The organism is Paenibacillus sp. Soil766 (genome assembly GCF_001428105.1).
In the GTDB taxonomy this organism is placed as follows: Bacteria; Bacillota; Bacilli; order Paenibacillales; family NBRC-103111; genus Paenibacillus_E.
The window spans coordinates 115,344-173,014 of sequence record NZ_LMSJ01000007.1 but is presented as its reverse complement, the minus strand read 5'-3'; the positions used below and the strand labels follow the sequence as shown (position 1 = coordinate 173,014).

General features: G+C 39.3%; 35 protein-coding genes (2 of these 35 cut by a window edge). 3 read left to right on the top strand and 32 right to left on the bottom strand.

Annotated elements, in window-relative coordinates:
- From ASG89_RS06930 to ASG89_RS06860, 15 genes are all read right to left on the bottom strand, one after another.
- Positions 1-1,352, bottom strand: partial view of a glycosyl hydrolase family 95 catalytic domain-containing protein gene (locus tag ASG89_RS06930; RefSeq protein ID WP_063867745.1) — the 5' portion only. It extends 952 nt beyond the left edge of the window; 1,352 of the gene's 2,304 nt are visible here — the first part of the coding sequence; it begins with the start codon at positions 1,350-1,352; its stop codon lies off the left edge, out of view.
- A gap of 24 nt (positions 1,353-1,376) precedes the next feature.
- Positions 1,377-2,993 carry a response regulator gene (locus tag ASG89_RS06925; protein ID WP_057309867.1) on the bottom strand — a complete coding sequence of 539 codons (1,617 nt, stop codon included), beginning with the start codon at positions 2,991-2,993 and terminating at the stop codon, positions 1,377-1,379.
- A gap of 5 nt (positions 2,994-2,998) precedes the next feature.
- The gene (locus ASG89_RS06920) at positions 2,999-4,789 is read right to left on the bottom strand and encodes a sensor histidine kinase (protein WP_057309866.1); all 1,791 of its coding nucleotides are present in this window, start codon (positions 4,787-4,789) and stop codon (positions 2,999-3,001) included.
- Positions 4,790-4,899: 110 nt separating this feature from the next.
- Entirely contained in the window at positions 4,900-6,480 is a 1,581-nt protein-coding gene (locus ASG89_RS06915) for an extracellular solute-binding protein (protein ID WP_057309865.1), read from the bottom strand.
- 82 nt (positions 6,481-6,562) lie between these two features.
- Entirely contained in the window at positions 6,563-7,423 is an 861-nt protein-coding gene (locus tag ASG89_RS06910) for a carbohydrate ABC transporter permease (protein ID WP_235549644.1), read from the bottom strand.
- A 9-nt stretch (positions 7,424-7,432) separates the two neighbouring features.
- Positions 7,433-8,386 (bottom strand): ABC transporter permease, encoded by a 954-nt coding sequence (locus tag ASG89_RS06905; RefSeq protein ID WP_081787384.1) that lies wholly within the window; start codon positions 8,384-8,386, stop codon positions 7,433-7,435.
- A gap of 180 nt (positions 8,387-8,566) precedes the next feature.
- Complete coding sequence (locus ASG89_RS06900; RefSeq protein ID WP_057309864.1) at positions 8,567-10,543, bottom strand: alginate lyase family protein; 1,977 nt, start codon at positions 10,541-10,543, stop codon at positions 8,567-8,569.
- Between the two features lie 251 nt (positions 10,544-10,794).
- The gene (locus ASG89_RS06895) at positions 10,795-17,661 is read right to left on the bottom strand and encodes a DNRLRE domain-containing protein (protein ID WP_057309863.1); all 6,867 of its coding nucleotides are present in this window, start codon (positions 17,659-17,661) and stop codon (positions 10,795-10,797) included.
- A gap of 247 nt (positions 17,662-17,908) precedes the next feature.
- Positions 17,909-18,670, bottom strand: a complete 762-nt coding sequence (locus ASG89_RS06890) for a response regulator transcription factor (protein ID WP_057309862.1) — start codon at positions 18,668-18,670, stop codon at positions 17,909-17,911.
- Positions 18,642-20,402 (bottom strand): sensor histidine kinase, encoded by a 1,761-nt coding sequence (locus ASG89_RS06885; RefSeq protein WP_057309861.1) that lies wholly within the window; start codon positions 20,400-20,402, stop codon positions 18,642-18,644. Before ASG89_RS06885 ends, ASG89_RS06890 begins: the two co-directional genes overlap by 29 nt.
- A 99-nt stretch (positions 20,403-20,501) precedes the next feature.
- Entirely contained in the window at positions 20,502-22,091 is a 1,590-nt protein-coding gene (locus tag ASG89_RS06880; protein ID WP_057309860.1) for a hypothetical protein, read from the bottom strand.
- 81 nt (positions 22,092-22,172) lie between these two features.
- Positions 22,173-23,054: a carbohydrate ABC transporter permease gene (locus ASG89_RS06875; RefSeq protein ID WP_028554880.1), complete on the bottom strand. Its 882-nt coding sequence runs from the start codon at positions 23,052-23,054 to the stop codon at positions 22,173-22,175.
- A gap of 28 nt (positions 23,055-23,082) precedes the next feature.
- Positions 23,083-23,943: an ABC transporter permease gene (locus ASG89_RS06870; RefSeq protein ID WP_321166481.1), complete on the bottom strand. Its 861-nt coding sequence runs from the start codon at positions 23,941-23,943 to the stop codon at positions 23,083-23,085.
- A gap of 245 nt (positions 23,944-24,188) precedes the next feature.
- Entirely contained in the window at positions 24,189-25,118 is a 930-nt protein-coding gene (locus ASG89_RS06865; RefSeq protein WP_057309858.1) for a glycoside hydrolase family 43 protein, read from the bottom strand.
- Between the two features lie 47 nt (positions 25,119-25,165).
- Positions 25,166-27,874, bottom strand: a complete 2,709-nt coding sequence (locus ASG89_RS06860) for a glycosyl hydrolase family 95 catalytic domain-containing protein (protein ID WP_157276548.1) — start codon at positions 27,872-27,874, stop codon at positions 25,166-25,168.
- A gap of 175 nt (positions 27,875-28,049) precedes the next feature.
- On the opposite strand from ASG89_RS06860, the gene ASG89_RS06855 reads away from it, so the two are divergent.
- A complete protein-coding gene (locus ASG89_RS06855) occupies positions 28,050-28,943 on the top strand; it encodes an AraC family transcriptional regulator (protein WP_057309856.1) in 894 nt (297 codons plus the stop codon).
- 79 nt (positions 28,944-29,022) lie between these two features.
- Here the strand turns inward: ASG89_RS06855 and ASG89_RS06850 are convergent, their stop codons facing one another.
- The 9 genes from ASG89_RS06850 to ASG89_RS06810 all read right to left on the bottom strand — a co-directional run bounded on the left by ASG89_RS06850 (position 29,023) and on the right by ASG89_RS06810 (position 44,310).
- Positions 29,023-31,995 carry a glycoside hydrolase family 2 TIM barrel-domain containing protein gene (locus ASG89_RS06850; RefSeq protein WP_235549646.1) on the bottom strand — a complete coding sequence of 991 codons (2,973 nt, stop codon included), beginning with the start codon at positions 31,993-31,995 and terminating at the stop codon, positions 29,023-29,025.
- Positions 31,996-32,258: 263 nt separating this feature from the next.
- The gene (locus tag ASG89_RS06845) at positions 32,259-33,839 is read right to left on the bottom strand and encodes a GH39 family glycosyl hydrolase (RefSeq protein WP_200963441.1); all 1,581 of its coding nucleotides are present in this window, start codon (positions 33,837-33,839) and stop codon (positions 32,259-32,261) included.
- A gap of 111 nt (positions 33,840-33,950) precedes the next feature.
- A complete protein-coding gene (locus ASG89_RS06840) occupies positions 33,951-35,525 on the bottom strand; it encodes an extracellular solute-binding protein (RefSeq protein ID WP_057309854.1) in 1,575 nt (524 codons plus the stop codon).
- 76 nt (positions 35,526-35,601) lie between these two features.
- On the bottom strand, positions 35,602-36,468 hold the full coding sequence (locus tag ASG89_RS06835) for a carbohydrate ABC transporter permease (RefSeq protein ID WP_057309853.1): 867 nt from the start codon (positions 36,466-36,468) through the stop codon (positions 35,602-35,604).
- A gap of 20 nt (positions 36,469-36,488) precedes the next feature.
- Positions 36,489-37,463, bottom strand: coding sequence for an ABC transporter permease (locus ASG89_RS06830; RefSeq protein WP_057309852.1), 975 nt, complete (start codon positions 37,461-37,463; stop codon positions 36,489-36,491).
- 288 nt (positions 37,464-37,751) lie between these two features.
- Entirely contained in the window at positions 37,752-39,827 is a 2,076-nt protein-coding gene (locus tag ASG89_RS06825; RefSeq protein WP_162259683.1) for a helix-turn-helix domain-containing protein, read from the bottom strand.
- Positions 39,828-40,291: 464 nt separating this feature from the next.
- A complete protein-coding gene (locus tag ASG89_RS06820) occupies positions 40,292-41,944 on the bottom strand; it encodes a glycoside hydrolase family 43 protein (protein WP_057309850.1) in 1,653 nt (550 codons plus the stop codon).
- A gap of 315 nt (positions 41,945-42,259) precedes the next feature.
- Entirely contained in the window at positions 42,260-43,978 is a 1,719-nt protein-coding gene (locus tag ASG89_RS06815; RefSeq protein ID WP_057309849.1) for a TniQ family protein, read from the bottom strand.
- On the bottom strand, positions 43,978-44,310 hold the full coding sequence (locus tag ASG89_RS06810) for a hypothetical protein (RefSeq protein WP_057309848.1): 333 nt from the start codon (positions 44,308-44,310) through the stop codon (positions 43,978-43,980). The genes ASG89_RS06815 and ASG89_RS06810 overlap by 1 nt, the downstream gene beginning before the upstream one ends.
- 146 nt (positions 44,311-44,456) lie before the next feature.
- Here ASG89_RS06810 and ASG89_RS06805 point away from each other — a divergent pair, with 146 nt between their 5' ends.
- Positions 44,457-44,801, top strand: a complete 345-nt coding sequence (locus tag ASG89_RS06805) for a helix-turn-helix domain-containing protein (protein ID WP_057309847.1) — start codon at positions 44,457-44,459, stop codon at positions 44,799-44,801.
- Positions 44,802-44,857: 56 nt separating this feature from the next.
- Here the strand turns inward: ASG89_RS06805 and ASG89_RS06800 are convergent, their stop codons facing one another.
- The 8 genes from ASG89_RS06800 to ASG89_RS06765 form a co-directional block, all read right to left on the bottom strand.
- A complete protein-coding gene (locus ASG89_RS06800) occupies positions 44,858-45,811 on the bottom strand; it encodes a TniB family NTP-binding protein (RefSeq protein WP_057309846.1) in 954 nt (317 codons plus the stop codon).
- Positions 45,812-45,935: 124 nt separating this feature from the next.
- The gene (locus tag ASG89_RS06795; protein WP_057309845.1) at positions 45,936-48,041 is read right to left on the bottom strand and encodes a Mu transposase C-terminal domain-containing protein; all 2,106 of its coding nucleotides are present in this window, start codon (positions 48,039-48,041) and stop codon (positions 45,936-45,938) included.
- 6 nt (positions 48,042-48,047) lie between these two features.
- A complete protein-coding gene (locus tag ASG89_RS06790; RefSeq protein WP_057309844.1) occupies positions 48,048-48,797 on the bottom strand; it encodes a TnsA endonuclease C-terminal domain-containing protein in 750 nt (249 codons plus the stop codon).
- Between the two features lie 204 nt (positions 48,798-49,001).
- Positions 49,002-49,274, bottom strand: coding sequence for a hypothetical protein (locus ASG89_RS06785; protein WP_057309843.1), 273 nt, complete (start codon positions 49,272-49,274; stop codon positions 49,002-49,004).
- Positions 49,275-49,360: 86 nt separating this feature from the next.
- Positions 49,361-51,757, bottom strand: coding sequence for an AAA family ATPase (locus ASG89_RS06780; RefSeq protein ID WP_057309842.1), 2,397 nt, complete (start codon positions 51,755-51,757; stop codon positions 49,361-49,363).
- Complete coding sequence (locus tag ASG89_RS06775) at positions 51,750-52,463, bottom strand: ABC-three component system middle component 1 (protein WP_057309841.1); 714 nt, start codon at positions 52,461-52,463, stop codon at positions 51,750-51,752. The genes ASG89_RS06780 and ASG89_RS06775 overlap by 8 nt, the downstream gene beginning before the upstream one ends.
- Complete coding sequence (locus ASG89_RS06770) at positions 52,460-53,872, bottom strand: ABC-three component system protein (RefSeq protein WP_057309840.1); 1,413 nt, start codon at positions 53,870-53,872, stop codon at positions 52,460-52,462. Before ASG89_RS06770 ends, ASG89_RS06775 begins: the two co-directional genes overlap by 4 nt.
- A gap of 590 nt (positions 53,873-54,462) precedes the next feature.
- Positions 54,463-57,105 (bottom strand): adenosylcobalamin-dependent ribonucleoside-diphosphate reductase, encoded by a 2,643-nt coding sequence (locus tag ASG89_RS06765; protein ID WP_057309839.1) that lies wholly within the window; start codon positions 57,103-57,105, stop codon positions 54,463-54,465.
- A gap of 281 nt (positions 57,106-57,386) precedes the next feature.
- On the opposite strand from ASG89_RS06765, the gene ASG89_RS38430 reads away from it, so the two are divergent.
- Positions 57,387-57,671, top strand: the 5' portion of a protein-coding gene (locus tag ASG89_RS38430) for an aminotransferase class IV (protein ID WP_321166480.1). It continues 105 nt past the right edge of the window; the window shows 285 of its 390 coding nt (coding positions 1-285); its start codon is at positions 57,387-57,389; its stop codon lies off the right edge, out of view.

Sequence of the window (57,671 nt, the reverse complement as noted above, 5' to 3'; positions counted from 1 at the left end):
TTCTCAAGAAATACTAAATCTCCATTAAATAAGTAGTGTTCATACAAATGAAGGCAGAGCCACGCGGCTCCCATCGGCCAATGCGTAGCAGGCAAATAGACATCCTGAGGAGCTGTATCTCCCCAGATATCGGTATTATGATGTGCAACGAAGCCGTCGCAGCCATACATCTCCCTAGCCGTCTTTCGTCCTGGTTCTCTCATGCGCTCAATCAAATCGAATAAGGGTTCATGACATTCGGCCAAATTGCAGATCTCTGCCGGCCAGTAATTCATCTGAGTATTAATATTAATCGTATATTTACTGTCCCATGGCGGGACCAATTGATCGTTCCAAATGCCTTGTAGATTAGCAGGTAACGCGCCAGGACGACTGCTAGCAATCAGTAAATACCTGCCAAACTGGAAGTATAAAGAGATCAGTGCGTGATCCTCTCCACCTTGCTGAACACGATACAGCCTTTCATTCGTCGGCAACCGTTCAAGCGATTCATCAGCTTCTCCCAGGATTAGCGTCACTCTATCAAACAAAACTGCATAATCCTTCTGATGCCTTTCACTCAACACTTCAAAATTATTGCAAAATGCTCGATCCAAGCGAGCTTGGCACTCCAACGCTGGTTCTTCATAACGAAATGATGTCGCCGCCGTTACGAGTATTACTAAACTATCCGCTCCCTCAACAACTAGCGTTTCTCCAATCGTCTGGACACTCCCACCTACAGCAACCGCCTTTACAGAAGCGGTATACCGAATACCATTCTCGCCACCTGTTTGGCCAAATATCCCAAGGGTACCATTACCCAAATGACTTACACCATCAATGTGCCGCCTACGAGGCCCGGCTAATCGAATATCTACCGTTATGCTCTTCGGTTGATCTGCCTCTAAACGAATGGCAATGACACTGTCAGGATAACTCGCGAACACCTCACGTCGGTAGGTGATACCACCTTGATTGAAGGAAGTAGATACCAATCCCTTCTCTAGCTCTAGCCCACGCCAATAAGATTCTACATCATCGCTCATCCCAGGAAACGTAAGATGTAAATCCCCTAAAGGCAGATAATGCCTTTGTGATTCAGGCGTACCAGATAGAGCAAGAGCGGCCAATCTCTCCGCCTCCTGTGGACGCCCATCTAACAATAACTCTCGAATCCGCCCTAAGTTCATATACGCGTCCGGATTGTTCCTATCTGATGCCCCCCCATACCAGAGGCTGTCTTCATTTAGCTGTATTCGTTCTTGTTTAACACCGCCGAAAATCATTCCCCCAAGCGTACCGTTTCCTATTGGCAACGCTTCTTCCCACACCTTGGCTGGTTCATCAAACCAAATTGCATTTTTTTTCATGCCAATTTTGCCCTCCTTGCGTGACTATTTTTTCATCACATATTGCTGCTTGAACTCAGTCGGTGTAATACCCGTTTTCTTCTTAAACACATCACTAAAATAGGACCGTTCTTCATAGCCTACTGCTTCGGCAACCTCTGACAAAGAGAGGCCCTGCACCATCAAGAGCTTGGCCTTTTCCACTTTCTCGTTAACGACAAATTGAAGCACTGACGTTCCTGTAACCTTCTTAAATAAATTCGAATAGTAACTTGAACTTAAATGAACCTGTTTGGCATAATCATTGACGGTCTCATTGATATGCAAATGGTCTTTGATATATTGAATGGATTTGGTTATCGTAATTTCCGCTTCGACTTGTTGTTTTCCTTGAAACACAACGCAATACTTGTCACATATGTCTCTGACGAAATTTTGAATATCTCTTACGTTAAGTGATAATTTGTTTAACTCCTGTACAAATTGCGCGATTGGCTGCTCTTCATTCTGATCTAATGCGATGGTTATGGATTTATCGATAGCAAGGATTAATTGTAAATACAGCGTTTTGGTCTTTTCTGGCGTCGGCTTTTGCTCCAAATAATCCCACTCCGCAAAGATACCCTCTAGTACTTCATTTGTCTTCTGAACATTTCCCGATCGAATGCCATAGATTAATTCTTTTTCTTTCTCTTCGGAATAATGACTGCCTTCAACAGGCAAGATTTGCGCAATATCGCCATAGTAAAAGATACTATTCTCAATTGTATAGAACGTATACGAGAGCGCTGTCAACGCCTGTTGAAATGACAAAGGCAAATCCACAATATGATCGACAGTCATGCCGACCCCCACAGAGATGGAGTTCTTGGTGTACCTTCGAATATTGTCGCAGTACTTCTCAGCAATCTCTAATGATTCTTCCGAGGAACTGCAATTTAACATACATACCATACGGTTAATGCCATCGCGGAATACAATACCTTTGGTAGAAGCATGGATCGTCTCTTCAATAATGTTCTGTAATGCAAAGCGAGCTAACTCAATCTCAGCGATCGAGGCATGCATATTCGTATGATTGAACTGATCAATCTCAAGTATATGAACGGCAAGCGACTCCTCCTTCATGTCGATTTGAAGAAAGTCCCACCTCTTTTTTAATGTTTGCGGATTCGAATGATAACGCACTAGAAGACTTAGATACTCTTGTCTAAGCAAGGGCATACTCTCTCTCAGCTTCCGTTCCATTTCCAACACATTCGATTGTTGTTCGGATTGCTGAAGCACTAAATCCCTCGCCTTAAAAACGATATTCATAATCTGATCCGGCATGAAGGGCTTTAGCACATAATCGAATGCCCCTAATTGAATCGCATGCTGAGCATGATCAAAGTCCGAATAGCCACTGATGAAAATGACCTTCGAATCCGGCAAAATACTTACTACATTTTCGACCATCTCGATCCCACTTAGCTTAGGCATACGTATATCCGTAATGATAATATCAGGCTTCGTTCTCTGGATAAGCTTCAACCCTTCATCCCCATTGAACGCAGTGCCAACGACAGCAATCCCATACTTCTGCCACTGGATGCGTTCCGCAATCCCATTAACGACGGTTGTAATATCATCTATGACAACCATTGTGATTACACGATTCATCCTGTTCACACTCCTCCAATTTCAATTACGCGTTCCTCTAGAGACACTAGTGGGATTTTCAGTTCTACACATGTACCTTCGTTTAGAATACTGTGAATATGCAGGGACGCATTGTCACCGTAATAGAGAATTAATCTGTTATAAATATTGCGCAGCGCATAGCTATTCTGAGTATGCGTAGATCGAATTGCTAATTCTAGTTCAGTAACAGACGCCATGCCTTTGCCGTTATCTTGAACGGTCATGACCAAATACTCATCTGTTTGGTACACTTGAATGCCGATTAATCCTTTAAAATCCGAATCTCTCAAGCCATGAAGGATGGCATTTTCAACGAGCGGCTGCAGTAAAAGCTTGAGAATCGGTAACTTCATGAGTACCTCTTCGTCATACGCTACCTCATAATTGAACAGATTTTCATAACACTTCTGCTGCAGTTTGAGGTATTGCGTGACGTGCTCTAACTCTTTGCCTATTGTGGTGAGCTCATCTCCGTTATTCAAGCCTAGTCGGAATAACAGCGAGAGTGACATAATCATTTCACGCACTTGCTCGTGCTCTTCCCCTGCGGATTTCCACAGAATCGTATTTAACGTATTGTACAAAAAGTGGGGGTCGATCTGCGCTTGCAGCACTTTGATCTCCGCCATTCGTTTCTGCTTCTCCGTTTCGGAGCTTTCGTGAATAAGATTTTGTATGCGCTCCAGCATACTGTTAAATCGCAGCCCCACTTGATTAAACTCATCATCGTAGTCATCTTTGAAACGAACCGTCAGATCGTCTTGTTCTACTCTCTTGATCAGAGATTGAAATTTATTAAGCGGTTTTAACAGTATTCTCGTCATAATCGGAGAAAGAAGAAGAGCGAGTATAATGAACCCAAGTACGGTGGCAATCGTCATCCACTTGATATATTTCATATCGGAAAGCAGTTCGTCTTTCGATTGAATATTCACGACAATCCAGTGGTCTGGGAACGTTACTCTCGAATAATTGACTAGATAGTCGACCCCATCCGCCGTATATTCAAAATTCCCCCTATCCTGGTTCAACTTTTGAACTAAATTGCGATCCTTCGCTATTTTTGAATAAGGGGACTCCATATCAAACGCCATGACTCCGTTTTCTTTATATACAAAAAGATCGCCGTTTTCTGATCCTTTATTCGCAAGAAGATAATCCTTCAACGAATTTTCTCCTACATTCACCAGAACTTTGACATCTTTTATCGGCAGCGTCCATATTGGCTCAATTAACAAACTTAGTACTTTCTGATCAGTTTCGAAAAAGGGATCTTCATGTGATTCCACCCAGGTTGGCGCAAGCATATTCTTATAATTCTTGTATATCTCACTATCTTTAAAAAGGGTCTCCGTATTCCTAACATCATTATTCGCATAGAACTCTCCAATTGGCGTGCTTATGAGAATGGACGTAATGGCAGGCTCTATTAGCTTCATTTGGAAAATAGGATTTTGGACTTGCTCATTTAAACGAAATAACTCGTATTTAGATATTTCTTTATTCGCAGCTGCAGCAGAGAGAACGTCTACGAACATTTGATTGGACATAAATGTAAGCACCGCCAATCTGACCTTACGCAGCTTTTCCTCTAAGGCTTGGGAAGATTTGTTGACCATGCTCTGGCTTATTGAATACGCTTTCTTCTCAACAACGCCAGAAGCAATATAATAAGAGGCCGTGCTGGAAACAAAGATTGCGGATACCGTGAATAATACTAGAGATAGCCATATTCTTGTTTTAAAAGATCTCTTATATTGCCATGGCTTCACCATAGAGCCCTCCCTAATTGTATGTTATTCCTATCTTAGCAAGCTAAGTTGGATATAACAATCGTGCAAAACGGGAGAGACGTGTATACACGTCACCTCCCGTACAGCTAAACTTATTTTTTGTTATAACGATCAAAAGCATCTTGGTTAATTTTAATATACTCGTCCAAGTTATTCTTCTTCAAATTGTCCAGATAGGATTGATAAGTACCTTCAATATCCGCTGCACCTAGAATCCATTTTTGACCCATTTCAGCAATAATCGTATCTAGTTTCGGTTTAATTTCATTGATACGTTTCTGTTCAGCTTCCGTGAAGTTCAAGCTCGGCAATGTGTAGTCAGAAGAAATGTACTTCTTATCCTGGTACTCTTTAATGCCCGCAAGAGCAACCGGATTCGTCCATTGTTCTTCATATGCAAAGTTCTGCCATGCTCCCATACCTGAAGATTGCGCCCCATAATTGGTAACTAGATAGCCTAATACTGGTGTTTGACTCAATGTTTTCTCTGTAAACTTTGGTTTATTATCTACCATGGTGTAAGAATCTCCATCAATGCCGAAGTTGAACATATTTCTACCTTCTTCAGTCCACCAAAAGTCAAAATATCTCATAACAGCCGCCGGATCCTTCGTTTTGGCGGACATCGCCCAACCAGATCCACCTAGAATGGCACGTTTACCGACTTCAAATACTTTTCCACCTTGGCTAGCTGGCGGAGTTACAGGTACGAAGTTTAATCCTGGATTCTCTTTTTGTAGGGATGTATTGAAAGCCGCTGTACTTGCAAACCAGTCATGCGTAGATCCGCCCGTATTTCCACCCAACAACACTTCTCTTGCTTTTTGGCGTGTGAAAATTTCCGGGTCGATCAAGCCTTCTTTAAACCATTTAGCGATATTCCCCATCGCTGTTTTATATTGTGGTTCACTTGGACCGAAGGCTAACTTGCCATCTTTGATATAAAAGGAATAGAAAGAATCCCATAAAGGCAGTAATTCATTCGTTTGCGCTAGTGGAACACTCGCATTAGCCAAGCGGTTGAAATATGGAATTTCATCCTTCTTGCCATTTCCATTCGGATCTTTCTCTCTGAAAGCTTTCAACACGTTATAGTACTCATCAACGGTTTTAGGTGCTTGTAGTCCCAGTTTATCCAGCCAATCTTTCCGGACAAACCATCCTGTTGTTGCACTTCCATCGGCTACAAAAGGAATGGTGTAAATTTTTCCATCCGCTAACGTAATGGCTTTTCTAACATCGGGACGCTCAGCCAAAAATTTAGCAAAATTCGGAGCATTCTTTTCAATTAAGTCGTTAAGCGGTTGTAAAGCACCTTGTGAACCAAGATTGTTTAAATCGGATAAGTTATAGGAAATAATGTCAGGAATCTCTCCGGAAGCGAGCATTAAATTATACGCTTGTTTAGCATCTCCACTTGACGGGGCAACATTTTTGAGTGTAACTTTCGTTTTCTCAGTAGCCTTTTTAAAAATTGGTAAATCCGTTTTAAATAAACCTGCTGCATCGAAATAAAAAATATTTAAATTCATTGGCGTTGCTACTGTACTTGTACTGGCACTAGGTACTACGCTTGCAGTTGCACTTTCTTTCGGTTCGGACGATTTGGCACAGCCTGCAAGAATGATGACAGCCAACATGGATGTTACGATTACCTTCATCTCTTTTTTCACTTTAATTACCCTCCCTTTAGTAAATACCTTTGCATTTATGTTATCGTGCGGATGCTCCGCTGCGAGTAACAACACTATCAATCTAACCCTTAAGTGATCCGATCATAACACCTTTGACAAAGTACTTTTGGATAAAAGGATACACGACAATTATCGGAATTATGGCTACGATAATGGTTGCATAGATCACGGTTTCCCCAGTTGTAAACATATCGCTCATCATACTATCGGATGGCTTCATCTGAACCACAAGCTTATTCAGTAAGACTTGCAGCGGGAGTTTCTCATCGCTTCGCAGTAAGATCATCGCCCAGAAATAACCATTCCAACGCGAAACCGCATAGAAGAGTGCAATGGTAAACAGCGAAGCCTTGGAGAGCGGCAAAATAATTTTAAATAAAACACCCGCGTCACTTGCCCCATCAATCTTGGATGATTCAACCAATTCTTCCGGAATGGACTGAAAAAAAGTCCTCAGAATGATGAAATTAAACGTGGATATCGCAAAACCAATGATAATTCCAAAGCGACTATCTAATAAATGCAGGTCACGAAAATTTAAATACATGGGAATCGTACCTGGCCCGAAAATAAGAGTAAAAGAAATCACTAAGTTGAAGAATGTTTTTCCTATTAATCGGCGTCTCGAAAGCGCATAAGCGCCACATATCGTCAGAGCAAGACTTACGAATGTCCCCACGACCGTGTAATATAACGTGTTGAGATAACCCGAATATATCCCCTTTTCCTTAAACACGGCATGATAGGCATCCCATGTAATTTCCTTTGGCCATAGCAGTACTCTTCCCATAACAACAGCCTGTGGTGAGCTCATTGAGGCCGATAACACATAGATGAAAGGATATACGGCTATTAGGGCTAAAATGAATAGAAAGATATAATTAAAGAAATAAAACGTTTTTTCTCCTCGACTTTCAAGCATGCTCATCACCTACCATAATCCGTTATCTGTGTATTTCTTGCTTAACCAATTGGAAAAGAAAATAAGAATTAGTCCGACAACTGAATTGAATAATCCCACCGCCGTAGCCATATCATACCGACCATTAACGATACCTTCGCGATATACATAGGTTCCTATTACATCAGCTGTACTATACGTAACAGGCTGATACAGGAGGATGATCGCCTCATATCCAACATCAAGTAGATGACCTACTTTTAATATTAACAAAATCATAATTGTTGGGAGAATGCCTGGTAACGTAACGTTCAGCATTCGCTTCCATTTATTCGCTCCGTCGATGACGGCGGCTTCATATAATTCGGTGTTGATGCCAGCAAGTGCGGCTAGATAGATAATGGCTGAAAACCCTGCATCCTGCCACACATTCATCGACATTAAAATAGTTCGAAAGTAACCAGGAATTGTTAAAAAATAAATTTTGTCAAACCCAAACATCTCAATAATTTGATTAACTAACCCGTTCGTCGGCGACAAAAAGTTTGTCACAATACCGCTGACAATGACCACCGAGATAAAATGCGGCATGTAAGTTAACGTCTGCACGGCTTTTTTGAAGAACATATTCTTCACTTCATTAAGTAACAGCGCCAACACGATGGGAGCCGGAAACACAAAGAGTAGACTGTACAGGCTGATGATCAGCGTGTTTTTAAAGACACGGATGAAATACTCACTGCTTAGGAACTCCGTAAAGTGTTTGAATCCAACCCATGGACTGCCTTCAATGCCTTTAAAAATACTGTAATCTTTAAAAGCAATCTGAATTCCGTACATCGGTTTAAATAGGAATAATGCATACCACAACAGAAACGGAATTAAAAGAAAGTAGAAAAATCGATCTCGTTTGATTTGAGCCCAAATGGTACTTTTTGAAATGGTATAGGATCTTTTAAGTGCTTGTGTCTGCTTAACTTCCATCGTAACTAACACCTTTCTTTCTTTGTAAGCAACTGCTTCTATACTTTTATTATAAGCTATGAAAATGTCGATTCAGAGGCAAATTCCAACTGCATGAGAGGGGGATTCCTATGATTATTGGAGGTAAAATGAAAGGATCAAGCGATTTGTTACTCGCTTGATCCTCCACTAATCCCATTTTTACTGAATGCTTACATTATCAAAAGTCGCCGTTGTGAGTGTCGTATTCACGTGGGACGTCACAGCAAGACCGACATAAGCTGTACTCGCTGCCGAAATAGTCGAGGAGCCTGACTGCGTCCATGTGATTCCATCTGGTGAAATGTATGTCGTCACAGTGTTCCCAGAACGCGTAGCTTTAATCCAATAAGGTGCGCTGACCGTTGCCGAAGTCGTGGAGTTCGTTGCTGCGCCAGGTGCTGTTCGATATTGGAAAACGGCGTTGGTAGGCTTCAAAGCTGCGAATACATTGCTACCATTTCCAAATAAAGACTCTCTGACCATAATCCCAGCCTTCGCAGATGAGTTCGTATTCGTCAAGCTGACAACTCGTGCTGTAATTGTACGATCTCCTTTTAAGGGCACATAAGCGAATCGGAATAGATCCGTATTATTCCAAATATCACTCCCCGATCCTTTCACTGTATACGTACCAGAGCTATAACTGTAGCTACCCGCTACTCCCACAGCACCGATATCCTGCGAGGCGAATGGAATTTGTGATGTCGCAGATGACAATGTCGTGGCACTTACCGTGCTGCTAGGCAATGATGTGTTTGATTTCGCATCATATGCGCTTACCTGATAACTATAGGCAGTTGAAGCCGTTAAACCCGCATCTGTATAATTGGGAGATTGCGAATATCCTACAATGGATCCATTCCTGTATATTTTGTAACCGCTTACGGCAATGTTGTCGGTTGTAGGTGTCCAACTCAAGTTCACAACTTTATTAGATAGCGGTGTAGCAGTTAATCCCGTTGGTGCCACTGGTTTTGTTGAATCCGTAATTGTGCCGAGTCTGTAGGCAAATGTAATATAAGCAGTATCCGAATCTGTAGCCGGCATCCCGTTCATATAGGTTGTCGTAAACGGAGCCGTCATTCCCTTACGGGCTACATAATGCGCATAGACCAATTCATTCTGTGCCCAGTCAATGGTTGCACTTCTTCCCGTTGCATTAATCCCGCTCCATGGCCCCATCGTACAACGTCCGTAGCTAGCGTCCCACGAAGTTGGGGAGTTGCCGAGATTATAATTTGACCAATATTCCGTTCCAGCTAGGATCCGATTGTCCGCGTCACCATATAAATCAATACCTTGCTTCCAAGCAATTTCCGCAATAACCGTCAAGTTTCCGAGACCCCCGAGTGCATGGACCTGATCACGACCTGACTCCGAGATTTGACCCGTAGACATAATATTACGTGTCATCCCAGCACAATCGTTTGTTCTAAAGTTGGAAATAGCGGAATTAAACATAGTTTGATTGTTCGTAAAGATGGCGATAGAAATCATTGATTTCATCGCAGAGCCACCCCAGTTTGCATCTCCAGGAGTCGAGATCTGTGGGTAGAATACATTGGTTAACATAGTTTCCAACTGCGTGATATTGGAAGAAACCCAGCCAGAACTGCTATAACGAAGTAACTCGCCCGCATTAGCTAGGAATATACCATTATCCCCAGCAGCAAGCTGTGCATCTGTTCCAGCAATCATGGTAAGCGTACTCGACCAAGCGTTCAAAATCTCAATCGCCTTATTGGCATACGCCTGCGTACCTGTCACATTCCACAGAAGCGCGTTGTAATAAGCTGCTCTCGCATCATTCTCCAAGGCACTATTTCCATAGTTGGCATCTGTACATGTGGCTAGCGTTGTATCATTTCGGCAAACCTTACTAAACGGTCCCTGCTTCGCATAACTAGAGGATGCTTTAGCATCTGTTTTAAAATTTGTTAACGCTGATTTCCATGGTTCTGTGTTCTGATTCGCAATCATCCTCGTAATATCCGCCGCACTGTGCAAAATTCCCGGATGAGTGAATGTAGCCGCTTCTACCTCTTTCGGGAGAGCAACACCGAGTGTGGAAGCAAGCAAGCTGAACATTACAAACATGAAACAAATGAGTCTTACACTGTAAAACTTTTTGAACATAAAATCACTCCTTTTCTTGGATTAAAATCCAGCATATAAATCGCTATAGAAAGCGTTTACAGTTGGTATTGTATCGAGTACCTATAGGGCTTGATAGGCAAAATCCGATGAAAATAGAGGGGAAATCCAACTAAACCGAAGTAACCATAGAAAAAACGGCAGTCTAGGATGTGAAATGATTCCTAGACTGCCGTTGCTTTGATTATCCTTATGAATTTATCGCATCTAAACATCCAAAAACCAATAAAACTTTAGTTGTTCATTGTGTTATAGATGCTGTACATGAGAACAGCTGCCTGTGCTCTGTTCGTTGTTGCTTTAGGGTGAATTCCCTGATCATAGCCGCTTACCAAGCCTGCTGCAATAAGGGCCTCAACACTAGCCTTCGCATAATCTGCAACCATATTGGCATCTGTGAATGCGGCTAATGCTTTGCTGGAATCCTTTGATTGCAATTGCTTAGATGCCTTTAGCGCTCTCACTGTTAAGACCATCATGTCCTCTCTTGTGATCGGAGCTAGTGGGTTGAAGTTATTCCCCAGATCTCCATCCGTAATGCCAAGCGATCTGGCCATTCGAACTGCATCGGCATAATACGCACTTTCTGGAACATCTTTGAAACTCTCACCTAGAGGGGCATTTAGTTCCAGCACTCTAGATAGTAATAGAAGGAAGTCAGCTCGAGTAACTTGATCCATTGGGTTATATTGCTTTTCCGATGAACCATTTACAATACCTTTAGACGCGAGAACTTCGATTTGCTTCTTCGCCCAATTGATGTTAGTAATATCCTCAAAAGATTTAGTGACATATGCTACGGCATATTGACTGAAATGTGTTGTTTTGAATGTCACTTGACCTGTGGAAGCATCATATTTACCGTTTGTTACTGGAACGATTTGACCTGCTGCATCCAAGTACCAGACAACGAGATGCTCTTGATTTTGCAGTTCCTTGGATGTTGGAGAGTATGGTATCGAAACTGTAACAGGCGCTTCCGAATTACTCCAGTTAATCGACTTGCCACCAGCAAGGATACTTAATTCAACAACTGGATGTGTTCCTATTTGCTGCTGCAAATCAGTTCCAATCGTACTAAGATCCACTTTAGCAATTTTAAAAGTGATTTCTGATTGCGATAATGTGTTTGGTGATATCATTGATGCAGGGAGTTGAACAACACCAAATGGTGTGGCAATTTCCAAATACGAACTATCTGTTAGTGTAGATATCACTTCTGCTGGTATAGTTAATTCATATTCTTTAGCTATTGCCGATTCAGATAGTTCAACTCGAACAGATCCTACAGATTTCATTTGTGCTGCTGCCTGTTTCCACTCTGATGCATCTAATGCAACGCTAGCTGTTTGTCCATTAAGCTTTATATCTTTCTTAAACACGTTGTCATTATTGTTAGTTCCAGAATTTGTTCCTGGGCTCGTTCCAGAATTTGTTCCTGGGTTTGTTCCTGTGTCTGTTCCTGGATTCGTTCCTGGGTCTGTTCCTGGATTTGTTCCTGGGTCTGTTCCTGGATTCGTTCCTGGGTCTGTTCCTGGATTCGTTCCTGGGTCTGTTCCTGGATCTGTTCCTGGATCTGTTCCTGGATCTGTTCCTGGATCTGTTCCTGGGTCTGTTCCTGGATCCGTTCCTGGGTCTGTTCCTGGATCCGTTCCTGGATCTGTTCCTGGGTCTGTGCTTTTATCCAGTTTCAACGTAACTTCCTTGTTGATTCCAGCACTTGTCGCGATTACGACAATTTCCGAATCGGTTGCATTGCTTGCTATTTTGACAATGCCATGATTCGCATCCAAATCTACACCTGATGGACTTCCACTCAAAGACCACACAATGGAAACATCCTGAGAATTGGTATCGCATAGATCAACAGCTTTATTTTTACATTGCACAATTAGATTATTGTATTGGTCAAGCACAGTACCAGTGAGAATTGCCTTCACTTCGCCGCTGTTCGGTATCATTACTTCAGTGCTTCCTGTGTATTCTATGCTTGTTGGCACTGGCGTGTTGAGAGATTGTGATTTCAGAATCATCATCTCGTTCCCAGCAATTTGCAGAGTCACTGCATTTCCATCCAAATTATAAATGGAACCTGATCTCATATCTGCAAGTGCCTCTGTAGAAGGTATAGCTACAGTTTGTGCCGCGCTATTGTTATTAACGACAGCAATCATCCATTTCCCATCAGGTGTTTGAATCTTATAAGCCGATACATCTGCGTTATTGACTGAGAGATTCTCTTGTGTGATACCCTCCCCGCCATTTGCCACAGGGTAAAGGACAGTTAAGAAATTCTGTCCCGGCGTCGCTTCAATCCGGAACATATCGAGCAGATATTGGCCATTGGCCGCAGGAAACATCTTAGAGGAACCGCCCTGCTGAACACTGATAGTTGGATTTGAAGGTTGTAAAATAGTCGTCTCCAATCCAGTTCCATAGAAACCAGATGTTTGCACTTTTGTGCCTGTTCCGGTAAAACCCGTACCTTGTGAATTCACAGGTACACCGTTCACACTCGTTTGCTGTGATACGAGCGGCAATGTATAACGGCTTCCGTTGGCGCTGTTGCCTTTCATTTGATCCCAAATGACATAGGCTTCAATTCCATTTTTTACATAAGCAATGTTCCTTTTATACGTACCTGATGTTGAACTAAGATCAACCTTAGAATAGTCCATAGCTTGAGATGTATAGAAATCTTCTTGCTTTACTAGGTCAGGATTATCTATAGAACCTCCACTTGCATTCTTGAAAGTAGCAACTGCATGGTTGTTTGACTGACTGTAGTAAGCTGCTGATCCATCAAAATAACTTTCGACACCCGGATCCAAAACTAACGGGGTACTATTGGCATATAACAGAAAGGATCCATTGTCAGCGTGCTGATGACCCATATAAATCTCTCTAGCCATTTGCACGAAGTAGCTTTCGTTAGGTCTATTATAGTTGTTGCGGAATATCTGATAACCAGTTCTTCCTGTGAAATTAGATGATCCTAATTCAAGTCCAACATTATCCTTGTTATCTGTATTCGTTGGCAAGAAGAAATTTTGAATTGCAATGCCTTCACCACCATAAGATCCAAGAGGACTTCCTGCGCGCTTATACGTCTCGTATAGTTGAGCAGCCAGTTTAGAATCTGTTTTCTCCACTTCGTCCAGATAATTGGCGAACGGAACAAAAAGACTGCCATTGCTCGTTGTATGATCACCAAAACCAGGAGTTCCAATTTGATTGTCAAAAAATTCGTAAGCAGGTGTCTCAACAAGCATTAGAAAATTAAACAACGGAGTAATGTATTTTGGGAACCAATCTTCACCTGTCGCAACACGAAGTGCTCTAACAAAAGGAGCGATCTTCCCTAAAGTAGCTGAGTGATAACGTAGCGATTCGGGCCACCCGCCGTCACTATTTACGTGATATATCATCTGTCCTTTGAGCAATGCCTTAGCATTATCCAAAATTGCACTTGCATTTGGGTAATCCGGTATTGTCAACGCTAGCAAACCAGCACCTACAGCCATATCGGTATTCCAATTGGTTGTGTTATCGGCATTTTGTTTCGCAGTTAATTCTTGTCGATCCCGTATATCTGTCAAATAATCAAACAAATATTGCAGTTGCCCATAGAATTCTTTTCGCTCTTCAGCCGTATACAGGTTAGGGGCATCTTTAATAAATGAATAGGTCGAAGCCAGTGATGATGCGTTCCTGCCTGCTTGTACTTGACCATAAGCATCGATCCCAAAAGGCCGTTTGTCTCCAGCAAACCAGTTCTCGGCGCCTTGAGAGAAGTCATTTAACAGCCATTTCATACGGTATTTCGCTTTCTGCGCATATTGAATATCGCCTGTTACTGCGTAGACGATGGCATCCGCTTGCATATACAAATTACTATCTGCAATACCGATTGCGGAAGGTGTATTCGCTGTAAGGATACGCGTGTCAGCAACACCGTTAGTTGTTATAACATTTCCATCACTATCTTTAAACGTAAATACGAGATTAACGCCTACATCATTTTTGAATCTTCCGTCAATTTTCACATTATACGTAAGTGAGTACTTATTATCTAAGGCCGTAAGTGGAAAGTCACTTGTCAACTTCCATTTGCCCTCATCATTGTCTGTTGGATTTGAAATATACAGAGACTGATTCCCCGCGAATACATAATTAGAACGCTTTTCAACTGTGAGAACAGGGTTTCCCTTTATAACCACTGGACTCCAACTAGGAACATTGTCTCCTTCAAAACTTGCATTAGGCACCTGTAAATCACCCGAAGAGGTAGTCGGATATATCCTTAAATTATCTACCCAGACATGGCCCAAACCATCTTGCTCATTCGATGAGGACGGTAATGTAATTTCCATCGTAGCAGACTTTGCACCTGCTGGAGCTGTGAAACTAACGTTTTTCATACCTGTCCAAATTTTAAATTTATTGTTCAGTACATTATAATCTAGCTGATCTGTGATGTTTAATTCATTCATTTCTTTAAGATCATTTATCGACATCTGATCAGACAATGACTTCAAGTAATCATATTGTTCTTTCAAGGGAGAATGCGTAACATCCTCTTTGAACTGCTGAAGCTCTTCAGATGTATAGAATAAGGTAGACCCAGAGTCATTCTGTAAACGAAGCACTTGCGTATTTCTCATCTCGCGTGCAGCATTATATAACCGAACAATTGATTTAGCTGTAACATAAGAATCAGAGCCAGCATAGGCCGTTTTCACCTCAGCAAGAACGGAGTTCACTTTATCGAGGGCAGCTTGCTGTGGATATTGACCAGCTTGGCTACCCACTACCGCGTTCCCAACTAGTTCTTCCGCATACTGGACTGCTTGATCATATGTTTCTTTCACTTTCATTGTATCCATCGTTCGGCTCGTGATGGTGATCACCGGCCAATAACTTTGGTTAGCAGCCTCTCGTGAATAAAATTCATGAGTAGTCCCTGAATTGACTCGTGCTGTAAATGTAATCATTCCGTCTTTTGCCTTTTCATCAGCAACTGCGTTAGTGACGTCCCAATTGCCGCCTAGATTGCCTGTTAACACTTGTGGCCCAACCAATATCGTACTGTTATCGCTTGCTTTCGGTGCATTGTTACGAGTAAACGTGTTCTCATTCCATGTGTCATCCGCATTCACATTTACCGTGATCGTTTCATTATTCGATTTAGCATTTGTTAATTTCAATTTAGCGCTCAGGATATCGTTCCCCACTGAACCTAAATCAAACTTCAAATACGCCATTCGGAAAGTATCACCTTGCAATTGCAGGGTGGTAGCCGTTCCATAGTTTGTACCAGCGTTAAGTCCGCTAACAAAGGTATCTGCAGTGGGATATAAGCTTGTTGTTGAATAATGTCTACCGAGATAACTTGCGTTTTTATACCACTGTATGACGGGTAAGATGCCGTAAATACCATTATCCTCCGGATAACCAGAAACAAACGTTGAATAGCTCAACATAGTTTGAATCGTATCATCGACACGTGGATTTCTAAACTGCCGATTGTGGGCAAAGGGTAAAACATACGTATTGTTTAACAACGATTTGCCTAAATCAATCTGATATTTCAGTGCAGCTTTTGCTTCTTCTGTGTTAAATTCAGGTTGAATGACAAGCAAGGTTTCTGCTTGCCAGACCGTCTCTTTCAATGTCTGACGATAGACCGAATATTCAACCGTATTTTTGCTCGCATCTGTAAACACATAGGATAAAGCCGATGTTTTAATCATCGCAGATCCTGCTGCTATCACTCCGTCAATGGTTGCGCGATAGTCGGTATGCGGATCACCGATCTTACTGCGTGCCCGAGCAATTTTAGCAACAAATGCATCATAAGCCGTTTGTGTCACTTCACCTGGGCCATTACCAACTTTCGTTTCCGCTGCATATTGGTCTGCTACGGCTAGTACACTTGGTAGACTCTCTTGTATGCCTGTTTCCTGTGGTTGAAGTGCACTCACAATCAAATTGTAAGTTCCCCATCTCAATTCGCCTTGGTTATTGCCATATACCGTGACTTGAACAGTTGCAGTACTTTCATTGGGTAGCGGTTTGGTTACATATCCCTCTGAACTGATCACGTTGGGATTACTGCTAACAAATGAAAATAGCGACCCATTAGCACCCTGTGTAGGCATGTCATTATTGATATATTTGCCATTGTATAAATTTAATGCAGCCAAATCTCCCTCTGCCAGTAAGCCCGGATCAGAAGCAGGATCCCTGGTAACTTTAACATTCACTGTTTTTATCTTTGGGGAGGAAGATGTAAACGTTGACGTCACTTTAAGTTGTACGGTTTTATCACCCGCAAACCAGTTTGGTCTGGTTACTTTACCATCATTCGAAATGACTGATTGATCGTTGGATTCATAAGTAATTGAGGAACCCCTATTTCCCACTAACAATAAATTACTTGTTATCACTGTGCCATCGCTTAATCCAAGATCATTCAAGTCTAGTTGGGCCACTTCATCAGGTGTAGCTACTCTCGATGTTGTCACGACCAACGTTGGCTTGACGCTCCCTCTAGATGAACTAAAAGTATCGGCAACGCTTCCAATTGTATCGATCATAAGCGTTATTTTTTTATCGCCTTGATACTCTGTGCTCACCTTATTCGTCAGTTCGGTTGAGGCAACTCTTGTGCTCGTATCTTTGCCTGTAGGTCGGAAAGAAGCAACTAGCACATCGCCTTTAGCACCTGTTCTGCTATCGACTCTCGTATTGTAGTTCATCGACGTTACCCAATCGTCATACACAATATGAGTTACGGACATTGTATTCGTGGTTAAACTATCCGTCCTATACAAATTTAGTGCGGCATTCGAAATCGTTCCCTGAAGGCCCGACAAATTAAATCGCAAATAGGAAATACGGCCACTTCCAACTGTCAAACTGGTATCGCTTGCATAATTAGTAGTTGCAGCCCCACTTCTCACAAATGTATCCGCTTCCGGGTATAAGGTGATATCTTCCGTAAGTATGAAATCTTCTGCATGTACCGGCTTAGGAGTAACAGCAAATATGGAAATTAGCATGCTTAAAATCAATAACAATGATAGTTGCTTCTTCAAGTTAAAACCCTCCCTTATTACTTTTCACAACATGACTACATCTGGACACTTTGTTGTTAATGTCGAAAAATCCCTTCCCTCTTCGTTTATGCTGATAATGATTTTATTATATGAAATGCGCCTTCAATTTAAGAGGCGAATTTCTATTATAATAGTACGTAATTCCTACTATTCGTTTCGTAAATAAATAATTATAAACACAAGTAAAAAAAGCCCGAGTTGATCCCGAGCACTCCAGCACAGTAAACTAAATTAATTCTTTTTTCGACTTCCCTCTGAAATCTCCTGGCGTTTGACCCGTATATTTACGAAATACTTTATAGAATGTCCGACGGTTTTCAAAGCCTACATGTTTCGCAATTTTCTCCATAGACATCCCCTCCATCCCGATTAGCAACTGCTTAGCCTTCTCTACGCGGACTTCATTGAGATGAAAATTAAAAGTAATGCCCATTTCTTTTTTGAAAATTTGTCCTACATATACAGGATGCTGATCCAACAGTGAGGCTGCATCACTTAGAGAAATATCATTCATATAATTTGTTTTTATATAATCAATTATCATTCTTATGTTCTCGTTTGATATCTCTTGTGGTTGATATGCTTCTATTATTTCTTGCTGAATACTTTGCTTCTCATTTAATATCTCAATTGCCATTTTTTTTAATAATTTTGCTAGTTCCAGCTCATTAATAGGTTTCAACAAGTATTCTTTGACTTGTAAGCGAATTCCCTCACGTGCATAGGTAAACTCGTCGTATCCAGAGAGAATGATGAAACGAGTGACATCTTTCTTCTGGGCCTCACGAATCAAGGTCAAACCATCCATTTCAGGCATTTGAATGTCGGTTATGATCAAATCAGGACGAAAGTATGCCATTGTCTCAAGTGCTTCAATGCCGTCGTTAGCCGTAACAATTTTAGTAAAAGCGGTATTCTCCTTTTCTACCATATCTCTTATACCTGCTAAAATAATCGGTTCATCGTCCACGATCATCAACTTTAGCATCTCTGTTCCCCTTTACATATAATCGTAGTGAGCACACTGTTCCTTCACCAGTTACGCTGCTAAACATCACACCAGACTGTCCCCCAAAATAAGCTTTCACTCGTTCCACCACATTGGTAAGACCAATACCCGTTACTTGGTTCTCCTCACTCACTGCAATGACTTCACCAGTAAGAACTTGTCTCAATGCAATAAGCCTATCCTCGGAGATACCTGATCCGTTGTCCGATACCTCGATAATTGCGTAATCCTGCTCGATCGTGAATCGAATGGCGATTCGCTTGGCTCCTCTTCGTTTGGATAGTCCGTGAAGAATACTATTTTCCACAAGAGGCTGCAAAATAAATCGAGGGCATTTTAAAGACAGCATCTCCTCATGAGGGAATATTTCACATTCAAGATCTTGCATTCGAATTTGGTGAATAGAGAGATATCTTTTCACATTGTTTAACTCATCCTGGAGAGTCGTTTCATCTTGCTTAGTCAAGCTGTATCGTAAAAGATCCCCGAGGGAATAAGCCATATCCGCAACTGTAACATCACCACTTGCCCTTGCCAGCATACGCATGGTTTCCAATGTATTATATAAAAAATGTGGTTGTATCTGCGCTTGAAGCATCCTAAATTCTGCTTCTTTCTTCAGTAATTCTACTCTTTGGACACGATTTACCAACTCATCTATGCGGTTGATCATCGCGTTGTAGCTCAAGATCAGAAACCCAACCTCATCCTTTCCTGTTCGTCCGGTATACGGATGATGCAAGGAATCTGCTTCAACCCGACGCATGTGTCGCGACAATAGAAGTAGTCGCTTGGTTAAGGTAGAAACAAATACATAATATAGAATAGTTAACAATGCAAGTAGTACACAACCTCCAATGATCCATCCAAACTTATGACGGAGTAGTGTAAACATGGCATCTTTCTTATTCATCTCAACAAGTGTAAGTCCCAGCCTTGGAAGGCTAGTCGAATTGACGAGCAGTTCATTGTGAGCAAACCGATTCTCTCCATTCCCACTTGCAATGGACAAAGACTTCATCTCTGCTATTTGATTGACTGTGAAAGCAGCGTCTATTTTTTGATATACGATATTGCCATCTTGATTCACCAAAAGAATCGCATTATTAGGATGCAAATTACGAAGCTGCTGGAGATACTCAACGAAAAATGTAGGTTGGACTGTTAATTGAAGTACACCAAGATCATTGGAGTAGGTGTCGTTATAAATCTTGTGAAAGTAAGAAAGTGACGGTACTTCCATAGAGGAATCAATGGTCCATAACCCTTTCTTCGGACTCAAAGTATTCCAACCAGAGGTTTTACTAATCGTGTCCAATTCATGATAAGACTTAAAACCGCTAACATTTATCAGCCGTTCCTCATATTTAGGGTATATGGTTATATTTTTAACAAATTTCTCTCCCAGATAAGAAAATGAAATAGTCGGGACGATTTCTTTTAAATAATAGTATATTAAATCTCGATCGTTGGTGTAATCGCCTCGCAAAAATTCAATTAATGCGTTATTATTCTGAAATACCGAGTAAAGTGATTCGATTTTAAGTAGGCTTGAGTCCAGATTTACAGCCAATTGCTCCATATTTTGCTGGTTCGCTAGTTGGTACTGGGACACGAACTTATCATTCATTTGATTATAAACAAAATAGGTAAAGGTAAGAAACGGAATAATAATCAGAAGAATATAGCCTATGATCATTTTAGTACTCATGCGCATCTCCATCACAACTCCGTTTCTAAAATGAACGAACTCATACGGAATCGTCAGCCGGATAACTGGTCGACATCCCGTATGAGTTAGAATGATTTCTTATTTTGATTTCGTCAAACTGTCATACTTTTCCTTCAATGGCCCATACTGCTTTGTTGCCCATGCTTCTAATTTAGCAATGCCGATTTTATCTGCTTTAACCAGCATCTCTTCATAAGCTTTTAAAGCTTCCGCTTCCGTAGGTGCAAGATAAACTTTCGTGACTTCTGTTTTCACCATGTTGTCAATATTCGTCCGGATAATCTGTTCAGGGGAATCCGTATCAGGATTAATCATGCCAATCGCGGGGTTAAACTTTGTGATTTTGGAATAGGCTTCTCCTTGGCGCGTCGTTTCAGACCCATTCTTATAAGAGCCTAAAGCCATACCAACGCCGCTCTCCGTTGGCACTCCCCACCAATAAACACCTTTTTTCTTGAGAATCTCAATATCCTGAACATCATATTTAAATTCTGGATAACCGGCTGGATTCCAAGTCCAGTCTTTGTCTTTGATTCCCCACTCAGCTGTTCGCCAGCCTTCTTCAGAGAATAAATATTTAAGCAGCCTTACAGTCGCTTCAACTTTCTTATTGTTCTTCGTCACGTACATACCGAGTCCACCAGTGCCAGTACTAATGACCGTTGCATTGGGTCCTAGTGGCTCTGCGAGTTGAACAAACTTCATATTCTTATCTTTGGAGTCTGCATTGAGGCGATCAGCAGCGGAATATGTCCATGTGTAAGCAAATCCTTTGCCCGCGAGTACCATTTGCTCTGTCTCTGTCTCATTCTTATAGGCAAAATTTTCTGAAGTAACATAACCGTTTCTGTACAAACTGTTCATATACAGCATCGACTTACGTACATCATCCTGTTTCAAATAATATTCAATCTTTCCGTTTTTATCGACAAAACCGCCTTGAGCGCCGAATTGCGTATCAAAGAAGGGCCTTTGCCAATTCGGGTTAAGGATGAGAGGTGTCATCTCGGGATGCTTAGCTTTAACATCAGCAAAAACCTTATTGAGATCTTCCAAAGATTTGATGCTTGGATTCCCTACTTCCGCCAAAATATCTTTACGCATCGCGAGTCCCGGAACCATCATATGGGCATAAGGATTAGCTTTCCATTCGGCTTCTGTTGAGAAATCATTGCGAATCGCGTAATAATTACCATCACTCACTGTACTAACCAGCTCTTTAATGGGATCAAATTTGACATCTGGCGCATACTTGGGAAAGATTTGATTGTAAGGAAGACTTAATTTAGCATCTGACATTAGCTTGAAATTGAAGGACACGACGATATCCGGCAGATCACCTGAAGCCGTCATCAAAGCCAACTGTTTATCATCTGTTGCCACGGTGACTTTAGGCTTTACACACGTTGCTTTTGTAATCGCTTCCGGAATTTCACCCGACCAATCTTGGAACGGGTACCAAGTTGCATCAACAAACATGGAGACTTCAACAGGAGTTGTACAAGAATCTTGTGCTCCTGTGCTTACTGCCGAAGTTGTGGAAGTTGAACTAGGCTTTGTTGTTGAGTTCTCGCTAATATCCGCATTCGTGCTGCATCCTGAAAGCACTCCCCCAATAAGGAGTGGAGTGACCACTAATTTGGTGATCAATTGGGTACGTTTGTTCATATGTAAGTCCCCCTTCAAATAGATTACATTATTTTAAGCATTCTAAACAGGCCTAGAGAAGAATGCCATAAAATACAATTTCTAACCCTTTACGGAACCAAGCATAATACCAGACACAAAATGTTTTTGTAGGAAAGGATATACGCCAAGTATTGGAATGATCGATACTACCATAGCAGTAGCTTGAATCGAAAATGGGGTAACACTTGAACGTGACATTGCTGCCATTTGCGCATCTCCTGTAGGTACCATAGACTGATTGATGACTTGCATCATCCGATAAGTAAGAGTGCGCAAATTCTCATTCTGAACGAAATAGGCTGAATCGAGCCATGAATTCCAATGTCCCGAGCCTAGGAATAACCCCATTGTAGCGAGCAGCGGCATGGAGACTGGTAGTATGATCTTGACGAAAATTTGAATCTCTGAGGCACCGTCCATTCGTGCGGATTCTCCTAGCTCATCAGGAATCTCTGTGAAAAAGGAAATCGCGATGAGAAGGAAGAACAGATTCAACATACCTGGAATGATATAGACACCGAACGTATTAATTAGTTTGAGACTCTTCAAAACGATATAGTAAGAGATCAATCCGCCGGAGAAGTTCATAGAAACGATTACAACTAGTAGGTAACTTTTCCTAAAAATCAAATCTCTTCTCGCTAGTCCATAAGCAACCAAACTTGTAAAGAGAACAGCTAGTACCGTTCCTAGAATAGTTCGAAGGACTGAGATTCCTAGTGATTTAATCCATTTTGGATTTTCGAGAAAATAGAGATAGTTACCGAGAGTGAAGCTTCTCGGCCATAGATACATGCCACCGGCTGCGGTATCGGTCCCGGCATTAAATGTAATTAATAAAATATAGTAAAATGGATAGACAGTTACGAATACAATGATGAACAGGATCATCGCAATGATGGTATCAAGCACACGATCTTCCATTGTTCTTCTTCTACGCACGGTTGATCACCTCATATCTCTGGTCTAGCTAGAACAATCCGGTCCCAGACACACGTTTAGCAATAGCATTGCTAGTGAAAATCAGGATGACCGAAATAACGGATTGCATCAAATCAATTGCAGTTGCAAACGAGAATCTACCTTGGGCTAGGCCAATATTGAAAGCGTACGTTTGGATAATCTGGGATGTCTCGCTATTTAATGTATTGCCTAGCAGCATAGCCTGTTCGAAGTTCGATCCAACCAATCCGCCTCCAAGCATACTACCGATTGTGAGAATTAGAACAACGATGCTTGCGTTCTTTAAACCAGGTAATGTAATATACAGAATTCGTTTCAACCGCCCTGCTCCGTCTATCTCTGCTGCTTCGTAGAGTGAAGGATCAATGCCAGCAAGTGCCGCGAGGAAGATGATTGTCCACCAACCCGCTTCTTTCCAAATCGCCGTAGAAACAGCTAGTCCCCAATAGGAGTTAGGATTTGTAAGAATATCAAGTGGTTTATCAACGAGATGAAGCGTTTGCAAGAGATGGTTTATAATACCGAATCCACTAGAAAAGAATGAATAGGCAATTCCCGTTACAACAACCCAAGAAATGAAATGAGGCAAGTAACTGACCGTCTGTACGAAGCGCTTGAGGAATACATGTTTCACTTCACTGAGTAGAATGGCAAACAGAATGGGGATTGGGTACGAAAAAATAATTTTCAACACGCTTAAAACCAGTGTATTTCGCACTAACATTGGAAAGTTATAATCATTAATTAACTCTTTGAAATGGGTGAGTCCTGCCCATGAACTCGTAAAAATCCCCTCAATACCGGTAGATATTTTGTAATTTTTGAATGCGATAATGATGCCGAACATAGGAACATAACTAAAAATCAATAAAAATATGAGACCTAACCAGACAAATATCTGAAAAGGCAATTGACTTTGAAAGCGTTTTAGAAATATTTTGTTATGTATTAGAATCACCACCCTCATTTGTTATTTATTCTTATGTCTAAATTATAGATGAAGCAGCGCCTGGTTCGATACGGTTCATTTACAAGAAAAGTGTGCCTATTTTAAAGCACAGATCCCTAAACGTTTGCAGATCGCGCTCAATTAATAGAAAGCTGAATCACTGGCTATTTCCATTTTTTTATCCTATTGAATTCTTGCATTGTAATAGAAAGTACAGTTCCGTGCTTAAAGCGGTAAGGAAAGCTGAAAGTTTCATCTGATCGAATAAATAGTCCGCTGTCAATATTATCGGCTATAAAGGGAACATACCCCTGCCCTTCACCCTCGATACCGAAAAAGTCTAACATCAAACACCATTTACCGTTGCTGAGCTTATACGCTGTAGGTGCTTCATAGGCATGGTGTCCGAGTTTTGCCATCTCCTCGTCAAAGGCTTCAATTGTTGTATATTCACCGGTAAGGCTTTTTCCCTTTTGTAATATGATACCTGCGGGGTTTGCTTCACTTTTTAAGAAGCGGTAGAACATACCGTTTTCCTCATATATGGCAGAATCAATTATTCCGCTGTCATCCTTCCGGCACAGTATCTGAGGCGTAGTAAAGATTTCAAAATCCTTTGTTCGAGTATAATAGATCGCCATATGCTCGTAATTATTGGATGCCACCGCTGATGACCAGTGAATTACGTAGTCTTCATTTATGTTATCGTAAATTACATCCGGGGCCCAAAGGTTGCCGAAATCCTCATCACCAAATTCTATCATTCTCTGCTCCGACCAGTTCACAAGATCGTCCGATTCCCACATGGAAAGGCACTTACTTCCCTCTCTTATGATGTTGCCCCAACTCCCCTTATACTTGGTGTTGAAACAGTTGGCAAGGCTCAAGTCTGTGGCGAGAATATAGAACTTGCCGTACTTCGTTCTTACGATTGTATGGTCTCGAACGCCCTTATCACCTTGTTCACTCCAAATAACGGGCTGACCGCCGTTAACTTGTTCCCAGTTAACACCGTCAGTACTGAGTGCAAAATATACCTGTTCTCCATCTGGGGTTCTTTTTTCCCTAAAATGAACGAATAAGTATGCATCCATTAAATATTACCTCCTTAGACCCGGGTACGATATAAACACTAAAAAAACTACAAAGCAAATTCGACCGTAACATCTAAACCTGCACTCAACGTTAGGCTTATATGTTTGCCGCATCCATCACTATCTACTTGAACCTCAAGACCATTAACTATAGCGTTATACCAAGAAATGCCCGCACTTAATCGGATTGTATTATCATTCCTGCCGGAATTTAAAGTAACACGTGCCGTTTGCGCATCTATATCCCAGATCAGTTCTTTGACCTCTACCTGTGTTCTCGCCATGAGTCCATTCATTGCCCCTGCTCTCCAATCGGACGGCAATGCTGGAAGAATCTCTATTTCACCTGTATTCGAGAAAAGTAACGCTTCATGAATTGCTCCCACAACTCCGAAGGATGTATCTGTACAGTACGTATGGTTTCTTCTATTTGTATCATGATCTGTCATCAAGGAAGTGTAGTAACCGGCATCTGTCATCATCGGTAATAGTGAATCAAGTACCCCATCACCCTTTTTTAGCCTCGCTTGAACAAGTGCCTTATGCATCCAGCCGTGCCCCGCAGTCGCATCACCGATATTGTAAGTATCTCTGTTCGCAAGCGCGATATTTGCAGCCTTCGCCAAATCTGAATCGTTTTGGGTTTCATAGGCAGGCCAAGCTACATACAAATGACTCAGGTGGCGGTGATTATTATTTTCCATGTATTCATTCATCGCCCATTCACGCAATGCTCCGTCTGCATCATATTTATATTCAGGCAGTTGTTTTAATAAGGCTTCCCATTTAGCAATCGCAACTTCATAACCCTTGCGTTGCACTGCTTTTTCCATTGTGATGACCATATTAAGACCGTCCCGCGCAGCAGAAATATCCATAGTAGCATTGGCTGTGATCGTGCTGCAATACCCAATGGGGTTATTCTCCGGAGAGTAGGTAGGTATAATCAGGTAGGTTTCCCCTGGATTTAACACTGATTTACCGCTCTCATAGCAGGCATTTCCGTTTATATCTGTATAATATTCCGGTGTGCATATCTGCTCCCAGAAGTTTGCCTGCTTAGTAAGTAGGGGAAGCAATATATCCTGCTCCAGATCCAGATATCCTTTACCTATTAAATGGGCAAATTCTTTGACAGTAAGCCCTCCATCATTAACACTAAGAATCGGTTGTAGATCATAAATCCTCATGTTGTCATGAATTGAAATCTGCCTATTGCCGTAGCACTGCCAGTACTCGTAGATTGGTAATAGACACCAGCTCGCACCGGCATTCCAATATTCAAATGGATAATCGTTGTCATATTCGACGTGCATTCCGCGATCCCCGTCGGAATTTACTGACACCTGTAGCGCATCATGCATACCGTATGCCAAACGTGCATTAGCTTCAAAGTCTGGTGTATTTCTTAAGAAGAATGTGATATACCCTAGCTGGGCCTGTGTTAAATGACCAGTGTTCATTGCGGCAACTTGTAAATTCACGTTGGCATCAAGCGTATAAATGCCCCGCCATCCTGGATTCCACTCGCCAGTCCACATCCCATACAACCGAGGTGCACTTGAGCCGCTGCAGCATATCATGGCATAGCGTCCTTGATTATACGCCTGCTCCAAAAAGGCATGATTGACTTTAGATGGAGACTCTTGTTGTGCTTTTATAAGTGTTACATTGTCCGCATTCTTATATGCTTCGTCACCTTTAATCTGAATACTCACAGCATTAAATTCTGCTGAGTGCTTCTGGATATGAGGGGCAATGGCAGCAAGATAATCGAAATCTCCGCCAATCGTATCTTTATATTTTTTAGCAACAGCAATTGTATGTTGAAATAAGTGGTTTACGATAGGGTGCTGCGCCATTCCTGCAAAGTCTTCAATTAACCCCATCTCGGAAGTTCGATCTGATTGTGTAATGAGATAGACAGCATCCGCATCGATAATTTGAATCGCTGGGTTTTGTTCAATTCCAACGTTCATAGTTTCATTCGTATCGGCTAGCAAAACTCTTTTCTTTGTACCATTTTCTACGATAACCTGTGTCAGCCCAGCGTATCCGCCATTAACTAGTTCACTTCCTGGGTATGCAGGGTAATGTACTACTTGTGCGATATAATCTGCGCTAGGGTTTACCAGCTTTTTGTATTGGAGGGCGTTTACCTCTGTGTTACCATTGTGTGCTCTGCACATACTTGAAATGTCATCGATGGAGATCGTTAGGTTGATCTTGGTACCTGTGGAAGATTGTGTGATTTTCGTAATCGAAACATTGTCTTCTCGCGAAGTAAATGATGTTCGAATCCAATCTCCATTCATGTCGGTGTAACGTACACCTGTCTCTGCAGTTTCATAATTCGTCCATCTTTCATATTCCGAAATGTTCTCCATATTCGTCGCGCTAAGTCTAAGCTGATGCCCTGGATGATAGCTGTAGTAAAAGGTTCTGCTCCTAGTTGAACCTTTTGCATCTGTAATCTTCCAATTATCGTTTTGGTTAAATACGTTCACTCTGGCATCAGCAAGCTGCTGCGTTAATTCCTCTGGTATCACTCTTGGATCTCTAGATGGAAAATTGAACCACATATATTGAAAAATAAAGGTATCGGTATAGGGCGATCCTGAAGTGATATATCCATTTTCGCCATTACCGCTAACCATTCCCTCCCGCCATGCATATCCGGGGTTTGAGACTGGAACCTCCGTGTAAGTGAGATCATAATTCCCTTTTCTATACATGCGTATTCCTGACTTCCTCATTGTCATCATATCCTCCTTTTGGTGTGGGCTGTTTATGCATGTAATTGCAAACATCTCCCCATTCCCCTTGCTTTCAGCTATAATTATATCTATCACTACACCGATTTGTTATCTGTTGAGGCGACGAATCAAGTTGTTCAGATGTCGCATTTTTACAGGAGGAGAACACAAAGAGATGAAACTTCCACCTATTCAAATCGAAAATATGGATATCAAACTCACACTTGGCGAATTTGTGCTGAATGTGTTGTATGTCAAATTCGGTTATTTTTACACCTCCATGCATGAGCATAGTCACAGCCAAGGGAGCTACGAATTTCATTACATTCCAACTGGTCGTGGTACGCTCATCGCTCAAGGCAAACAATTTCCAATCACACCTGGGACTTTATTTATGACAGGTCCTGATGTTATGCATGAGCAAATTACAGATACTCATGATCCTATGGCTGAATACTGCATCTTCTTTGAGGTTCTTCCTGGTGATTCCCCCCCATCAGTTGCCAAAAAATCCTCAATAAAGGAAACCGCTCTTTCTGAGCTGCTTGTAAGTACACCTTTCTGGATTGGTTCAGACAAGGGCAACATGATGGAACTATTTGAAATGCTTGCCAGTGAACTATCCCGACCATCTATCGGCTTTCATCATATGGTAACAAACATTTTGGAAATGATTATTATCCGCCTGATCAGAGGATATAAAGACCATCAGTCCTCCTTATTTCCCATCCCACTCAAAACACTAGATGACAGTAGGTTACTTATTATTGAGAACTGTTTCCTTTATCAATATCCATCCATTACACTCAAACAACTTGCCGGTGAACTAGGACTAAGCACTAGACAAACTGAAAGAACTATAATTAAGCAATACGGCGTTTCCTTTAAAGATAAAAAATTGAAAGCTCGGATGAACGCAGCATCACGACTACTTAAAACAAAAGATATGTCAATTCATGCAGTTGCTCAACAAGTTGGATTTAGTTCGTCAGAACAATTTAGCAATGCCTTTAAAAAGTACTTTGGAATAACGGCTACACAATACAAACACACCCAAGAACGTTCCTGAACATGCTAACGGGACTGCCCCAAAGGTCATTAGACCCTGAAGCAGCCCCGCTAATTTTATAGCATTGTAAAACAAATTCCTATTCATCTTCCTTAAAAACTGGCCTAATTACGAGTTTAAATTCAAACTCATTCTCTTCCAGTCTGTACTGCGGAGCCAGCTCAGGTCCACATGAATGTGAGCCTACTCCACTCATCTTGTAATCAAGATGAACGATTGTCTCCTCCCGCCTCACCAGCATGTGATGATGCGAGGCTGCCGCCAAATCCTCTGGTGTATAGTGAGCCGCATTGAATGAGAATGCCTTATCGCTAGTAAAATTCAATCCCATTCCCTGCCCATTAGAAACACTCACCCATTCCGTTCCAAAACGAGAGCCGTTTTCCTGAGGTCGGATATAAGGCTCAAACAGCTCATCTACTGTCTGGAGATACTTTCCTTTCTTAACGCTATGCTGCTTGTCGATATAGCTTTCTTGTGGCCCGAATCCAAAATATTCGACCTCTTCTGTTCCTTGCGGCATAGTAAGCTTCAAACCAAAGCGAGGCAAGAATGGCAAGCCTTCTCTGACTTTTACATTAACCTGAAGATTAATCTTACCAGTGCCGTCAAACTGCCAGATGGATTTACCATGTAGAATCGGATATTTTATATAACCGCCAAGTGAAAAATCAACACCAATGGATACTGAATTCTCTGTCTGTTCAATAATTTCTGAGCGATATACGCGCATAACGGCTTGATCATAGCCTTCTTGTAACCATTTTGGCTTCAAGTGCGCATCATTATCAATCGGAGCTCGCCAAATGTTGAAGGTAGCCGGAGATTGAAGCAACTGTAATCCATGTTTGGATATCCGTGTTAAAGTCCCGTCGTACAAATCGAATTCATGTTGGAAATCAAAACCTTCGATTGCTACAAGGTGCCCGTTTTGAGTGACATGAATTGGGGCCAAAGAAGGCTCCACGACTGCCTCTATTCTTTCAACAGGCAGCTCGAATTGTTCAAAAGTTAGCTCATGTCCTGCCTCACACCATAAAGTATCGACTTTCATCTTACAGGTTAAGGTAAGGAAGTAACGGTTCGCACTCACTTCTGGCAATTCATATGGAATTCTGACAATTGATTCTGTGTGAGGAGCAACATCTGAATCGTCCAAGTAACCTTGTTGTACGACTACGCCGTCCTCCTCCACCTTCCAGTGCACAGATACATGAGTTAGATCTATAAAATCATACCGATTCGTGATCCGAATCCTACCCTCGGCTAACTGTACCGCTTCAATCTTTATAGGAGCTATCACTTTTTTATATTCCAACAATCCTGTATGCGGTTTACGATCTGGTGTGACTAAACCGTCAATACAGAAGTTTCCGTCATGTAGTTTTTCTCCGAAATCTCCACCGTAAGCGAAGTAATGTATTCCTTCAGCTGTCTGTGTCTTCATACCATGATCGACCCATTCCCAGACACAGCCACCCATCAGTTTTGGATACGCATCAATGACATCCCAGTAATCCTTCAGATCGCCAGGACCATTGCCCATCGCGTGACTGTATTCACACAGAAGCAACGGTTTTGAGTTCGTATCATCTAGCGCATATTTCTCAATCTCTGCTGGTGATGCATACATACGGCTAACCAAATCAAGACTCTCCTCGTTAGGATTGGTTTCAACCCGCGGATACTGCGCACCTTCATAGTGGATCAGCCTAGATGTATCCCGATTTCTCGCCCACTCCGCCATCGCTATATGATTTACTTCATACCAAGACTCATTACCAAGCGACCACATGATTACAGAAGCCTGATTCTTATCTCGCTCCACCATTCGCGTCATGCGATCCATGAAACTTTTCTTCCAATCCGGGTTGATGCTGAGTATATTGAAGGGACCGGCACTATACACGCCATGACACTCCAAATCAGCTTCATCTATGACATAGAACCCGTACTTATTACAAAGTTCTAAGAACCTAGGATCATTCGGATAATGAGAAGTACGAATCGTATTAATATTGTGCTGCTTCATGACCACTAAATCTTTGATCATATGATTGACCGGAATCGTCCCTCCTAACTCAGGATGAGAATCGTGGCGATTGACCCCTTTGAGCTTGACGGCCTGTCCGTTGATTGTGAACACACCATCTTGAACAGCAATAGACCTAAACCCGACAGTGAACGTCAGTACCTCGTTGCTGGCATATACATATAAGCTATACAGATAAGGATTTTCGGCGTTCCACAGCTTAGGATTATTTACTACCAACGGAATGCTTCCTTTGCCGTCTATCGAGGCCTCACCCAAACTAACAATTCGCCCAGATGCATCCTTCAGCTCAACTGTTACCTCTATGGGACCTGTAGTTTCAATCTCGCAGGACAGGGTTGCTTTTTGAAAATCATCAGAGAGCTGTTGTTTATTAAATACATCACGTACATGAGCCTTGTCTCGCGCAAGCATATACACATCACGGAAAATACCCGAGAATCGCCACATATCCTGCCCTTCTAAATACGAGCCGTCACACCATTTTAACACCATAACGGACATCCTATTTTTGCCGCTCTTCAGATATGGTGAAACAAGGAACTCAGCCGGCATCCGACTGCCCTGGCTATATCCTACGAATGTGCCATTGATCCATACATAAAAACAGGAGTTTACTCCCTCGAAAACTACGTACTTCTCCTTACTCTCCCATTGATCAGAAACCATAAATTCTCGTACGTATAAGCCAGTTGGATTCTCAATAGGCATAAATGGCGGATCGCAAGGAAAAGGATAATTGTAATTCACATATTGAAGTTGATCATAGCCATTCGTTTGCCAGCACGATGGGACGATCAAATCATCCCAGCCTTTGACATCTTTATCTTCTTTATAAAAGTCATCTTCTACCTCTTTCACCGAGGGAAGATAGTTAAATTTCCAACTTCCATTTAAAGTTTGATAGTAGGGAGACTGTCCCCGTTTTCCGGAGTTTGCATTTTCACTGGTGCTATACGGAATATAGTACGCCCGTGGCTCCTCTCGATTAACATGCATAACCTTAAGGTTTTCCCAATATTTCTCTACTTTAATCACGTGTGTCGCTCCATTCTATACTTAAAATATTTCTTCTATCCCTTCATTATGGCATGTAGCCTATTAGGTGTAGAGGCAAAAACCTATTTAAACAAAGGGAAATTCGACTGAAAAGCCCCACGATTCCTCGTGAGGCTTTCCTTCCCTACAATTTTTCCATACACAGGTCCATCTGAAGGTCCACCCTATTAAAGGCAATTTTCATTCGATTAAATCACACACCTCTATTTATAAATTTGCTTTAAAGAAACCAATTCCCAAGGTGCAAGATTGATCTGTATGATTAATTCCCCCTGTTCACTTGCTCTAACAACGTACTTCTCTGTGAATTCAGCCTTTTCTCTAAGCTCAACTGTCTGCTGGCGATTAGGAGGTTCTGGATTACCCATTTCAATCCAAGCTGGCACAGCATAACCACTAGTTTCGTTGATATGCTCTAGCTCGAAGCTCGCAAATGGCTCCAAAGCTGTTAAATGAATACCAACATGTGTTGCAGTCCCTTTACGCTGTATATTCAAAGCTTTCTCCTGGGTAGCAGCCAATGGTACGGCTGATGGAACTGCCTGATCGTCATAATGATAAAATAACGCACGAATACTACCATCTTCAGATTTTCTTGTGATAATCACCTTCTCTTTTCTCATTAACTCTACATCGCCTAACTGATTAAGCAGCCTATAGGCGTGAAAGGTAGGCTTTGCAATCCCCTGGAAATTAATTAAACCAAATCCCCCATGAAAAATGGACGCCCCTGCTCCGCCTTCTTCGAATACGTCTGAGAATACCCAATAGGATAAAGAATCGGCCAATGGCGTCGCATCCAAATTTGCTTTGACCACAAATGCTGCAGCTGGTAGATGATCATGACTATGATCACGAGGGGATGGACTTGAACTCCACTCGGATAAATGAATTTCAGCTTGTGGGTAGGCACTCTCAGATACAATTTGACGCAGCACGAACAGGTCATTGCGTGTGGAATGGACCGTACGGCTGAAGCCTTCTGTTTTACCATACCCATCCAAGGCAAAGTCCGTCGGATACGGATGAGTGGACACGAAATCGACAGGTAAAACTTCTTGTTCACAATAAGCTAGAAACTCAGCTACCCATACTGGACGCCAGTTCGTCTCATCCACATTTTCCATTCTGAAGGTTAAATGTCTAGATACGTCTTCTCTTTCACCTTCAAATCTATCGTCGGGCACAAAATTACTTGTCGCTGGCCCACCTACACGCAGTTTTGAATCCACCTTTTTCACAGCCATTACTGTTGTTTTATACAGTTCAAAATATTGACTTCGCGTTCCGGTCCAAAATGCGGATAAATTGGGTTCATTCCAAACTTCATAATACCATTTGCGAATTTCTTCAATTCCATAACGATCACGCCAATGTTCAACAAGCTTTTCAATGAGATTTGCCCACTCTTCCAAGTTTCTTGGAGGTGTGATATTCCCTTTCCACCAAAACTGTGTCTCTATCCCTGATGCCATATCTATCGGGCAAAAACCAAACTCCACAAAGGGCCTGATCCCTATTTCCAACAACCGGTCAAACAATTCGTCTACATACTGCCAGTTATATACAGGAACACCGTCGATTATGCGAAACAAGCACATATCATCATGAAGTAAACCATGAAAACGAATATATTCAAAGCCACAGGACTTAACTGCCAACTCCAACTGTTCTAGCCAGTTCGCTCGCAAACCTTCATTAGCTCTTCCTGCACCAACGCATTTACGCCACATTGGATATAATGGTTTCCCACTTAATTTCGTATTTACAATAGTCTGGTCCACTAACGTGACCTCCTCTAATTCTAATAAATGCTTTGCTTCCATCCAACATAAAATTGATAGCAAAGGAGTCGAAAGTGGAAACACTCTCAACTCCCTACTTACTCAAATAAGTTATTTTTTATTGCGTTCTTTATACACTTTATTAACTTCATCCGTTAATTCTTGACCGCCGGCTTTCTTCCATGCCGTTACGAAATCATCAAAGGCTTTGTCCGTATCCACTTCACCCAGAATAGCCTTGACAGCGTAGGAATCACGAAGCGTTTTCAAAGTTGGCGCCACTTTAGGTTCTGAATCAAGAGAAGCCCCTGGGATCGGATTCGTAATTGTCTTCATACCACCTGTATATTTCGCTTTAAAATCCAACTGATCTTGCGGGCGATCAAACTTAATCATAGAAGGAACCTTGGCTGTAAATGGTGTAAAGAAAGCACCTGCACCCGTCTTGGCTGCACGTTTCTGAACATCCCCATTGTCACCTTTTGGAATGGCTGTATTGCCTTGCAGATCATAGTCAACACCTTTTTCCCCGTAACTTGTTGCTAAGTAACCTTCTTCATCCTCTGCCATATATTCAAGCATTTGCAGAATTTTAATGCGCTTCTTCTCATCCTTCTCAACTTGAATACCGAAAAGATTTGGCGTTTGAACAACACCATTGGACAATGCAAGCTTCGTGCCTTTTGGTCCGATCAGAGGTTCACCGATAGCAATGCTTACACCTTTCTGTTTGGCAGGTACGCCGTAACTTCCAGTTTCATGTAAGTGGTACCACAAAGCTGTATCGACATAACCCGTTTTCGCATTAACAAAATTATCACGAACCTTGTTTCCATCTGCAGTACCAAACTCTGGATCAATAATACCCTCTTTATACCATTTATTAAGCAGCTTTAACGCTTGGCGACTCTCCTCAGTCGTGAAACCGTGTGCAAGTGTTCCATCTGCTTGTTTTATAAACGTATCCGCATTCGTACCGAAAGCTGCAAATACGGAATTAAAAACTTGAGAAGGTGAATCCTTGCCTCTTGCTGACATACCGTACGTATCTTTTTTCCCATTACCATCCGGGTCGTTGTTTGTGAATTTAAGCAAAACATCTTCAAATTCAGCTAATGTCTTCGGTGGTTCGTTGTACCCAATTTTTTTCAGCCAAGTAGAGTTATACGCAGGCAAGAACCCCGTTGCACCTTCTAAGAACACTTTAGGTACACCCCAGTTTTTCCCATTATACATGCCGTATTGCCAAATATTAGAGTCGAGTTTTTCGATATCTGCAGCGTATTTAGGCATATACTTCTTAATCTCATCCACAGATATACTGGCGATAATGCCTTGCTTCGACCAATTAATCATGTCTGCATTACTCGCATCAGAACTAAACATATCTGGAATTTCACCAGCTGCCAACTTGATATTCATTTGATCACTCTGTGTCGATCGATCCAAACGGACGTTTTTTAATTTGACATTAAACTTTTGTTCCAGTAGCTTTTGAACAAAGCTGTCATCTTTATCAGGAGGCCAAAACCCTGCGATTGTAATTTCAATTGGGGCTTCAACTTTTGCAGCTGTTGATGGTGATGCCGATGGCGTGCTAGTAGAGCTATTAGAGCATGCGCTCACCAATAGTCCAACGGAAGCTGCAATACTTACTGTTCCAAATACTACTTTTGTTTGTCTCATTGAAATTATCTCCCCTATACTTTCATTTTTTATTTAGACGTAAGTTCAAGATGAACTTCCGTTAAATACACGTCAACTAACCCTTTACGGCACCAATAAGAATGCCTTTGACAAAATGCTTTTGAAGAAATGGATATAGAATAAGAATAGGAATTGAAGTCAACATAATAATGGCTGCTTTAATGGTTTCAGGTGTAACCTGCTGATTCATCATCTGGTCAAGTGTTGTGGTATCACTGTCAATAACTAGACGTCTTAAGTAAATCTGCAAGACTAATTTCGATTTTTCATGAACGTATAGCAAAGCATCAAACCAAGCATTCCAGTGATATACAGCTGACCACAATGCAATTGTTGCTAATATCGGTTTCGACAACGGAATGACGATGGAGAACAAAATGCGAATATCGTTGGCTCCATCCATTTTAGCCGAATCCTCGATTTCATCTGGCAGGCTCATAAAAAAATTACGAATAATAAGCATAGAAAATGTATTAATCAAGCAAGGTATTAATAGCGCCCAATACGTATTAATCATACCTAACGATTTGACCAACATATAGGATGGAATAAGACCTCCGCTGAAAAACATTGTAACTACAATGAAATACGTATAGAAACCACGATGTGGCAAATATTTACGTGAGAGCGGATAGGCCCCCATCGTCATGAATAAGAGCGAAAGAATGGTTCCAGCTACGGTACGGAAAATAGAATTACCTAGCCCTATCCATAAATAATCGGAGGATAAAGTCGCTTTATAAGCTTCCAACGATGGCTCTAACGGAATCAAATGAAGTCCAGGTCTGATCGCCTCCGTTAAAGAACTGAATGAGATTGAAAGCACATGAATGAACGGATAAATCATTGTGAAGCAAATACAAGAAATAAACAGTATAAGACTCGATTGGAAAAACCGATTACCAAAGCTTCTTTTTATCATGACGCTCTCTCCTTTGAAGATCAGGTGATCCCTTCTTGTCCCATTCGCTTAACGATATAATTCGTAGAGAGAACTAGACAAAGTGCAATCACATTTTTAAAAAGCCCTACCGCTGTTGTCAAACTGAACTGAAAATTCTGTAACCCTGATCGATATACAAATGTGTCTAGAATATCGGATACACCATATACACTTGGTGAATACAAATTTAGGATTTGATCAAATCCAGCATCTAGTACGCTACCAATTCTCAAAATGAATAAAATCGCAATAACTGGATATAAAGCCGGGATGGTGATATGAATAGTCTGTTTCCAGCGATTCGCGCCATCCATAACAGCAGCTTCATACATTTGTTGATCTACACTGGCAAGTGCGGCTAAATATATGATCGTACCCCAACCGATTTCTTTCCATATTGCAGAAACGACCAGCGTAAATCGGAAATAGCTCTCATCTCCGATGAAATAGATCGGCTGAAACCCAAACCACTTAATGACATCATTTACTACACCAGAGGACGGAGACAGAATCGTAATTAGAATCCCAGAAAGCACAACCCAAGATAGAAAGTGCGGCATGTAGGATAACGTCTGAGCAATTCGTTTGAATATAGAAGATCGGATTTCATTAAATAATAAGGCCAGTACGATCGGCGCCGGAAATCCGAATACAATATGATAGAAGGAGATGATAACTGTATTTTTTAAAATAATAAGAAAGTCCGGTGATTGGGTGAAGAGAAACTTGAAATTTGCCATTCCAATCCAAGGACTCCCCCATATCCCTTCTCTGACATGAAAATCCTTGAAAGCTAGCTGAATCCCATAGAGCGGTCCGTAACTGAAGATACAATACCAGATTAGAACTGGAATCAATAAAAAAAACAAATATTTATTCTTCTTGTATTCTCTCCATTTAACATTCAGTTTCGCACTGCTTATTTTTTTTGTTATGGACTGACTTACTTTCACAGTTGCGTTTACCTCATGCATCTTCATTCTCCTTTCGTGAGTTTGTGTGGTGCCTTCGATACTACGTATACTAGCTAGTTCTAATTGTTATATCTATTGTAATTTCTTTTAAAATTAGACTTTAAAAGAAACTGTTACGCAACTGCCGCAAGTTCACGGATTGTTATCTCGCCTTGACCGAACAAATCTGCCTTTTCAATATTGCTCCCGTCTGAACTGTAGCATTTAAAGAAACTGCTATTGTGTGAAAATAAAAAAAGCACCCTATTATACTTCAATAGGGTAAACTTTAATGTATTAGCATTACTTCTATTTCTCCGATTTCTCTAAACGGTATTGAACCGGAGTGACTCCGAAATAAGCCTTGAATTTGTTATGGAAATATTGTTTATTCCGATATCCGACTTGAATAGAAATAGCCGCTACCGTCATGTCGATCTCTTTACTCAGTAAATTTGCCGCTTTCTCCATCCGACTTCGGGTTACATATTCTGTAAAAGACTCATCCATAACTTCCCCAAACAGTGTTGAGATATAAGCGGGAACAAGTCCAGCTACTTCTGATAAAAGCTGAAGAGATAAATCCATATGAAGATTCTCATCAATGTAAGATTTTAATTTTAAAATCACCTTCTCATGAGAATGGCTCTTAGATTCCTTGACATGCGTAGCTATTTTTATTGAAATGTTGCGTATTAAATGAAGCGTCTCATCCAAAGTTTCTGTCATCATATGATTTGAAAGCCCTGAGATTGATATAATCTTTTGAACTTCCAGCTCCACAACCACATGGTAAAGAGTCGTCACTAATTGTAAGACTGTAAGCTCAACAGTTTCAAGCTGATAGTTTGCTGATTTGATTCTCTTCTCCATCTCATTGATGACTTGGATCGCTGCATCGATATCACCTGCTTTAATCGCTGCTTTATATGCTTCGTTCGAGAAGAAACAAGGTTCTATATGTTTGGAGCGTATATTTGCATATAGTAATGTCTGTTCATTCCCATAAATAAAATGGTACTTAGAAGCTTGCAAAGCAAACTGGTATGACTCAGATATCTCTTCCAAGGAAGGCACAATAGTTCCGATAGAGGCGTCAAACCGAATCCCTACTTCTTTCAGTGATCTTCTCACTTCTGAGATATGTTCATTAAGCAGAGTCTCTACTACACTAAGCATAAAAGAATTCATCATATAAATAATAGCGACCTCGCTATTGTTCAATGTGATCAACAAATTCGGTATCCGATGATCTAGACTATCATATCGCTCTTTATATGCTTCAGACGCTCCTTCGTGAACACGGATGTGTACGACAACATATTCGCCATTCAAGGGAAAATCATCAATTTGTTCCAAGCCCAAACTCGTACCAAGCAGCAAATTCTTCAGTCCATTGGATTTAGCTTTGGATTGCAGTATTTTGATTTGCTTTCCTAATGTTAATAAAGCGCTGTCCATTGTAACATCATCATGTACATTGTGCACCTGATGAGTCTGAATTAAGCTTTTAATGAGTTGTAACGACTTTTTAATTGGATTATTAAGCTGTTTTGAAAGCAAATAAGAGACACACAACCCGAAACATAAAACAAAAAAACTGACCCAGATCACTCTTTTTTTAAATATCTCGGATGAGAGTGCAAAGGAGTTCATAGGCCGTATCATGGCATACGTCCAGCCACTTTTTGCATCAACCAAGTAGGAAGCAATTTGTTTATTTGACGACTTACCCAGCACTTCTACCAAGTCATCCGATCCAATAAAATTCTCAATAAGAGATTTTTCATCCTTACTCACAGTAGTGGATTCTATAATTATTTTTCCGTTTTCATCGAAAACAAAAAGCTTATCCAAGTCACGATTCATTCGCTCTGACAGTGACTTCGTTAAGTAGTCAATATCGATATCTAGATACATATAACCGTTAGGTGATGCCCATAAACTAACAAAGGGTAGCTTAATCATGTAGGTCATTACTTTGTTTCCATTCGGCAACGTACGAATCATCCAGTGATTCTGAGGGGTGTTACTCAATCCATTAATAAACTCGTAATCCAGAGAATTCTCCGGTTTCGAATAGAAGTATTGTTGATCTACAACATAATTACCCTTTTTAAAGTAAATGGTTACATTCGTAACCCCTTCTGTCGCAACCTTTAAGATTTCTAAATTGCTTCGAAAAGCATAAATCCGACTAAGATTTCCTTCCATCTCATTATCCAATAAATAATTTAATGCAGCGCTATTGGTAGACACATAAGCTGAAGAAACAGCCTCTTTCATGAGAATATCTTCATATTTTTTCAAAATTGTTCCACGAAGTAGTTCCCTTGAATGTTCTAAGTTGATCTTACTCTCTTGCGATATTTCCTTCACCATCATCCGATTAGCTTCACTAACCAGATATCCTCCTGCAAGGCCTACAAGTAAAAATGCGAAAATGGTATAGGATAAGACTAATCGCACAAAAAAACTATTCTTGTATTTGGGAGGTACTCTCATTCGTTAAGTTCTCCTTGCTCTAGTTATTCTTAAGACTGCTTCAAATAATATCAGTGCAGATAAATTAATTTTAAATATCGGATTTATTATCATATTTTTCTTTAAATGTTAATTAAACAATATCTGAATTGATATTTAGAAAAATTAACATATGGCTTCTCTTTCTCAAAACGCAAGATTATGAAAACGCATTCAAATGCGCCTTGCCTACAGGCATATAATCAATATCGCATGCGGTTTGCTGAGAATATAGTTAAGCCATAAGACAAGAAAACCAAAAGTAGGTTTGGAACTATTTTGTTCAGATAGTTCCAAACCTACTTTCCTAATGAGAGAGACCTATGTTATTCAGTTCTTGCATTCCGGTAAGTGAAATATTTAATATCTGCAGACTTTCTTCTACCCGTAAAATCTTGTGCAGATATACCAAACATTGCGCCCGTAAAGCCCGGCCAACAGTACTCATCCGAGATTTTAAGGGCATCCACTGGATCGCCCAACCCTGACCAGTGAATTCCATCAAAAGAGTATAGAAACGAAGCAATAGACTTTTCCACCTTAACTTTTAAATAAATCTGATGATGATCAAAATATAATGGCGCGGAAGTCGTATTTATGAAAAATCCTTGATCAAAGCACATCATACTTAAGTATTTCCTTTGACTTTTTTCGTCAAACGACACATAGGCATAATATTGATTTGACTCATTGTAACGATATAAAATGCCGGCTAGTTGCTGATAGCTATCCGGCTCGAATTCCATACAAGTTTCAACCTCACAGTAAAAACTTTGCTGTCTTCTAAACAAGGCCGCTTGCTGATGTCTTGAGACAATAGAATCTCTACCATATATGCGCAAGTACCCCTCACGCTCACTGGTAGTAAAGTAATCATTCCCCATTGGTATTCTTAGATTTAAGAAATCACAAGATAAATGCGCATCATGAAAATCATATATGAATTCTGTCGAAGCATTTTCCTTACTATTACTTTCATAAGGTACCTCAAACGATTCTAATGGAGCATTGCTTCCACCTAAAATATATGGCCAACCATCTCTCCACTCAATAGGTTGAATACCTGTTTCACGCCCCAGTACACTAAACGAATTTTCTCTAGAATAAACTAAATCATCGTCTTTCTTTATCGGTCTTGAACACAAATGCACGAGATACCATTCATCGTAAATACCGGTAAGAAGTGCACCATGGCCTGATTTTTGCAGTCCTACTTCCTGATTCCCTGCTGCCGTCAATAAGTAAGGATTGCCGGGTCGGATCTCATAGGGACCACAGATATCCTTTGAACGCGCAATCGTACAGGCATGTTCATATTCTGTTCCACCTTCTGCAGTTAAAAGGTAGTAATAGCCATCTTTCTTATATAGATGTGGCCCCTCAGTTAACCCCTTTTCTGTACCTCTGAAAATAATATTTTCTTCACCAATAAGTCTTTGTTGATTTGGATCATATTCTTGCATGGCAATCCCATAAAATCCAGCGGCATGTTGCCCTTCGCTTCCAGGTTCTTTCCTCCAAGACCATTTGGCATATAACAGCCACTTTCTTCCGTCATCGTCATGAAACATAGAAGCATCAAAACCAGATCCCGTCAAATAGATGGGATCACTCCATGGACCATCCAAGCTAGTACTTGTAATTAAAAAATTGTAATCATCATGGAATGGAATTCCTTCTTTACCTTCCAATTTAAAAGTACGAATGTTAGAGTACACCAAATAAAACATGCCATTGGAGAAAGACAAGCATGGCGCCCAAACACCCGATGAAGAATCTTGATTCATCATATTAAGCAGTCGATCTTCATTTAGTGGATATGCCTCTGTTTGCCATTGAATTAAATCTTTTGAAGAACTGATTTTAACTCCCGGATAGTATTCAAATGTTGAATTCGCAATATAGAAAGTATCTCCCACACGAACCGCGGATGGATCAGGATGAAAGCCTGGTAAAATAGGATTCTGCACTATGGACATAACATGTATCCCCCTATCTTAAAATATATTTTTAACTATAAAAGTGTTCCCTTTCATTGAATAGGCAATATCCTACTAATTTACTGGCTAATTTCAACTGTATTACGTTTCAGTGCATTCTTATAATATTATAAAAACCAAAACCAACCTAAGCACCATGCGTTAGATATTCGCATGGTGCTTAGGTTGGTTTTCTAAAATACATAATTGTTACGTTTCTTACAAACAAAATTACAAACAAACAATAGCCTTTATAAATTTCGAATCTGAAATGAGCCAAATTTCGAACTAATCCATCATTTCCTCGAAAGGTCATTAGCTTTGCCCGTAGGATCTCTTTGCCCGTATTGTCTTTTCAATTCTCAATTTAGTCGTTTCTTTATATAAAAATCTAGTCCTCCCATCCTTATAGTGACTTATAATGTCCGGTTGTATGTTATTTTCCTCGAGCAAACGATGGAGTCGTTTCTCTCCAATTTTAAAAACTTTAAGTAAATCAGAAAAAAAGTATCCCCGTTCTTTTAGACCTCTTGTTTTAAGATAAATCAAACATTTATAAAGCTTATCGTTTTCAAGATATAAGTCACGAAGTGTCATCTCAGAGTTATGACGAACAGGCGTTAGTACACCAGATAATATCAATTGTATAAGTGATACAATTGTTACATTAAATATTGTGTACTTAATTAGAGCATCATGAAAACTAATACAATTAGGAGGAATACTACTTACTAATTGCCCTTTGCACCTTATGACCAGTTTATTTACGTCATCCAGATTTACCCTTTTTGATTTCCCGGAGTAGTTCAAACTCACTTGAAAAAATTCAGCTCGAATGAGGCTTTCTACAGAAGCAGCATGTATACCTAGGATAAGAGCGGCTTCTTTTTTTGTTATCCATCTCTTCTCTTCCTCGAGGTACATATCAAGGGTAGTCTGATCAACAAAATACTCATTCTTCTTACTCTGATTCATTTGAACTAAGTTGTTCTTTTTTAGCCGAAGCATTTTCCCATAAGTAACACCTTTTTCAATCTTAACCTCCTCGCGGCGGATTACTTTTCGCTTCTGAAGTAACCCAGGCTCCTCCTTAAAAACTCCAAAATTACGTCTAATTACACCTATTTCCAACTTCTGAATACAATAAAGATGAAATGCCTCTCTTATTTCAGAATAACAATCTCGTTTTACTAGTTTCTCAAAGTTCTGAAATGCTCCATATCTTTTCATACCTTTATCTTTTGCTAAAAATAAATCTAGCACATGAAAAAAATGATTTGGGAAATTTACATACATCCAGTCAACATTTGAAAAGGCTATAGCATGTTTTAAACTGTTTCTCGTCCTACTTTTACTATTATGGAATATCTCCAATATCTCTTGACAAAAACCCGTTAAATCAGTCAATCCATCTAAGAACATGAAGCTGGCGAATACTAGATCTAAATAGTCATTAGCTTGCAATTCAAAAATAGCTGATTTTTCTTTGTTAATTAAGCAATTTACAAGCTTTGTTTGGGAGTCTGAAAAGTTATCAAAATGAATATGTTCTAAAGTAATCTGATTTAGTCGCGTTAAACAACATTTACAACGTTTCTCAATAAAATCAAAAAGATCTAAGGGCTGAAAGCATGTACTGCATCCTTCTTGGAATAACACGAAATGTTTAGTACACATTCGTAATGGTAAAATACACCACTCTAAGCGATGATAAAAACTTTCCTGAATACATAACGGACAATATTTAAGATTATTTCTTTGAATTAATTTATTGGACCAAGAATGGTTAAGAGCACTTAAAATACGATTGGTATTGTTTATATTTTCCCCAAACAGAATCCATGGGCAAACTTTTAACAAGTCTTGTTCCTGAATTTCATTGTTTAGAAGTTGCCCGTAAGTTATTCCATTATCCCTTAAATAATTTGCATTTGGCATGAAAGAATTTGCTTTAAATAAACGAAATAAAAAACCAGATAAGCTTTCATCATTAAAATGTTTTGGACGCCTTGGCAAAAGTGAAATCCAATCCATTAAAATCTCTTCCGTTTACGTTCTTTAATTTTCTTTTTAATATTATTTAGTAATTGATAATAGTCCTCTAATTTCTCCGTGTTTATTTTATAATGTTGAATTTGAAGTGCAATTTCTAAACAACCATTTTCCAATGTGATTAAAAGATAGTCATCAGTATCTGTATCCACGTAGACCTTTAGCATTCGTACATTGGATGTAGATAGAAACCATTGGTTTCTAACTGCCCAATGACAAGAATAATACTTATCTTTGTATTTAATACCTTTCTCTGTTACTTCTGAAAACGCTGGAATGAACAATCCTATAATATCATCCTTATTTGTCTCCATATGATTCCTCCTATGAATCTATTAATAATAGAGTTCCCAATATTCATAGTTTTGATACGTATACATAACATTTTATGTATAATGTTATTTTTACAATCATGTTTTTCTTATCGTATGTTGTCTAAACTTTTTATGAGGTGTAGACAATGACAGATCGAGAACAGGTACTGCTGGGAAAACGTATTCGAGATATAAGAAAAGCAAGAGGATACTCTCAAGAACATTTAGCCGAGATTTCTGGTTTTCATTACACTTACATTGGTGGCCTAGAACGTGCTCAAAAAAATGTCACACTTGCAAATTTAATTAAAATTGCAAGTGCTCTAGAAGTTGGAGTTTACGACTTGTTTGAATACACTAGAATAAGCTCTACTACAGATAAAAAATCGTCTGACATCGAAAAAATTATGGAAGTACTTATTAAACTTCCTACTCGAGATGTAAAAAAAATAAAAGATTTTGTGTACAACATGTTTGAAGACAAAATATAAGCGGTGGCATAATTGCCACCGCTTGATTTATAAAACCACGAATATATTAAAGGCAGCTACGCAGATGAGCTCTCGTCTTCTGATATTAATTCGTCTGCCAGAATTTTAGCCATATCATTATCAGCAAACTCTCCAATTATATTTTTTTGTGCCTCTGCTAAGACACTCCCATCTAATTTCCTCAATATATTAAAGTCATTAAAGTCCTCCTCCATCACACCAATAATATCAAATGCTTCCCTTAAAATTGGTTTTATCCATCCAACTAACCCACCAGTAATATCGTGAAGTAACTCAGGGAAAATACTTTCATCTTTAGTCCAATCCAAAAGTCCTGGAGGCGGTGATAGTTGAAGTTCAATATTCCTAATAAACCCTTTAAAAGAGTCATCACACTTCTCAAAATGCCGTAAAACTGTTTTAGGATATCGTCGAATATGTTGGTTATTTAAAGTTCTAAGTTCTTCAATAGCAAGGGTCCCAACGCACACTAAGCAAACATCTGCAGAGTTAGCAATATCTTTAATATTCTCCATTACAGCTTTTTGTTGGACATACGTTGAAGCTAGTAAGTAATCCAACTCATCAATGATGAGCATTTCAACTTTCAATTCCTTCATCATTTCGAAAGCTTGAGTTTTTATCCGATCAACATCCGCATTACGAGGAGGTAAATTCATAGCCTTAAGGATATTATTATAGAATCCCTTATAAGTAAATGGGACAGGGAGAGTCATGTAGATTACAGGCTTAATATCAGTTTCTGTATCGTCCTCATCTACAACAGTCCATCCTTTATTCTTTTTCACATATTTTTTTAATGTCATAGATTTCCCAGCACCAGACTTACCCTCAATAAAAATGTGTATAGGGGAATCCTCACTCTCTGCCCCCTCTCTTTTGTTCTTTCGATTTTTATCAAGTCTTTTCCAAATACGAGTAACCTCATCGTGTTCTATAAATAAATTACTAATTCGATCCTGAAATTCTTTGTGTTCATTGCTTATCATAGGCAAAAACCACTCCTTCAAAACTATTTGTTAAAAGGATTGCCAAGTTATACTGGAACTATTCTCTAATAGAGTAGATTTCCCAAATGGAATAGCAAAAAGGGGCATTTTTGCCCCAATCTAGTTAACTTTCTTTACCACTACGCTGGTTATTGTATTTTTCAATTAAACTTTGTGTCCTAGTAGGTGTAGATCTCTTTGCTGGTTGGACAGCTGTTAAGGCTACTGACAAAGTACCACCTTTATTCAAAATATGTTTTCTCATTGAGCTATTTTTGTTGACCATGGTTTCAAACCGCTCTTGAATTAATTTTTTCCCCTCAATTATTTGATCCGTACCAGGTATTTGTCTTTTGTTAATTTTCCCTTTCTCTATTAATATTTTGCGAATTGCTTTGTAGAGATCACGACTCATTCCTTGCACTTGCTCAGCAGGGGGAGATATAGATGGTACTTCAATGTAAGTTTGATTAATCGTATCCAAAATATAGATGTGGGATATATCTCGTACATCAAACTTAATCTTCACATTTTTCTTCATACGAGTATTAACAAAACGACTTGTCTCTGGTGAAGCATATCTTACATTCTCCTCACGAATTCCGTCTTTATCATATGATTTCATGTCAACAGGTAGTAACTTAATTAAATAGCTAGTCTCTTGATTAGCTGGAATACTTGGAGGGTAACCCATTCTATCTACAGCACGATGAAATCTTACAGCAGGGGTATCTTCTTCAAGTGGTAAACCCCTATGAGTATCAAAGTGATATACATCAACAAAATATCGAACCAGCAGTTCTCTTAAATCACTTATGGTTAGAATAGCTTCCTTTTTAGCTGATTGACGTTCTTCAGCCCTACTCCCTTTATTATAGAAACCCAATAATTGATCCAAAAACTCATCATTGATTGTTCTAAAAAATCTTTCTATTATTCCACCATACCGGGGATTAGCAACTGGTCTGAATCTTACTTCTGCCTGTAATTCATCTTCAATTATACTTTTTACATAAGCATTGTTGAACTCTGGACCATTATCCATATAAATTACAGTTGGAATTCCATGCATCTCCCAATCATTAATTGTTCCATACATATCTTTAGCTCGTTTTAAACATATCCCATTGTACATAGCACACATAACTTTATGACCTGATGGATTTTGAAAAGAAAGGTCAAATCCCCAAATCATCCTGGTAAAGACATCAATAGCAAGAGTAAGCCAAGGTTCACCAAGATCACTACCGGTAGTCTCATCAATTAGTTTTATTGGGAGTTTTACATGGTCAATCTCAATAACATTAAGTGGACATTTGGCAAAATACCCTGAAACTCTTTGTGTTACAGGATCATGATATTCAGCTTCCATTATTCCTTTCGACAACCTATCATAAATTTGTACATTAATCCTTTTAACCATTTTATATACAGTATCATAAAGCAGTGGTTCTAATTTCTTGGAAGAACATAACATCTCCAAATCAGAATGTAAATGAGTGATCTTCCTTCTTTTTTTTGATAAGAAACGCTTGATTCCATTCTCAATTAATGGAACGTATTCTTCATTCTCAACCCTGCAGTATATTGTATCTAGAATGATTTCATCCTTTTTAGGATGAACTATTTGGATAGCTTTCTCATCTTCCCTTGAATGGGCGTTATAATAAGCTTTTGAAATGAGACCTTCAACGCCAAAATTTTCCCTGTTGTTCTCAGACTCATAGTAAGCTTGTAAATATCTCTCCAATTGCCTTGGAGATATTTTCTTTTCTCCACTTTCCTTTGATTTCTTTGACACTCGCTCTAAAAGTTCTTTTTTTGTTAACTTGGCAATGGTTTCATTTCCATTCAGATATCCTTTATATATTTCATTAAAGGAATTTAAAGCGTACAAATCCCCTTGTTTAGCCTTATCGTAGAGAAGTAGCGGTTTAATTAAATTGAGCCGCAGTATAGTCTTCTTTTTTCTATCAGGAATTAGCGTATCTAACATAAATGTTACTTTTTTTTCAACGTTTGTCTCTTTTTTAGCTGCTCTCTTCATGACATTATCAGGACCAATAAATGTAGAATCTTCTATTAAGGAAATGTAGTTTATTTCCCTAATTTTTTTATCTCCATTTTCCCGATAATACAAAATATTTGGTGCCTGGATTTCGTGAACGAAGAATTTAACACCATTTAAGTAGAACTCGTCATCAATAGCTAAAGGATTATGTAACTTCATATGCACCTACTCCTTCTCAAATAATAAATTAATATCATCGAAAATTGTTCCAAACGAAACTTCACTTGTGTGGTCAATTTTTCTATTTATATTTGTTATCAGGATACCTGTTGCAATTAGATGGAATATCAGCGGCAGCACATGTCGATAGTCCACTTTGGGTTCAAAACTTTTTGCCAAGCGTATCACTTCAACTTTATGAAGATATTCTACCCGACGTTTAACTTCTGGAATTAAATCAGAAAAGTACTCTCTTGGTCGCAAGTAATTCACTAGCCACAAGATATTTTCCTTTATAATTTCTGGTATTGTTACCTTTGGATTAACCAAACTATATTCCCAACCCTGTTCTCTAGCATAATTCTCACAGATGGTATATAGAAAGGGGTCCTGCTCAACCTTACTGTTTCCACCTTTTATTTGGAATAGGATAGGTCTTGAGCCATCTCTGAAAGTTAGAGCATCTGGTACATGTACTTCTTCTTTCAATATGTACTCTTTAGTTAGTCTCTTTTTTGAAACATTGACTGGCTGCTCATAGTAGCGAATTGTTAACCTATCAAGCTCAAGTAAGTAATAAAAAAGGCACTCACCCCAAAATGATTCGTATTGCACTCCACGGTTCATTTTATAGCTGTAAATACTTCCTATCAGATGCTCAAATTCTCGGCTGCCTTTATTCGTTACATTTCGTTTCCGCGAGTATAATTTATCCTCTTTGCTCCAATCTTTTTTAGTACTCCAGTTGTAGTCCAATTAGTAGCCTCCTGAAAAGTGACAGAATATGTTCCAGATATGAATACTTTTCAGTATTACTTAAAATCCTGATAATAAACGTCGTTACTGTGGAGTCAACAAAAAAACCTCAATAAATCAGGTTCCCCTGAAAAATTGAGGGCTTAGCATTCTTATCTTAAAACATTAAGATTATCTCTTTATTTTCTAAATATTCCATTCTTACTATAATAAATCTCCGAATCTCATCTTCACATATATGTTTGGATTTTTAGTTTTCCATTCATATTCTTCAAAATTCATGTGTCTTTTCTTTCCATTCACAGTTAATATTGCAACAAATGTACTACCATTATTCTTGATTTGCGAATTCCATTCATTATTTATTATTCCTTTACCAATGTAGTCATACTTATCACTATCATTAACCATCCTAATGTAAGTATTAATCAATCCAATAAAATTTTTTTTATAATGCTCTTCTAATCCAATGCTCATAATACCGAACTCCCTCGGAATTAAATTTATTCAGATATAAAAAAATATGGAGTCTACTAAATAAATATTAGTAGACTCCATATTTTTTATAGGCTGAAATTTTCATTCTCAAGCAAATCATTGTATAGGTGTTCTTTTACATTGATATTATTAACTTTTAAACTATACTTTTGAAATTTATATCTCATGAACAATGATACTCTGTCTTCATGAGTAGAAAGTATAATTTGTTTGTTATTAAAATCATTTCTCAATAACTCAATAAATGAAGCCATATTCATTTCATCCATAGTCTGAACTGGATCATCAATAAGTATCGTCGAGATTCCGCCAATATTATATACTTTATTTATAGCTAATGTTAGAGCTATTACTGTTGATGATATTTGGCCTGAACTAAAAGAATGAATAATATCATGGTCAGTTTTTGCTGGTGGAACAAAAGTTATAGCTTTCAGCTGAGTTTCATTTGTCGACTGATTAGAATCTTCTTCTTCCTTGATGAAGACTCCTATCCCTCTTTGATGATTCTGAATAATTTTACCACTATAAATATAAAATGGAATTTCTACATCACTAATCATCTTGCCTCTATACTTATTAATTGCCTCCGATAATATAGGTGTTATCCTATTCAACATTGAAATATTATCATTAATCTTATCTAACCTTTTTTTTAGTTTCCGGTGTTCATTATAAAGTTTACTTGCTTGAATCAAATACAGGTACTCAATATAGTTTTTTTTCTGTTTTAAATCCTCTTTGTGTATTGACATAAGAAGATTTTCTTTTTTTAGAAAACGATTCTTATATAACTGATCAAATATTGTAAAGTTTTCTTTACAAAAATCACTAACTTCAACTTTTGAATTTTCTAATTTTTGCTTAATATCTATTACAAACTGATCAAGCTCAATTACATTTTTTTTGTTTTTATTAATATATTCAGTTATGTCTATGTTAAGATTTTTGAACCATTCAAGTGCTTTTGGGTAGTCAGAAATAACATCAACATACTGTCTTAATTGTTCAACAAATTGAGTATCAAGCCTATTTTCCCCTTCAAGTACTTTATCAAGATTTTCGATTAATTCATTTACATATAAATTATATATTTCATTTATTTCACTATTTATTTTTTTAGTAGATTCACTGTAATCTTTTCTTAATTCATCTGATTTAGCCTCAATTTCTTCAGATAGTTCGAGTAAGCTATTCTTACGAGCACCACATAAAGGACAATCATTATTTTTCTTTTTACTATCATTTAAATATTGTTTATAATCTTCAAATAAACTTTCGCGGGTTTTATTCATCTTCTCAACTAATTTAGATATCGTACTAGCTGATCTATCTAGAATTTCCAAAGAACTAATTCTTTGAGCGAACATACCCCCATCAATTGGAATATTGGCTAAATCGAACAAATATACCCAATCAATGTTCTCATGTATTATTTCTTTGTTTTTTATTTTCAATAAAACACTCCGTAGAATTTCTTGTTTTTTATATTCATCTTCAATTTTACTATATTCATCTTTAAATTCACTGAAGATAATAATTGCTTTTATTCTTAAATCATTAATAATTACTCTTTGTATTTCATTATTTTTTAATTGCTGCTTATATTCATCCCAATATTGAACTAGTTTAGCAATATCATCTATTTCATTTAAGTATATCTCTTTAATATCCTTATCGAGGGGTTCCACATTTACTTTATCCCACGGAATCTCTAAATCATCATCCTTGATAAGCTGCACGTATTGCACTTTTTCTATATTCTTTTTCAAGGTAATGTTTAAGCTACCTTCGATTTGCTTAATTTGCCTTTCAGTTTGTGATTTATTTGCCACTAATTTCCTCTTAACGTTGTCTAAAAGTTTTTTTTGTTCCATTTCGGTTTCAATATTGAAGAGTTTTGAAATTACTTGCATACGATCTTTTTCATTTTTTTTTAATAAGTGAGCACTTTCATCTTGTTCAATGTAGTGAAACAACGAAAACTCTTCTCTTAAATTTTTTGTTGATAATAACTCATTCATTTTCTCTTCAGAAATTCTTACCTTTTTATCGCTTTCAAAACTATCGTATTTATATAGATTATATATTTTCATAAAATCATTTGAATTAGGACGTTTTTGTGTATTTGAAAAAGTACTCGCAGAAAATTCTCTAGAAATGACACAACGATCATTGGCATTATCACTATTAATAAATTCAATTTTAATTACTGTAGGTAAGTATTGATTTTTACTCAGTAAATGATCAGTGAATCCTCTAGTAGTTGTTACTATTGAATTGGAATACACCCTTCTGATTTTTCCAGTAACAACAAATTCTACTGCATCATAAATTGTAGTTTTTCCAAATCCATTTGGCCCATCTAATACTGTTAATATTGCTCCATTAAAAGATAAGATAGCGTTATCAACTGATTTAAAGTTTTGTATATGTATTCTATTAATTATATATTTATTCATCAATATCAACCCCTAAATAACTTATGATTTGTTCAATATTGGGATCATTATTATTGTTATTTAAAAAGTTCTCTATAAGTCCACTATAAAATATCCAATCACTATCTTCCATTTTACTACGTATCTCATCTGATAATTTTATTAGTTTTTTAATTTCATGTTTTATATTTAAGAAGGGGATTTTAATAAAAAGCTTTGAGACTATATCATATTCAATTGCAATTTCTGAGTCTTGATTCCTTTTAAAGCTATTAAAATAATCAGCATTCAACAAAAATTCATTCAAGTATTCAATTACTTCAATCTCCTGACTTAATCGCTCAATAATCAATTCCTGTTGTTGTTGTGTGTACACTAATACATATTTCTTGAAATAATATGGATCTTCTTCTAAATCATAAATCAATGAATTTTGCTCTTTAGTAAATTGCATTGAATTTGATTCCATCAATAGTATCAGTGAAAGGTTTTTTTCTATTCCGATAAAACCCTGCCTATTAGTTATTATAGTTGAATAGAATTCTTCAAATAATTCGTTGTAATCATGTAATAATTTTATTTTATTAACATTCACAACAACAAAAAAATCAAACTTACCATAGTCGGTCCTCTCAGCAAAAAAGACATTTGAACTACTACTTCTTAAGACGTCATCACTAATTTGGAATCCACTCTCAGTGAAAATCTGCTTTAATAAATTTATCATTTAAGTTCCTCCATGGCTGAAGCTACTTTCAAAAAATCCATCCGCTTTGGACTTGTAATAGCTTCTTTACTATTGACCCCTATTCCGTCTGGTTCATTCTCATATGCTTTCTTAATATCAAAAATGTTTCCGCTAAACGTACCTTCAATCTCAGTTGTAATTATTTTATGAATATCAAACAGAATGTAAGATAATTGATCATCACTTTTTAAATTTTGGAATATTTTTTTACCTATATTTTCTACGCTATTTGGACCCATTGATTCTGCAATTGTTGTAATTAGATGATGAACTCCATCCTTATTAAATACAAATGCTTCTTTAATACTTGTAGATTTTATTTCAAATCTGCTCTCTAAATTTATCATTGGAATCAAATTTTTCTGGACTCCTATTTTATTTACTAATTCACGATAAGTCCTTATAGAAATATTTTTTTTAGAATGAATATTTGGTGATAGTTTTTTACAAATTGTAAGAAATTCTTCATCACTTAAGTCTTTTAAATAATTCCAGTTATTATTCCAAGCAATACATTGAGTTTCGTTATCTGAAGGACAAATTCCAAAATTCTCACAAAAATCTATATAATACTCTTGTAGAGATAACTTTAAATAAGCTACCGCGGTCTTAGCGGATAGTTTGAAAATAAATTCTTCTTTAAGTATAGCTAATATTTTTAAAAAAGTGATTTCCGGAACGGTTGTTTTTTTGACATGTATTGATCTCACTAAATCATCAATTGTAGCTGTTAAGTTTCGATAAATATGATCAATATTTTCATCAATATAAGAAAACTCTTTATCAACATGATTGTCATTCTCTTTGTAAAATTTCCTAATTTGATCCTTAATTTCCTCTTCGATCTCATCTAAATTTACAATTCGTTTAAATGGTAATTCAGCATACTCATCATTTAGTCGTAATTTAATAAATGCTTCATAGAATTGCTCCTTCTCAGCTAATAACTCTTTATAACGCACTTGTTGTTGAACTTTTTTCGTAGGTTCATATTCTTTTAATATCTTTTCTAGCTCATCCTTATCAACGTCTTCAATTTCACAAGTCGAATGTAAATTTGCATATTTTATTGAATTAAACTTCGCAGATTTCCCCATCAAGTCTAGAATCGCACTTCTATATGTACTAATTTTTGATCTATTTTGGCTCTGATATGCTTTTACTTGATGTATAGAATGATATTCACCGTTACACTTTATTGAAAAATCTTCGAGATGCTCAATTTCTAATACAAAATCACTTATTTCATGAACTTCTTTACTATTTATTAGACTAAGGACTGTATAAATGGCTACTTTCCCTTGATAATCATATCCACTCCATGAAGGCACCGCACTATGACTATCACTATTCTCATCAGTTATCTGTCTAGAATCTTCAGAATTCATAATTATCCCCGATCATTTAGTCTAAAGTAAGATACGGTTTACACATTCTCCTATTATATTACAATTATTTCATTCTTCCAATGATCTCCAGTGTTTTGAGCATAAGAACGTCGAGACATGTTTTATTTCAAAGCTGTAAAAATTAACCCCAAAATAAGTAAATGCTCGATCTGGAACTGAGACTTTGATATCTTCCTAATTTGAGAGAGATATTACCCGATCAAATAGTACAGCAATATTTGCAAGAGCAAAGATTATACATCATGTTCATTGGTAAACGGATAATCACTACAAGTTAAAAAAAATGTCATTCTATAATCCATTTTCCGGCCAAGTCTTTGCACGAAAAAACAGCTTGTAAGAGATTATATTAAATACAAGAAATTCGAAGTAAAAAGTTGAAAAAGCCCGTACCATCAAGGCACGAGCTGACGACAATTATGTTCTAATTCAACGACATTTTAAGTTCTATTCACCGACATTTCAAGTTACAACTCACACATTCTAATTAATTCTGCAACAATCCGTCTAAGGAATTATGGAACAATTCTATTTATTTAATATCCAGGGCCCCCGCCCTGGATTTTTCATCAATTACATCTGCTATAACCGCAGTTGATACAATTCTTACACCCTTCGCTGTTCACCAGCGAAGCCGAACCACACGCCGTGCACAGATCCTTCGACGCGACAGGCGTCGCGCTTGGAGCCGCGTGCCCGCTAACACCCGCAGCGCCCCCAGCCGACGCTGCTTCAACGACCTCACTCGTCGCGGTCACGTAGTTCCGCGCGTCGTCAGGCTCGCTCATCACTTCGTCGTGCTGCTCGAGTGCTTTGGCAACCGCGTCTGCGATCGACTCGACACGGTTGTTGCCGAATCCAATGGCGCCGGAGCCGCCAATGCCTTTCAAGTGCTTCACGAGCAGCTTCACTTTGTCCCCGTGATCACCATAACGCAAGAACAAGGAGCATACGCGCCCTAACGCTTCGGACATCGCGAACACGTCGGAGCCGGCTTTACCTACATTAAGGAAAATCTCACTCGGTGTTCCGTTCATATCATTGATGGTGATATATGCCATACCAAATGGCGTATTCACTTTATAAGTCGCACCACGTAGAATTTGCGGACGACGCTTGTATTGCTTATCGAAGCCTTGCTCCGTCTTAGCATCCACGTTTACTGCAAGCTTGCCAGAAATGGCTGCAAAACTTTCTTTCTCCACAACAGCCTCTGCCGCGACAGCTACTGGTGCTACTACTTCTGGCTGAGCCTCAACTTTCACTTCTTCCTTTTTATCCGAACTCGTACTTAACACCTGCACATCACGACTGCCATCGCGATAGATCGTCACACCTTTGCAACCCAGATCGTACGCCAATTCATAGAGTCGTTTCGTTTCCTCAACCGTGAAATCAGCTGGACAGTTTGCCGTCTTGGAAATCGAGCTATCCACCCAAGTCTGGATGGCAGCTTGTGCACGAATATGATCTTCTGCGGACAAGCTCATCGAGGTGACGAAGTAATCCGGCAGATCTTGATCTGGATTCGCGTCCTTCCAATTCTGCGCAATCGGCACATACTGTTTATCGAAGCCTAGGCGACTTTGACGATAGTACTCGAATGCGAAGTAGGGCTCGATCCCCGTTGAAGTGCCCACCATTGTCCCCGTACTTCCCGTTGGCGCTTGGGTAATTACCGTCACGTTACGCATGCCATTCTGATGAATGGCCTCACCAACCTCAGGATATACTTCAGTCATTTTGCGCATAAAGCCGCTTTCCATAAATTTATCTTCGATAAAGGCTTGGAAAGATCCCTTCTCGCCTGCAATCTCAGATGAAGCCAGATACGCTTCTCTCGCCATAAATCCATAAATCTTGTCTAAGAATACGAGGGATTCAGGACTGCCGTACCGTATTTTCAAAAGAATCATAAGCTCTGCCAGACCCATCGTACCCAGTCCTACGCGACGCTCGTTTTGCTGATTCGCCCGATTTTCTTCGAAATGATACGGTGTTTTGTCAATAACATTATCAAGAAAACGCGTTGAGTATCGCACAACGGTAGCTAACTCTTCCCAATCCACATCGTGTTTCTCCGCATCATAGAACTTCGATAGATTAATGGCAGATAAGTTACACACACCCCATGCCGGAAGTCCCTGTTCTCCACATGGATTCGTACAAATGATTGGGTTGAAGTACCAGCTGTTGGACATTTGATTGTAATATTCCAAGAAAACTACGCCTGGCTCTGCTGATTTCCAAGCAGACTCAATGATCGAATGCCATACATCACGCGCGCGAACCGTGCGATAAGGCTTAACAGCTTTCCCTAATTTCTTCCACGCATCTAAATTGCCATCCCATAGCTCATTGTACTCTGGATCTGTCGTATCCGGGAACACCAGTTCCCACTTCAAATCTTCCTTCACTGCTTTCATGAACCCATTGCTGACACACACGGACAAGTTCGCGTTCGTAATTTGCCCCATTGTGGACTTCACTGTAATGAAATCCTCCAGATCCGGATGCCAATCATTAATCATCAGCATTAACGCCCCGCGTCTGCTTCCGCCTTGCTCGATTAATCCCGTCGTATAGCTAAATAATCCGCCCCACGAGACAGCCCCGCTGGACGATCCATTTACACCTTTCACCACAGAACGTCTCGGACGTAGCGAAGACAGGTTGATTCCAACGCCACCACCGCGTGACATAATTTCCGTCATTTCGGTCAACGTGCTCATAATTCCGCCGCGACTATCCTTCGGTGAAGGAATGACGTAACAATTGAACAAAGTCAATTCATCACTCGCATCCGCGCCTGCTGCAATACGGCCTCCAGGTACAAGCTTCCAATCGTTCAGAATATATCTGAATTTCTCCGTCCATTCCTGACGCTTTTCCGCTGTCTTCTCAACTGAAGCCATCGCTCCTGCCAAACGATCCCACAATTCTTCAGGTGTTTTCTCCATATTTAACGTTAGTTTCTCAACTGCAGATTCCACGGTTTCCCCACTGCGCGTTCGAACCTTTACGGTATTTCCTTCACGACTAATAATTTCGCCAACTTCTTTGGCTGGGAATTTCGGATCATCCTTAGTCAGTACAAGGACGGTATCTCCCACTTTCGCATGACTTGTGTCCGCATTCTTAAGTGCATAGCGATCCAAAAAGATTTTCTCACTCAATCCCGTTAGCTTCTTACTCTCATACACATTCCCCATGAACATAAGCCTCCCAATTAAAGTGCAAATTCAGCTGCAATTAAGATAATCACTACAAGAGTCATTAGCCAATAATTCTCAATATCTGGTAGTGCCAAATCATTATACTACACAACATATGGATGTACCATTGGCAAAAGAACCAAATTCACTCTAGTGACAGATTTACTAGCTTTGACGCGTCTCTCATCCTTTGTTAACCTATAAGTAGGATACCACATCATAATAATGATTAGAACATATGTTCCGTAATTATTTTTTTAAAGAAGGAGCGCACCTACATGTATTTTTATAAAAATGAATTCGTACATAAACAGGACATACACATCTCACCAGATGATCGCGGTTATTATTTCGGAGACGGCATTTACGAAGTGTTTCGCGTCTACAATGGACAGATTTATGAAGGTGCTGCCCATATGCAGCGACTCGAACGAACAGCGAGTGAAGTACGCCTCCCTTTACCGCATACGAGCGATGAAATCCTAGCTATACTAACCAAACTCATTCATCATAATAACCTCATTGAAGGCACCGTTTATTTGCAAATCACCCGTGGAGAGGCG

What these genes read in the sequence shown, in the direction of transcription:
- ASG89_RS06925 (WP_057309867.1), bottom strand. Translation starts at nt 2,993, where the DNA reads ATGAATCGTGTAATCACAATGGTTGTCATAGATGATATTACAACCGTC.
- ASG89_RS06920 (WP_057309866.1), bottom strand. Translation starts at nt 4,789, where the DNA reads ATGGTGAAGCCATGGCAATATAAGAGATCTTTTAAAACAAGAATATGG.
- ASG89_RS06910 (WP_235549644.1), bottom strand. Translation starts at nt 7,423, where the DNA reads ATGCTTGAAAGTCGAGGAGAAAAAACGTTTTATTTCTTTAATTATATC.
- ASG89_RS06905 (WP_081787384.1), bottom strand. Translation starts at nt 8,386, where the DNA reads ATGGAAGTTAAGCAGACACAAGCACTTAAAAGATCCTATACCATTTCA.
- ASG89_RS06900 (WP_057309864.1), bottom strand. Translation starts at nt 10,543, where the DNA reads ATGTTCAAAAAGTTTTACAGTGTAAGACTCATTTGTTTCATGTTTGTA.
- ASG89_RS06890 (WP_057309862.1), bottom strand. Translation starts at nt 18,670, where the DNA reads ATGCTAAAGTTGATGATCGTGGACGATGAACCGATTATTTTAGCAGGT.
- ASG89_RS06885 (WP_057309861.1), bottom strand. Translation starts at nt 20,402, where the DNA reads ATGAGTACTAAAATGATCATAGGCTATATTCTTCTGATTATTATTCCG.
- ASG89_RS06880 (WP_057309860.1), bottom strand. Translation starts at nt 22,091, where the DNA reads ATGAACAAACGTACCCAATTGATCACCAAATTAGTGGTCACTCCACTC.
- ASG89_RS06865 (WP_057309858.1), bottom strand. Translation starts at nt 25,118, where the DNA reads ATGGATGCATACTTATTCGTTCATTTTAGGGAAAAAAGAACCCCAGAT.
- ASG89_RS06860 (WP_157276548.1), bottom strand. Translation starts at nt 27,874, where the DNA reads ATGAGGAAGTCAGGAATACGCATGTATAGAAAAGGGAATTATGATCTC.
- ASG89_RS06855 (WP_057309856.1), top strand. Translation starts at nt 28,050, where the DNA reads ATGAAACTTCCACCTATTCAAATCGAAAATATGGATATCAAACTCACA.
- ASG89_RS06850 (WP_235549646.1), bottom strand. Translation starts at nt 31,995, where the DNA reads ATGCATGTTAATCGAGAGGAGCCACGGGCGTACTATATTCCGTATAGC.
- ASG89_RS06840 (WP_057309854.1), bottom strand. Translation starts at nt 35,525, where the DNA reads ATGAGACAAACAAAAGTAGTATTTGGAACAGTAAGTATTGCAGCTTCC.
- ASG89_RS06835 (WP_057309853.1), bottom strand. Translation starts at nt 36,468, where the DNA reads ATGATAAAAAGAAGCTTTGGTAATCGGTTTTTCCAATCGAGTCTTATA.
- ASG89_RS06830 (WP_057309852.1), bottom strand. Translation starts at nt 37,463, where the DNA reads ATGCATGAGGTAAACGCAACTGTGAAAGTAAGTCAGTCCATAACAAAA.
- ASG89_RS06825 (WP_162259683.1), bottom strand. Translation starts at nt 39,827, where the DNA reads ATGATGGTGAAGGAAATATCGCAAGAGAGTAAGATCAACTTAGAACAT.
- ASG89_RS06820 (WP_057309850.1), bottom strand. Translation starts at nt 41,944, where the DNA reads ATGTCCATAGTGCAGAATCCTATTTTACCAGGCTTTCATCCTGATCCA.
- ASG89_RS06815 (WP_057309849.1), bottom strand. Translation starts at nt 43,978, where the DNA reads ATGGATTGGATTTCACTTTTGCCAAGGCGTCCAAAACATTTTAATGAT.
- ASG89_RS06810 (WP_057309848.1), bottom strand. Translation starts at nt 44,310, where the DNA reads ATGGAGACAAATAAGGATGATATTATAGGATTGTTCATTCCAGCGTTT.
- ASG89_RS06805 (WP_057309847.1), top strand. Translation starts at nt 44,457, where the DNA reads ATGACAGATCGAGAACAGGTACTGCTGGGAAAACGTATTCGAGATATA.
- ASG89_RS06800 (WP_057309846.1), bottom strand. Translation starts at nt 45,811, where the DNA reads ATGATAAGCAATGAACACAAAGAATTTCAGGATCGAATTAGTAATTTA.
- ASG89_RS06795 (WP_057309845.1), bottom strand. Translation starts at nt 48,041, where the DNA reads ATGAAGTTACATAATCCTTTAGCTATTGATGACGAGTTCTACTTAAAT.
- ASG89_RS06785 (WP_057309843.1), bottom strand. Translation starts at nt 49,274, where the DNA reads ATGAGCATTGGATTAGAAGAGCATTATAAAAAAAATTTTATTGGATTG.
- ASG89_RS06780 (WP_057309842.1), bottom strand. Translation starts at nt 51,757, where the DNA reads ATGAATAAATATATAATTAATAGAATACATATACAAAACTTTAAATCA.
- ASG89_RS06775 (WP_057309841.1), bottom strand. Translation starts at nt 52,463, where the DNA reads ATGATAAATTTATTAAAGCAGATTTTCACTGAGAGTGGATTCCAAATT.
- ASG89_RS06770 (WP_057309840.1), bottom strand. Translation starts at nt 53,872, where the DNA reads ATGAATTCTGAAGATTCTAGACAGATAACTGATGAGAATAGTGATAGT.
- ASG89_RS06765 (WP_057309839.1), bottom strand. Translation starts at nt 57,105, where the DNA reads ATGGGGAATGTGTATGAGAGTAAGAAGCTAACGGGATTGAGTGAGAAA.